A 45,662-nucleotide genomic window follows, 5' to 3' on the forward strand; every position below is an offset into this window, starting at 1 on the left:
CCCCCCCGCCCCGTTCCGCGTCCCCGCCCAGGGGGAGCCGGCGGGGCCGCCCCGGCCGGCGGGTCAGAGCCGCTCCAGCAGCTCCGCCTTCTTCGCGCTGAACTCCTCGTCGGTGAGGAGCCCCTCGGCGTGCAGCTCGCCCAGCTTGCGGATCCGGGCCATGACGATCCGGCTCTCCGGGTCGATGTCGTCGTCGGATCCGGCCGCCGCGGCCTCCTCGGATCCGCCCCCCGCCCCGATCGCCGGGACCGCCCCGCCGGAGGGCAGCGCCGCCGCGGCCCCGTCGGCCTCGGGCCGGCCCGAGCCGGCCGCCCACAGGTGGGCGGTGACGGTCGCCGCCATCAGCAGCGCCTGCGCCTGCTCGCCGCCCTCGTCGAACAGCAGGCAGGACAGATCCCGCTTGGCCGGGACCGGCTTCTTCCGCGGCGCCCCGTCCTCGGACAGCACCCGCAGCACCCCGTAGTCCCAGCCGTCGGAGGGGTTCCACTCCACCTTCGCGATCCGCTCCAGCGGGAACTCCCTGCGCTGGGCGGACCGCTTCTCCTTGGCGGCCTCGCTGGTCCAGGAGAGCACCAGGGAGGAGCCGTCGAAGGCGGCGGTGCCCTCGTGCACCTGGATGTGCAGCGGCAGCGGGGCGACCAGCCGGGCCGGGGCGCCGGCCGGGGGCGGCCCCTGGGCGGCGGCCCGCTCGGCCAGCAGCCGCAGCTGGTCGGCGTGGTACTCGGCGACCAGCTCGGTCTTGGCGTCGCCGGACAGCAGAAAGGGGTCCTCCCCGGACATCGCGGCGCCCACCGCGGCGAAGGGGTCGGCCTGGTCGCGGATGCGCAGCCGCATCTCCCAGCCCTTCTTCTTCGCGCCGGTGCCGCGGGTGCGGAAATCGACCCCGGCCACGCTCCGCAGCGGCACCTCGGTGCGGGCCAGCGCCTTGTTCAGCGACGATGCCAACCAACCGGTCGCATAGTCGATGACGACCTTGTCCTCGTCGAAGGTCCAGGTGCCCTGCTTGCCGCGCAAATTCTCCATTCCACGATGGTATTGCCGAACAAGTCGCCCGGCCGACCCCGCGAACGCCTTCCGATCCCGCCATGGTGACCTGCGCCTTTATGCTATTTTGCGAAGGTCTTCGCGCGCCCCTTCCGGCGCGCGCCCCAGCCCGCGGCCGAGTGGAAAAGAGCGAGCAGCGCATGTCCGAGCAGTCCAGCGCCGGAGACCCCGCCGACCAGAGGGTCCGAGTCCAGGGCGAACCGGTCGACGACCACCCCGAGATGGCGCCCGAGGCCGCCCGCGGCCGGGTCCGCCGGATCACGGTGGTCGGCGAGGACGTGCTGCACCGGGTCAACAACGACGTCCCCGCCGAGATGTTCGGCACCCCCGGGCTGTCCTCCCTCATCGACGACATGTTCCTCACCATGTACGTCGCCGAGGGCGTCGGCCTGGCCGGCAACCAGGTCGGCGAGGACCTGCGGCTGTTCGTCTACGACTGCCCCGACGACGACGGCGTGCGCCACGTCGGCCACGTGGTCAACCCGGTGCTGGCCGAGCGGGACGACTCCGTCCCGCTGGTGCTGGAGAACGAGGGCTGCCTGTCGGTGCCCGGCCCGCACGCCGAGCTGCCCCGCGCCGAGTACGCCAAGGTCACCGGGTTCGACAAGGACGGCGCCCCGGTGGAGATCGAGGGCACCGGCTACTTCGCCCGCTGCCTGCAGCACGAGACCGACCACACCTACGGCCGGCTCTACATCGACCGCCTCGCCGCGCGCCCGCGCAAGAAGGTGCTCAAGCAGATGAACGAGATGGCCAACGACGTCTTCGCGCGCCGCGAGGCCAACGCCGCCGCACTGGCCGGCGCCGAGGCGGAGGCCGAGTAGCGCGCCCCCTTCCCCCGGTGACCCCGGCGCCGTCGCCGCCTCGACCTGCGTCGAGGCGGCGACGGCGCCGGGAACATCGCCCGGGGGTCAGCCCAGCCCGGGCGGCTCCCCCGGGATCAGGTGCCCGGTGAACCCGGCCCGCCCCAGCCGCTCGTAGGCCTCGGCGACCCGGTCCGGCACGTGCACCGGCGCCGCCCAGCCGCGCCGCGGGTAGACCACCAGCCGCTGCAGGTCGCCGACGAGGAAGCAGACCAGCTCCTCGGCCCCGTACCGCTCGTCGGGGTAGCCCCGGTAGCCGCCGCCGAAGGCGCGGAACCGCCACTCCACCCCGGGCCAGTGCACCGCCGCGGCGGCCAGGGCGCGCCGGGCCATGTAGGGCTTGGCGGTGGCCACCGCCGCGCGCACCCGCACGCCGTGCCGCGCGCACAGCTCGCGCGAGCAGGAGAAGTTCTCCCCGGTGTTGGTGGCCCGGGTCTCCAGCAGCACCGCCCGGTCCGGCAGCCCCGAGGCGTCGGCGAACACCTCGGCCTCGCGCCGCTCCCAGCGGGCGTGCCCGTGCCCGCCGCCGGTGCGCCGCCCCCGGTCGCCGCTGAACACCACCAGCGGCGCCGCGCCCTCCCGCCACAGCCGCGCGGCGTGCCCGGCGACCCGCAGGTCGTGGCTGCCCAGCGCCAGCACCACGTCGCCGCGGGCCGGCCCGCCCTCCCTGGCGGGGGCGGTGTGGAAGTCCCACAGCTCGCGCGCCCACGCGTGCACCTCGCCGCTGAGCGGCGCCGCCTCGACCGAGTCCATCCCGGGAGGATAGCGGCCGCCGGGACCTGCGTCGATACTCCCGCACCGGTTTCCCCCGCCCTCAGCGCGGCGCGCGTTTTCGCAGGTCAGGATGAATATGAATGCGGCATTCGCGTTTGCCTTCCGGGGGGCGCGCACCGAATATGGGTGTCCGCCCCGCGCTCTGCGGGGCCGTTCCCGATTCCCACCGGACAGGGCAGGAGACCCCTGCCCCGATGCGGCGTGCCCGCACGACGAGAGGAGCCCCAGTGGCAACGGCGACCGAGCGCTTCGGCGCGGCACCGCCGATCGTGATCGAAGGCGCCCGGGTGCACAACCTCAAGGACGTCTCCCTGGAGATCCCGAAGAACACCGTCACGGTCTTCACCGGTGTCTCGGGCTCGGGAAAGTCGTCCCTGGTGTTCGGCACCCTGGCGGTGGAGTCCAACCGCCAGCTCAACGAGACCTACCCGCTGCACATCCGCAGCCTGCTGCCCCGCTACGAGAAGCCCGAGGCCGACCTGGTGGACAACCTCGCGGTGGCCGTCGTCGTCGACCAGCGGCCGCCGGGCGGCAACTCCCGCTCCACCGTCGGCACCATGACCGACGTCCACCCGCTGCTGCGGCTGCTGTTCTCCCGGGCCGGGCACCCCTCCGCCGGCCCCTCCTCGGCCTACTCCTTCAACACCCCGGCGGGCATGTGCCCGAGCTGCGAGGGCATCGGCCGCGCGGTCGGCATCGACCACGCCGCCTTCTTCGACGCCTCCCGGTCGCTCAACGGCGGCGCGGTGCTCTTCCCGCTGTTCGCCGAGAGCAGCGCCTACCCCTACGAGCTGTACCGGCGCACCGGGCTGCTCGACCCGGACAAGCCGCTGCGCGACTACACCGACCGGGAGTGGGAGGACCTGCTGCGCGGCGGCCGGGACGGCACGGTCAAGATCGAGCTCACCGCGGAGGAGGGCGGGTTCTCCCTCGGCTACGAGGGCTTGGAGGACCGGTTCCGCCGGCTCTACCTCAACCGGGACATCTCCGCGATGAGCAAGCGCACCCGGGAGGCGGTGCAGGCGGTCACCACCGAGGTGGTCTGCCCGGCCTGCGAGGGGCGCCGGCTCAACCCGGAGGCGCTGGCCACCCGGGTCGCCGGGCGCACCATCGCCGAGATGTGCGCGATGGAGGCCGAGGACCTGGTCCCGGTGCTGGAGGAGGTGGACCACCCGCAGGGCGCCCCGATCGCCCGCGCGGCCGCGAGCAGCGTCCGCCGGCTCTGCGACATCGGCCTGGGCTACCTCAGCCTGGACCGGGAGGCGCCCACCCTGTCCGGCGGGGAGGCGCAGCGGATCAAGACGGTGCGCCACCTCGGGTCGGCGCTGACCGGGGTGACCTACGTCTTCGACGAGCCCAGCACCGGGCTGCACCCGCACGACGTGGGCCGGCTCAACCGGCTGCTGCTGCGGCTGCGCGACCGGGGCAACACGGTGCTGGTGGTCGAGCACGACCGGGACGTGATCGCGGTCGCCGACCACGTGGTCGACATGGGGCCGGGCGCCGGGACGCACGGCGGGCGGGTGGTCTACCAGGGCGGCGTGGACGGGCTGCGCGCCGCCGACACCCGCACCGGGCGGTGCCTGCGCCGCCGCACCGGGCTGAAGGGGAAGGTGCGCACCCCCACCGGCGCCCTGGAGGTGCGCGGCGCCGACCTGCACAACCTGCGCGGCGTCTCGGTGCGGGTGCCCACCGGGGTGCTCACCGTGGTCACCGGCGTCGCCGGGTCGGGCAAGAGCACCCTGGTCGGCCGGGTCCTGGTGGAGCGGCACCCCGACGCGGTCGTGGTGGACCAGTCCGCGGTGACCGCCTCCTCGCGCTCCACCCCCGCCTCCTACCTGGGCGTGATGGACGTGATCCGGAAGCGCTTCGCCGAGGAGAGCGGCGCCGAGCCGGGCCTGTTCTCCTTCAACTCCAAGGGCGCCTGCAAGGCCTGCGGCGGGCGCGGCGAGACCGTCACCGAGATGGCGATGATGGACCCGGTCACCACGGTGTGCGAGGAGTGCGGCGGCTCCCGGTTCGACGCCGCCGTGCTGGAGCACCGGCTGCGCGGGAGGAACGTGACCGAGGTGCTCGCGATGACCGCGGAGGAGGCCCGCGCCTTCTTCACCGGGCGCGGCGAGCGCAAGGTCGCCCGCGCCATGGAGCGGCTGGAGGAGGTCGGGCTGGGCTACCTCACCCTGGGCCAGGAGCTGAGCAGCCTGTCCGGCGGCGAGCGGCAGCGCCTCAAGCTCGCCACCCGGCTGGGCGGCACCGGCGCCGTCTACGTGATGGACGAGCCGACCACCGGGCTGCACATGGCCGACGTGGAGGTGCTGCTGGGGCTGCTGGACCGGCTGGTCGACGCGGGCAACACCGTCGTCCTGGTCGAGCACGACCTGGACGTGCTCAAACGCGCCGACCACGTGATCGACATGGGCCCGGGCGGCGGCCGGCACGGCGGCCGGGTGCTGTTCGAGGGGACCCCGGCCGACCTGCTCGGCCACCCCGGATCGGTCACCGCCGAACACCTCCGCCGCGATCTGGAGGGCTGACCGGGCACGGGGGCGGTCCCGGCGGGCGGGCCCCGGCCTGCCTCCTGGACACCCCCGGTGCCCGCGGAAGGGCGGGGCGGGGCTCCGGTGCCCGGGCTCCTTCTCCGGCTCCTTGTTCCCTCCGCCGGCGGTCCGAGAGCGGGCGGGCCGCCGGCCGGGCGCGCTCCCGGCCCCGGTGCCCGCCGTGCCGTCTCCGAACCCCCGGTGGCCTGCGCGGACGTCCGGTTCCGCGGTCCGGGCGCCGGCGCAGGCCCGCCTCCGCCGCGCCGGCCGCCTCCCGGGACGGGCGGATCGTCCGCAGGAGGGCTCTGGTGCGGGCCGTGGGGAAGCTGCTACCTTCTGCTCCGAATTTTGTTGAACAAATCACTTGTATGGAGTTGGAGGCGGCTTGCCCGTCCGCAACCCGGCCCCCCGCATCGCGGCGGCCGCACTCGTCCTCGCCCCCGCTCTGGCCCTCGCCTCCCCGGCGCACGCCGCGCCCGGCGGAGAACCGGACTGCCTGGCGGCCGTCGGCGCCACCGTCGAAGAGGAGCGGCTCGCCGAGGAGGTCCCCCAGGAGATCCTGCGCCGCTCCGGCTTCGCCGACCGCGCCGACGACTTCGCCCGCGCGCTGTGCGCCGCACCGAACGAGAAGGCGGCCCGGGCCGCGGTCCGGGTGCACGGCGAGCGGCTCTGGCGCGACGCGGTGCACCGGGTGCGGTCCGGCACCGCGGCCGAAGGGGAGCTGAGCGCCGGGGACGACCGCCCGCTGTACTGGGCCCGGCTCGGCATGACCTCGGCGCTGCGCCGCTGGGAGCCCTCCTTCGACCTCGCCGCCGAGGAGCGCACCGAGCTCCTCGCCGAACTGGAGCGCCGCTCCCGCGGCCAGTCCGGCATGGACTTCGGCGCCGACGAGGACGTGCTGCGGGTGGTGGTCACCGGCTTCGACCCGTTCCGGCTGGACAACGACATCCGCCAGGCCAACCCCTCCGGCGCGGCCGCCCTGGCCCTGGACGGTGCGGTGCTGGAGACCGCCGACGGCCGGACGGCCGTGGTGCAGGCCGCGATGTTCCCGGTGCGCTGGCGCGACTTCACCGACGGCATGGTGGAGCGGGCGCTGGCGCCGCACTACACCGGGGACCGCCCGGCCGACGCGGTGATCACCGTCAGCCAGGGCCGGGAGGGCCGGTTCGACCTGGAGGCGCACAACGGGGCCTGGCGGGGCGGGGCCGACGACAACGAGTCGACCGGCACCGCCGAGACGGCGCCGATCCCCGAGGGGTTCCCCACCGTCACCCCGCAGCCGCAGTGGTCCGACTCCACCCTGGACCGCCCGGCGATCGTCGAGGCGGTCTCCGGCGAGCCCTTCCCGGTGGTGGACAACACCGAGGTCACCGAGATCCCGGCGGGGGAGGACGAGCCGGTGGTCCGCCCGGACGGGCCCACCCCCGGCTCCGAGGCCCGCGCGGGCGGCGGCGGGGACTACCTGTCCAACGAGATCGCCTACCGCAACACCCTGCTGCGCGACGCCACCGGCCTGGACCTCCCCGCCGGGCACGTGCACACCCCGATCCTGCACCTGGGCGGGGGCTCCGAGGTCACCGACCCGGCCTTCGAGCGGGACCGCGCCGCCATCGTCGCCCAGGTGGAGGCGATCGTCGCGGCCGCGCTCGGCGCGGACGGGGGCGTCCGGGGCGACTGACCCGCGTTCCGGAGGCGCCGGCCCGCCTCCCCGCGACTCCCGCGGCGGGGTCCTCCGTCCGGACCCCGCCGCGGGCGGATCACTGGTAGCCGCGGATCTCCCGGAACGCCTCGTCCAGCGAGGTGGAGCGGGCGTCGAAGACGCGGCCGCCGGTGAGCTCGGCCAGCTCCTCCATCTCGGCCGGGTCGGACTCGCCCAGCAGTACCGGGAAGACCGGGACGCCGCGCAGCTCCCCGCCGAGCCCGGCGTGCACCCCGTCGCGGAACTCCGCCAGGCCCGGGCCGCGGTTGACCTCCCCGTCGGTGAGCAGCACGATCGAGGTGAACCTGCCGCCGGTCTCCTCTTCGGCCAGCAGGCCGTAGGCCTCGGCCAGGGCGGCGTATCCGGCGGTCCACCCGCCGGGCTCCAGCGCCCGCACGCCCGCGCGGATCCCGTCCAGGGCCTCACCGGGGTCGCCGCTGTCCACCTCGAAGGTCCGCGCGCGGTGCACCCCGGAGGCGAACGGCAGCAGGGTGACCCGCTCGCGGTGGTAGAAGCGCTGGAAGCGGCCGTCCAGGGAACCGCCGTCGCCGCCGGTGAGGGTGTCCACCGCGGTGCGCAGCGCCGCCATCCGCTCCCCGGCCATCGAACCGGAGGAGTCCAGCACGAACACGGTGCGGGCCGGGCGGCGGTACTCGTCGAAGTAGGCGCCGATCAGCCCGTCGGCGACCTCGGCGGTGGCCGGGAACGGAAGCTCGGGCAGGGACGGCGGGCCCGGGTCGGCGGCGCCGGGCGCCATCGGCCGCCGGTGGGTGGTGCGCCCGATCTCCTCCTGGACCTCCTCGCCCATCAGGTGGTCGACCAGGGCGCCGTACCGCTCGGCGGCCTGCGCGCCGGCCGGCTCCAGCAGCGTCAGCGGGTAGTCGGCGGTCACCGCCCCGTCGGCCGGGTGCACCACCGCCAGCGGCTCGGGCAGCTCCTCCCGCCGCTCCACCGACAGCAGCACCGACTCGTAGTTGACCATCGCGTTCAGCTCCGGGCCGGGGTCCTGCCCGGTGGCGCGCCGGACGTAGGCGTCGGCGAGCCACCCCGAGGAGCCCGCGGTGAGCCGCTGGCCGGAGAAGAACCGCTCCAGTTCGGGGGCGGCCCCGGCGACGTCGGAGGCGCGCAGCGCCGACCCGGCGTCGGAGAGCGCGGCGGCCACGCCGACCAGCGCGGAGAACCCGGAGTTGGAGGCGGCGGGGCTGGTCATGCCGTAGGACAGGTCCCCGCCGGCCGCGGCCTCGGCGACGTCGGCCCAGGTCACCTCGGCGCCGCCGGTCCAGCCCAGCTCCTCGGCGGTGCTCCGGGCGACGCCCAGCACCACCGGGGAGGCCATCACCGAGGTCTGCTCGCCCAGCGCGTCCCGGCCTTCCGGGTGCAGCGCCAGGTAGCGGTTGGAGGAGAACCAGATCGCGTCGTAGTCCCGGGCGGCCTGCCCGGAGACCACCTGCTGCACGCCCTCCAGGGTGCCGGTGTAGTCCATCTCCACCCGCACGCCGGTCTCCTGCTCGGCCCGCTCCAGCAGCGGCTCCATGTCGGCGAGCTCGCTGCCGGCCAGGACCCGCAGCACGCCGGAGGCCTGCGGGGTGCAGGCCGGCGCGAGGGCGGCCGCCAGGAGGGCGGCCAGGGCGGCGGCGCGCGCCCGGCGGCGCCCCGGCCTCATCCGGCGGTCCCGGCGGCCGGCTTGCCCGCGTAGTGCCGCTCGACCTCGCGGATGAGGCCCTCCATCGCGGCGTGGCCGGGGGCGTTGACGGTGTCGTCGAGCCGGGTGCGGACCGGCAGCCCGGCGGCCGCGGCGGCGTCGGCGAACACGCCGGGGTCGGTGGTGCGGAAGCCGTGCTCGGCGGCGAGGCGCTGCAGCTCGGGGTCCTCGGTGAGCAGCCGGCCGACCTCGTCCCCGGCGCCGGTGAGCGGCAGCACGGTGTGCGCCGAGACGGCGGTCGGGGCGGGGTAGAGCACCGCGGCCTCCTCCGGCAGCTCGCCGGCGGCCCCGGCGGCGACGTACTGCGACTCGTAGGCCCACAGCAGCGGGGTGTGCCCCGGCCCCAGCGCGATGTAGGAGTCGAAGGGCTGCCGGGAGGTGTCCGGCGGCCCGCCCTGGTCCAGGAAGAGCGGGACGGCGCGCTCGGCGACGCCGGGGGCGGGGCCGCTGACCACCTCCTCGCCGTTGAGCAGGTAGCCGACGACCGCCAGGTACATCGCGGCGGAGTTGGAGGTGCGCGGGTCGGTGGTGCGGATCAGCACGGTGTTGCGGCCGGTGCCCTCAGGGGCGCCGCCGGGCAGGTCGCGCCAGCGGGTGCCGTCCTCGGCCAGGTCGAGGTAGGCGGCCATGTCCAGGGTCCAGGTGCCGTCGCCGGCCGGTGCGGCGGCCTCGGCGCGCTGCAGGGCCTCGGCCACCGGCCGGTGGCTCAGCACCACCATGGGGGAGAAGAACGGGCGGTGCTCGCGGTCGACGCCGTGCCGGGTGCGGAACGCCTCGGCGGCGGGGGCGCCGCTGGGGAAGGCGAAGTCCACGCCCCCGGTGTCGGCGGTGGTGATGGCCCGCGACCCCCGGCCGCGGACCTGCACCCGGTAGCCCAGCTCGGCGAAGCGGTCGCGGACCGCCTCGTCGGCGAAGAACCCCTCCTTCTCCGAACCGACCAGGCCGGTGACCTCGGTGACCGAGGCCCGGGCGTGGACGTTCCACAGCACGGCCGCCGCGCCCAGCAGCACGGCGGCCGCCACCGCGGCGACGGCGGCTCGCTTCATCGGACTCCTTCGGGGGGCAGGAGACCCCGCCCCGGGGGAGGGGCGGGAGGACCGAGTGTCGCCGCTGTGCGCGGCCGGTGCGGGAGGTTCCGCTGAACCGAAAGGGCGAATGCGGAGAAGACCGGGTGAACCGCGCGGGCGGCGGGGGCGCCGGCCCCGCGGGCGCGCAGGGGCGGGAGAGGAGGCGGGCCGCCCCGCCGAAGAGAAAACGCGAACAACGCATTCACATTTATCGGCCGCCTCGGCGAATTCGATTCAGGGGGATCATGAACATGACTTCACGTCCATTGGTGAATCGCTTCGACCTGTGTTGATGCATTTCCATGTGCGGAATTCGGCGATCCGGTCTAATCTCTCCCGGAAAGGCGGCGGAAAGGATCCCGTAAAGGGGTGGCCTTTGCTGCGCTGTTTTCCGACCGATCCGCCGGGAGGGCGTATGACGATATTGGTCACCGGAGCCACCGGGAACATCGGGAGGAGGGTGGTCGCCGGCCTGCTCGCCGCCGGGCGGCCGGTGCGGGCCATGACCCGCGACCCGGAGGCCGCGGCGGCCCTGCTGCCGGCCGGCGCCCGGATCGTCCGGGGCGACTTCGAGGACCCGGACACCTGGGAGGCCGCCCTGGACGGGGTGGACCGGGTGCACCTGTTCCCCTTCGTCGACCCGGCCCCCGCACAGGGCCCCGGGTTCATCGGGGCGGCCGTGGACGCCGGGGTCCGCCGGTTCGCGGTGCACTCGGCGGCCGCCGCCGGGTTCCCCTACCAGGGCGACCCCGGCGACGCCTCGCTCACGCCCTACCGCCGCCACCTCGCCGACGAGCGCGAGGCCCACCTCGCGGTGGAGCGCGCGGTGGAGGCGAGCGGCGCCGAGTGGACGCACGTCCGCCCCGGGCTGCTCGCCGCGGGCACCCTGGACCGGGCCGCGGAGATCCGGGCCGGGGAGGTGCGCTCCCCCTACCCGGGGGCCAGGTCCACCCTGGTGCACGAGGCCGACGTCGCCGAGGTCGCGGTCGCCGCCCTGGTCACCGACGACCACCTGGGGTGCGCCCACACCGTCACCGGTCCCGAGCCGCTCACCGAGGCGGAGCAGGTCGCCGCCGTCGCCCGGGCCGTCGGCCGCGAGGTCCGGTTCACCGAGATCACCCCCGAGCAGGCCCGCCGCGAGTGGTACGACCCGGAGCGGGGCGTCACCCGCGAGGTCCTGGACCGGACGCTGGAGATGATGGCCGCCGCCGAGACCGCCGACCAGGTCCCGCCCACCGACACCTACCGCCGCATCACCGGCCGCCCGCCGCGCACCTACGCCCGGTGGGCCCGCGACCACCGAGAGGACTTCGCATGAGCCGCGCACCCGTCATCCTGGTCACCGGCGCCACCGGCAGGGTCGGTCGGCACGTCGTCTCCGGCCTGCTGCGGGCCGGCGCGCACGTCCGGGCGCTGACCCGGAACCCGGACGCGGCCGGGCTCCCGCGTGAGGCGGAGGTCTTCCGCGGCGACCTGGCCGACCCGCCCTCCCTGGCCCGCGCCCTGCGCGGCGCCGAGCGGCTCTACCTGTTCCCGCACCCGCAGACCGCCCGCGAGGTCACCGCCATGGCCCGGGAGGCGGGGGTGCGCCGCACCGTGGTGCTCTCCGGGGCGCTGGCCGACGACGAGCCCGACGACCACCGCGGCTACCGCCCGGTGGAGGAGGCGGCCCGCTCCTCCGGCATGGACTGGACCCTGGTCCGCCCGGGCGAGTTCGCCGCGAACTGGCTGGACCACGCCGAGGCCGTCCGCACCCGGCGCGAGGTCCGCCGCCCGTTCGCCGCAGCGGTCACCCGCCCCGTGCACGAGGCGGACACCGCCGCGGTGGCGGTGGAGGCCCTGCTCGGCGGCGGCCACGCCGGCGCCGCGTACACCTTCGGCGGCCCGGAGGAGCTGACCGCGGTCGAGCAGGTCGCCGCCATCGCCGACGCGATCGGCGAGCGGATCCGGTTCACCGAGCTCACCCCGGAGCAGACCCGCCGCGAGTGGCACGACCCGGAGCAGGGCGTCACCCGCGAGGTGATCGACTGGCTGCTCGACCTCTACGGCTCGGCCGCCTCCACCTCGGACCGGACCGGAGGCGCCGCCGCGATCCGGCAGGTCACCGGCCGCCCGCCGCGCACCTTCGCCCAATGGGCCCGCGACCACGCGGACGCCTTCCGCTGACCCCCGGCCCGGCCGCCTCCCGGCCCCGGGGGCGGCCGGGCCGCTCCTTCGCCGAATGTCCGCGAAACACGGTGCGGTCGGCCGATGACCTGGTGAGGTGGTACCGGAACGACATCCCGGCCGCAGAGCGCCTCTGCGGCGAGCACACCGACCAGAGCGGGGAGCGAAAGGCGACCGGACGGGAGCGGGAGTCCTGGGAGGCCCTGGAACGGGAGCTCTGCGCCGCGGGCGCCGATCCGGCGGAGATCGCGGAGGGCACCCGGCGCCTGCTCGCCCGGGCGTCCGCCCCGAGGCGCCCTCGGGCGCAGGGCCGGAAGGGCGCCTCTGTCCCGCCGCGGGTCACAGCGCGCCGGTGAGGCCGCCCGCGTCCACCGTCAGGGTCGTTCCGCTGATGTAGCGGGAGCGGTCCGAGAGCAGGAAGAGGACGGACTCCGCGACCTCGGCGGGGGTGCCGATCCGGGCGGCCGGGTTCTTCCGGTGCAGGTCGGCCAGGAGCTCTTCGCGCATGCCGCCGAGCATCGGGGTGTCGATGACGCCGGGGCACACCGCGTTGACCCGGACGCCGTGCGGGGCGTACTCCACGGCCAGGGAGCGGGTGAGCCCGATCAGGGCGTGCTTGCTCGCGGTGTAGGGGGCGGACAGGCTGTCGGCCGTGCGCAGGCCCGCCACCGAGGAGCAGTTGACGATCGACCCGGACCCCTGGGCCGCCATGATCGCCAGTTCGCCGCACAGGCTGCGCCAGGCGCCCTTGAGGTTGACCTCCACCACCCGGTCGAAGCCCTCCTCCCCGGCCTCGTGGGAGGGGGTGCCGTGCAGCGGGCCGCCGCCGTCGGCCACCCCCGCGGCGTTGAACGCCCCGCGCAGGTCGCCCGGGAGGGCGCGGACCCGCTCGAACAGCGCGTCCATGTCGTCCCGCCGGGCGACGTCGGCCCGGACGAACACGGCGCGGCGGCGCCGGTCCGGTTCCAGGGAGGCGGCGACCTCCGCCGCGGCCTCCTCGTTTCGGCCGCTGAAGACGACGGTGGCGCCCTCGATGCCGGCCAGCAGGCGGACGGTCTCCGCCCCGATCCCGGATGTCCCTCCGACGACCAGGTACTTCATCGGTGTCGTGCTCCCCTCGGAGTGGGCGGTCATGGGCGCGCGGCCCGGACGGCGCGGGCGACCCGCTCGGCCAGGCCCGGCAGCGCGGCCCGGTCGTGCACGGCGCTCACCGTGGTGCGCACCGCGTTGACGGCGCCGGGCGACGCCGAGGCGACCGGCAGCCCGTAGATCCCCGCGGACAGCAGCGCGGCGTGGGCCTCCTCGACCTCGGCGGGGCCCGGCAGCACCAGCGGCACGATCGCCGCCTGCGCCCCGCCGATGTCCAGCCCGGCCCCGCGCAGCGCCTCCCGCCAGGTCCGGGCGTTGGCCTGGAGCCGCCCCGCCAGCGCGGCGCCGTCGTCGAGCAGGGACCGGGCGGCGCGGTGCGCCATGAAGGCGTGGACCGGGGCGAGGCCGGTGGAGTACACCGCGCCCCGCCGGGCCGGCAGGCCGCCGAGGACCTCCCGGGGGCCGGCGAGGTAGCCGCCGCTGGAGCCCAGGGCCTTGGCCAGGGTGCCGGTGCGGACCACCGGGCCGGGCTCCGCCCCGCCGAAGTGCTCGGACACGCCGCGCCCGGTCGGCCCGAGCTGGCCGAGGGACCCGGCCTCGTCGACCAGGAGCAGGCAGCCGTGGCGCTCGGCCGCCCCGCGCAGCGCGGGCAGGTCGGTGATGTCGCCACCGATGCCGAACAGCCCCTCGGTGACGACCACCCTGCGCCGGGCGGGGGCGGCGGTGGCGATCAGCTCTTCGAGGTGCCCGGGGTCGTTGTGGCGGAAGAAGTCGAACCGGGCGCCGCTGAGGACGCACCCGTCCAGGAGGGAGCGGTGCGCCCGCTCGTCGACGAAGAGGTGGTCGCCGGGGCCCGCCAGGCCGGTGAGGGCGGTGAGGTTGGCGAGGTAGGCCGAGCTGAAGAGCAGGGCGGCCTCGGTGCCGTGCAGCTCGCACACGGCCTCGGCCAGCCTCTGGTGCCAGAGGGTGTGCGCGTTCACCTCGGCGGAGCCGTGCGAGTGCAGCGGCAGGCCGGAGGAGAGGAACTCCTCCAGGGCCCCGCGGTCGGCGTTGCGCCCGCCCAGGCCGAGGTAGTCGTTGGAGCAGCAGTGAGCGAAGGCGCGGCCGCCGAAGGCGATCTCGGTGGTGGACACCCGGGTGACCGGGCCCGGGCCGGCCGGTGCTCCCGAGCGGGGCGCCCCGGCGGGAGGCCCGGCGTCCGAGCGGGGCGCTCCGGTGGGCGGCCTTCCCTCCGCGAGGGGCGGTCCGCCGTCCGGGAGGGGAGGGCGGCCGGACAGCGCGGAGCGCACCTCGGCCAGGCTCATCCCCGGGTGCAGCCCCGGCGGGCGCCGCTCGGCGGGCCCGTCCGCCAGCAGGCCGGCGAGGGACAGGAAGCGCAGCGAGTCGATGCCCAGCTCGCGGAGGGGGACGTCCTCGGGGGGAGCGGCGGTGCCGGTGTGCCGGCGGACGAACTCGGCGGCGGCGTCGGCGCCGGACCCGGCCGCGGCCTCGCCGGCCTCCCCGGGTGCGGCCTCCCCGGCGGCGCGGGAGCGGGCCTCGCGCCGGAGCGCCTCCAGGTCGATCTTGCCGTTGGCGGTCAGCGGCAGGGCCCGGCGGGTGACGACATGGTGCGGGACCGCGTAGCGGGGCAGGCGCCCGGCGAGGAAGGAGCGGAAGCCCGCCGGGGAGAACTCCACCGCCTCGTCCGCGGGGACCACGAAGGACACCAGCGTCGGCAGGCCGTCGACGTCGACGGCCACCGTCGCCGCGTCGGCGGCCTGCGGGTGCGCCCGGCACGCGGAGCTCACCTCGGTCGTCTCCACCCGGTGGCCGGAGATCTTGACCTGGCCGTCGATCCGGCCGGCGCCGACCACCCCCAGGCCCGGCGCGGCATGGCCCAGGTCCCCGGTCAGGTAGGCGCGGCGGGGGCGGGGCGCGCCCGGCAGGCGGTCGCGGAAGGGGCCGCGGTCCGGCGCGGGGGCATCGAGGTAGCCCAGCGCGAGCTGCTCGCTGACCACCGCGACCTCGCCGGTCTCGTAGGGGAGGCGGGGGGTGCCGCCGCCGGCCCCGACCACCAGGATCCCGGTGTCCTTCATCCCCCGCCCCAGGGGGACGACCGGGGGCAGCGCCGCGATCTCCCCGGAGGTCGGCGGCACCTCGAAGCAGGCGACGGCGCGCTGGGTCTCGGTGGAGCCGTACAGGTTGAGGATGCGGGCGGCCGGCGCCGCGCGGCGCAGCCGCAGGGCCTGGTCCCGGGCGAGCGGGGCGCCGACGGAGAGGAGCAGCCGCAGGTCGGGCAGGCCGCCGCCGTCGCGGTCCAGGGCGGGGGCGAGGACCGGGTTGAGGCAGACCGCCTCGACCCGCTCGCGCCGCAGCCACGCGGCGAGTTCCGCCGGGTCCTCCGCCGCCCCCTCCTCGGGCACGCTGATCGAGCCGCCGAGGAACAGCGGGGTCATCAGGTCCCGCTGCAGCGGGTCGTGGCCGAGGCTGGAGCACATGCCGAAGCGGGCGCCGGCCAGCGGCCCGAACCGCTCGTCCATCCAGTCGTAGAAGCAGGTGAGGGAGGCGTAGCGGCCCGCCACCGCCTTGGGGGTGCCGGTGGTGCCGGAGGTGAAGGTGACGACGGCGCAGTCGTCGGGGCCGAACACGTCCCCCCTTCCCGCGCCGGGCGGGGGAGGCGCCTGCTCGGCCGCCGCGACCGCGTCCGCGCCCATGACCGGGAACCCGGCCGGCGCCCCTCCGCGCCCGGCGAGGTCGACGACCAGGTCCGGGGCGAGGGCCTTCGCGCAGGCCTCGATGTAGTGCGCGGGGTGGCGGGGGTCGACGAGCGCGACCGCGGTGCCGTTCCCGAAGGCGGCGAGCACCGCCGCCACCAGGTGCTCGTCGCGCCGGGGGAGGATCAGGGCGCGCGACCCCCGGCCCAGCCCCCGGGCGCGCAGCGCGGCGGAGAGCGCGGCGGCCCGCCGCGCCAGGGCGCCGTAGGAGAGGGCGGCGCCGGGGGCGCGCACCGCGGGCCGGCCGGGGTGCAGGCGGGCCAGTCGCTCGAAGCGGCCGGTGAGGCCCTCGGCGGGCGGCGGGTCGGCGGCGGGCAGGGACGGGGCGAACGCCCTCCGCATCTCGGCCTCGCGCCGCGCCGGGTCGCCCAGTCCGGACTCGGGCAGGCCGGTGAGCGCGCGCACCGCCTTCTCCACGACGCCGCCGAGCCCGTGCAGGGCCCGTTCCCCGTGCGGGACGCGCACCTCCACCCGGGCGCCGCCTCCGGCGGAGGCGACCGCGATCGCGGTTCGCGGCGGGGGCCGCTCCGCGAGCGCGTCCGGGGCGCGGTCGGCGTCGACGATCGCGTGCACGGGGCCGGGCGGGAGGCCGCCGCCGTCCCCCGGCTGCACCGCCTCCCCGGGGAAGGCGCCGTCGAGCAGCCGGTGGAGGTCGCGGACGGCGCACAGCACGTGCTCCTTGCCCAGCTCCACCGAGAAGCGGTGCACCCGGACGGCGTCCTCCGGCCGCGGGCGGCCGTCCGGGGCGGGGGACCGCGCACCGGGACGGTTCCGGATATCGAATTCCGGAAAAGAGCACTCGTGTCGCAAGCGTTTCCCCCTAGGTGATTCGGGTGATTCAGGACTTGCGGGAAACCCCCGTCAGATCTCCCCGTGCGGCCCCGTTCGTACCTCACCGGAAAGGGAAGAAGTATCTTGCCGCCGCGCCCCGCCGATCTTCCTGCGAGGTGAAGAACCAGATGTCAGACGGACCGGCCCTTCTGGGCGAGCACCGGAAACTGAACGCCGATTCCGCACTCGTGAAAGAGATCGAAGAGCGCGTCCGCGAATCGGGCGTCGAATACGTGCATTACCAGACAGTGACGCTCACCGGAAGGGTCGTCGGGAAGACCGTTCCGGCGCGCCACTTGAGGCGCGGCCTGGAAGAGGGGGTGCGGATGATCCGGCTCGTCCTCGCCGATATGCGCACCGACCGGTCGGGGGACCCCATCGGCGGGGGAGTGAACGCGACGGAGTTCGTCGCGATGCCCGACCCGGACACCTTCGCCGTGCTGCCGTGGGACCCCGGTTCGGCCCGCTTCCTGTGCCGCCTGTACGAGCCGGAGCAAGGCCCGGAGGAGACCGCCGGGCGGCCGCTGCCCGCCGACGCCCGGGGCGGCCTGCTCCGCCTGCACGGCGCGTTCACCGAGCGCACCGGCCTGGAGCTGCGCAGCGGCTGCGAACCGGAGTCCACCTGGACCGGCCCGGGGGCGGGCGCCGCCGAGGGGCACCGGGTCTCCCCGGCGTTCCACTTCGACTCCCTGGACCGGCTGCGCCCGGTCTACCGGCGCATCGTCGCCTACGGCCGGGCGATGGGGCTGGACATGGTCGAGGGCGGGCACGAGGGCGACGACGGCCAGCTGGAGATGAACTGGGCCCACGACCGCGCCGAACGCACCGCGGACCGGCTGATCGACTACCGCCAGATCTGCCGGCAGGTCGCCCGCGAACTCGGCATGGGCGTCACCCTCATGCCCAAACCGCCCGGCACCGGGCTGGGCAACGGCTGCCACCACAACGTCAGCCTGTGGCGGGGGGAGCGGAACGCCTTCACCGACCCGGGCGCGGACCGCCTGCACCTGACCGGGACCGGCCTGCACGCCCTCGGGGGGATCCTGCGGCACGCGGCGGCGATGGCGGCGGTGCTGTGCCCCACAGTCAACTCCTACAAGCGCCTCCTGAACGGCAGCGACTTCACCCCGTCCAGGATCGACTGGGGGCGGGAGACGAAGAGCTGCACGGTCCGCCTCCCGGCCAACGGCCGGCTCGAATTCCGGCTCCCCGACGCCCTGGCCAACCCCTATCTCTCCCACGCGGTCCTGCTCTCCGCAATGGAGGACGGAATCCGCTCGCGCATCGACCCCGGCCCGCCCAAAGGGGAGGAAGGCGGAAACGCGGAATCGTTTCCGGCCCTGCCGGGCGACCTCGGCCGGGCGCTGGAACTGTTCGCCGCCGACCCGGTCGTCACCGGCGCACTCGGCCCCGACCTGACCGGCCTGTTCCTCGAACTGAAGAAAGCGGAATGGTCCCGCTTCCGCGCCGCCGTCACCGACTGGGAGAGCGCCGAATACGGCGGCGCGGTCTGCTGAGATCCGTCCGCCCCGGGGCGGGAAAATGAACGGAAAAAGGGACGGGAAAAGGAGTGGGAAAGGGCGGCGCGGCCCCGGGGCTCAGGCCCGGGGGAACGCGCCCCCGCCCAGCGCCTCCTCGTATTCGGGGGCGCGGCCCAGCACGTGCCTGCTGCCCCAGGCGCCGAGGGGCTCCAGGGCGTCGTTGAGGGAGCGGCCCAGGTCGGTCAGCGAGTACTCCACGCGGGGCGGCACCTCGTCGTAGGACTCGCGGTGCACGATGCCGTCCTCCTCCAGCTCGCGGAGATGGGCGGCGAGCACCTTCTCGGACACCCCGGCCAGCTCGCGGCGGAGCTCGCCGAAGCGGCGCGGGCCCTCCCCCAGAGCCCACAGGACGAGCACCTTCCACTTGCCGCCGATCACGTCCATCGCGGCGTCGATGCCGCAGTGGTACGCCCCGGGCCTGCGCATCGCACCCATTCCGCAACCCCTCCCGCCTGTTCGCTCACCCCGGGGTAACCACCCACTTCAAAGTGCGTACTTGTCCGCCCCCGGAGCGCTCCGCCAGCCTAATCCACATGAACGCGACCGAAACCTCCAAGCCCCGCATCTCCCTTCTCGGACTCGGCACCATGGGCACCGCCCTCGCCCGCGCCTGGCTGGCCGCCGGGCACCCGGTGACCGTGTGGAACCGGACCGCCGCCCGCGCCGAACCGCTCGCCGCGGAAGGCGCCGAGACCGCCGCGACGGCGGCCGAGGCCGTCGCGGCGGGAGACCTGGTCGTCACCTGCCTGCTCGACGACGCCTCGGTCGGCGAGGCGCTGGCCGCCGCCGACCTGTCCGGCAAGGACCTGGTGGACCTCACCACCGGCACCCCGGAGCAGGCCCGCGCCCGGGAGGCGTGGGCGCACGCCCGCGGCGCCCGGTTCCTCAGCGGCGGCATCATGGCCGTCCCGCCGATGATCGGCGTCCCCGAATCCGGCGGCTACGTCTTCTACAGCGGCGCCGAGGAGGTGTTCGCCGAGCACCGGGGGACGCTGGCCGTCCCGGCCGGCACCACCTACGCCGGCGCCGACGCCGGGGCGGCGGCGCTGTACGACGTCGCCCTGCTCAGCGCGATGAACGGGATGTTCGCCGGGGTCACCCACGCGTTCGCGCTGGTCCGCAAGGCCGAGATGCCGATCAGGGACTTCGCGTCCCTGCTCGCCGACTGGCTGACCGCGCTGGCGCCGGCCATCCACACCACCGCCGAGCAGCTGGACAGCGGCGACTACACCACCGGCGTCGTCTCCAACCTCGCCATGCAGGCGGCGGGCGTCCCCACTCTGCTCCGCACCGCCGAGGACGAGGGGGTCGACACGGCGCTGGTGGCCCCCTACCTGGAGCTGATGGAGCGCCGCGTCGCCGAGGGGCACGGCGACGAGGAGGGCGCCGGCATGATCGACATGCTGCGCCGGTAGCCGGGACGGGCCCTCAGCGGCGGCGGGTCACCCGAAGACCTGCTCGGCGCGGGTGGCGGTGGCGGCGCGGACGACCCACTCCCGGAGCCGCTCGGCGTCGGTGCAGGAGGAGACGGGTTCGCGGTGCCGCTCGGTGATGCCGACCCCCCGTGCCTCCAGCACGGCCGGCAGCGCCTCGGCTTCGCCCTCGCTCTTCCCTCTGCCGTGGTACCTGCGGGCGAACTCGGTCTGGAACTCGTAGGTCCCGGTGGTCATCAGGGCCTCCCAGTGGGCTCGAGCGGCCGGAGCGAGGCCGGCCGCCACGTGGTCACGATAAACGGCGACCCTGTCCGTGCGGCTTTCCGGCGGCCCTCGGGCCGGGGCCGTCCCGTCGGCGGTGAGCAGGGCGATGCCCCCTCAGCCCTCCGCCTCCGGCAGGTGGTCGTGCCGGCGGAGGAACGCCAGCAGCGCGTCGGCGGCCTCCGCCGCGCCCAGCGGGCCCAGCACGGTGGGCCGCTCCGTGCGCTCCAGGGCGCCGGTCAGCGCCAGGATGCGCCGGTGCGCGTCGCCCTGCGGCGGCGGCACCGGGCGGGTGCGAGGGCGGGCCGGGCCCACCGACACCGCGCGCACCCGCGGCCGGGCCGCCGGGGCCTGCACCACCGGGACCGGCGCACCGGCCGCCGCCAGCGCCGCGGCCAGCGGGGCGCGGCGCGGTTCCGCCCCGGTGCCCTCCACCGAGCAGACCGCGGGCAGCGGCACGCCGAGGACCTCGCGGCGGCCGCGGTCCAGCCGGCGCACCCCGGTCAGCCCGGCCGGCCCGCCCCCCGGACCCGCACCGGACGGGGCCAGCGAGAGCAGCCCCAGCGCCTGGGCGAAGCCCAGCCGGTGGGCCAGGAACGCGGGCAGCGCCCCGGGAGCGTCGGCCGGGCCGGCCCCGCACAGCACCAGGTCGGGCCGGTCCCCGCCGCGGGTCAGCGCGCCGGCCAGGGCCTCGGCGGTGTGCGCCTCGTACTCGGCGTCCTCCGGCCGCTCCGGCGGCCGGTCGACGCGGAGCACCCCGGCGCCCAGCGCGGCCGCCTCGCGCAGCGCGGCGTCGTGGCCGGGCGGCCCGGCGGCCACCGCCAGCAGGCGCGGCGCGGCGCCGCCCTCCCGCAGCCCGTCGGCCAGGCGCAGCGCCAGCTCCAGGGCGGCGGCGTCGCCGGGGGAGAGCCGGCAGGCCCGCCGGTCGGTGCGGACCTCGGCGGTGAGCGGGTCGACGTCGGGCAGCGGGTCGGCGGGGGCGAGCACGACGGAGATCAGCACCGCTCACCCCTTCCGGAACACGACGCCGCGGCCGCCGTCGGGGTAGCCCCAGCTGATCGCGCCCGCCTCGTTGCAGACCAGGTAGCAGGTGCCGCACTCGAAGCAGTGCTCGTAGTTGAAGAGCACGCCGCCGTCGGCGGTGGGCGAGAACAGGTCCGCCGGGCAGGCGGTGACGCACGGCTTGGTGGTGCACGACCGGCACACCCGGGTGTCCACGGTGATGTGCGGCCGGGCGCCGACGTCGAAGTCGACGGTGGCCATCCGGTCGGCCAGCGACGGCTCCTCGGCGGGCGGCAGCGGGCGGGGGCGGTCAGCGGAAGACACGGGCGACCCTCCAGGCGTCGGCGGCGAGGTGGTGCAGGCGGACCCCGTTGGCCCGGGCCGCGCGCAGCAGCAGCCGGGCCAGCCCCGGCTTGGGCGCGGGGTTGTCCACGGTGAACGCGGCCTGGGCCAGGTCGGCGGCCAGCCCGGGGTAGCGCTGCTGCACCCTCGGGGAGAGCACCAGCCCGGGGGCGCCGCGCAGCCGCGCGTGGTCGGCCAGGACGAACGAGGAGCGCAGGGCGCGCCCGTAGCGGGCCAGCCCGCGGCGGCCGGTGTCGCCCAGCGCCAGCGCCTCGGCGGCGGCGCGCCCGGCGGCCAGCCCGGCGCCGATGGCGAAGTTGACGCCCTCCAGCCAGATCCCGGCGGCCAGCGTCATCCCCGCGGCGTCGCCCGCGACCAGGATGCCGTCGCCGTACAGCCGGGGCATGTGCCGGTAGCCGCCCTCGGGCACCAGGTGCGCGGCGTACTCCTTGACGGTGCCGCCGCGCAGGTAGGGGGCGATGGCGGGGTGCCGCTTGATCCCGTCGACGACCTCCTCGGGGCGCCTGCCGGAGGAGGCCAGGCCCTCCACCGAGAGCACCGCGCCCACCGCCACCGTCTCGGCGTTGGTGTACAGGAACCCGCCGCCCGGTATGCCGCCGGTGCAGCCCAGCATCTCGAAGTCGGCGCCCTCGTCGCCGCTGAGCCCGAACCGCTGGTCGATGGCGTCCCGGGGCAGCGCGATCACCTCCTTGACGCCCAGCGCGACGTGCCGGGCGCGCGGGCCCGGGTGCAGGCCGGCCTCCCGGGCCAGCAGCGAGTTCACCCCGTCGCAGGCGATCACCACCCGGGCCGGCAGGTCGCCGCCGGGCCGGTCGGTGCGCACCCCGGCGACCCGCCCGCCGGGCCCGCGCAGCAGACCGGTGGCGGTGGTGGAGGGGACCAGCCGCGCGCCGGCCCGCACCGCCTCGCCGGCCAGCCAGGAGTCGAAGTCCGACCGGTAGGCGGTGACGCCGTTGCCGGGCGGCCGCCCCCAGGCCGGGGCGCGCACGTCCACCGAGACGGCGCGCTCCCCGGAGAGCATCACCGTGGAGCGGCGCACCACCCACCGCTGCACCGGCGCCTCCTCGCGCCAGTCCGGCAGCACCCCGTCCAGGACGCGCGGGTAGATCACCCCGCCGTAGACGTTCTTCGCCCCGGGGAAGGGGCCGCGCTCCAGCAGCACCACGGAGCGGCCCGCCCGGGCCAGCTCCAGCGCGGCGGCCGCCCCGGCCGGCCCGGCGCCCACCACCACCGCGTCGACCGCGCCCGGCCCGGGCCCCGGTTCCGGCTCCCGGAAGCGGAGCGGCGCGGCCCGGTCTCCCGCCGAGGGGGTCGACCTCGGCGCCACGGCCCCGTCGACGCGCTCGGACGGGGCCGCGGCGCCGAGATCGACGGGGGGCGGGGGCGGGCCGTCCGCGGGCCGGCGGTCGTCTGCACTCGGCGAGGTCATCGGCGGCTCCGAAGGTCGGGGACCGGAACGGTCGAGAAGGATCCCGGCCGGGCCGCCCCGCAGGGAGGGGCGGCGGGCGTTGTCCACCGGATCGCCGGACCGGCACCGGATGAGGGCGGGGCGCCTCCGCACCGGGACTCGGCCCTTTCGCCGGCCGGGCAGGGAAGGAGCGGGCGCGGTGCGGCCCGGCGCGGCCGGCCTCGTCGGTCTCTTTTTCCTGCGTTCTCCCGCCGCGCGGCCGGTGGGGTGACGACTGCTGGTGATTTCATCGGTGCTTCCCGATGATTCTCCGTTGCCATCGCCTCAGGCGGTTCGGCGGTCCGGCGCGGATGCAGGGCGTCCGCCATCGGAGCGCCTGGAAGCGGGCGCATCTCGAAGAGGGCGCCGCCTGGCATCGGAACCCTCGCCGGGAAGTCGCCCGGAGAGTTGAAACGCCTCGTGGAGACCGTGCGGGACCTCGCCCTTCGGAGCCGGCGGCGGTCGGTGAAGCGGGAAGAAGACCGGTGACGGGAACGCTGGGATTCACTCAACGGAGGGGTCACGGGTCGGCCACCCCCAGGCGGGCCGCGAGTTCGACGAGCAGGGCGCGGGCGTCGGTGACCAGGCCCAGGTCGGCCATGGCGGTCATCGGGCAGGCCGGGTCGGTGTTGACGCTGACCACGTGGCGCGGGGCGCCCAGGCCGCCGGTGTGCTGGGCGGCGCCGGAGATGCCGAACGCCAGGTAGAGGTCGGGGTCGACGGCGGCGCCGGTGGTGCCGATCTGGCGGTGCGCCTCGGCCCACCCCGCGTCGGTGGCGACCCGGGTGGCGCCGTGCGCCGCGCCCAGCGCCGCGGCGACCCGCTCCAGCAGGGCGAACGCCTCCCGGGCCGCCTGGGCGCCGTCGGCCCCGGCGGCCAGGCCCGCGCCGCCCGCCGCGACCCGCGCCGCCTCCGCCAGGTCCGCGGTACCCGGGTCGGGCGCGCGCACTTCGACGGTGCGGGCCTCCGCCGGACCCGGCCCTGAGTCGGGCCCGTCCAACCGGACCGGTTCCGGGACGGTGGGCCGGGCAGGGGGAGCGGGGGCGGGGGGACCGGACGCGGGAGCCGGGCCGGTGGAGACGGCCGCTCCGGAGGCGGGAGTCGGCCCGGAGGCGGGGCCGGAGCCGGTGGGAACGGCCGCTCTGGGAGCGGGAACCGAGCCGGCGGAGACGGCCGCTTCGGGGGCGGAGAGCGGGCCGGTAGGGCCGGTAGGGGCGGACCGGCAGCCGGGCAGCAGGGTGGCGACGGCGGGCGCGTCGGCCTCGGCCCGCACCGCGACCCGGCCGCCGGCCCGGAGCAGTTCGGCCGCGACCGCCTCCGGGGCACCGTCCGCCCCGGTGACCAGGTCGACCCGGGAGGCCGCGGCCAGCAGCGGCCGGTCCAGCGCCGCGGCGAGCCGCGGGGCCAGGTCGCGCCCGTCCGGCGAGGCGGGCAGCAGCACCAGCGGCGCCGCCTCCAGCGCGGCGGCGAGCACCGGGACGAGCGCGGCCGGGGCGATTCCCTCGCCGGTCTCCCGGTAGAAGGTGCGGCCGGGGCGGAACGGGGCGAGCTCCCGCGCCCCCTCCCGGGCCCCGGAGCCGACCACCAGGACGTCGCCGGCGGCCTCGGCGACGGTTTCGGCGGCCCCCAGCGGGGGTAACCCGCCACGTACGACGATCAGCGCGACCGGACCCCTACCGGTCCATTGGCCCGGTTTCGCGGTGGTTTCGGTGCCAGTCACAGGGCCACCGCCGCCCGGTGGCCCTCGATCACCGCGGAATGGGCCCTTCTCGGTGCCAGGCAGTCACCGACCCTGTGCACATCGAAGCGCGCCTTCGAGTCGCCCCCGGCCCGCCGCAGCTCGCTCCAGAGCGCGTCGTCGGGGCGCTGGTGCACCGCGCAGACCACCCAGTCGACCGACCGGGACTCCTCGGCCCCGGTGGGGTGGTGCTGCAACCGGAGCAGCACCCCGCCGCCCTCGGCCCGCTCGGCGCCGGTGCAGATCCGGTCGGTGCTCCACACCGTGCCCGCCGCGTGCGCCTTCACCGCCGCCGCCTCCAGGTCCAGGGTGACGCCGAGGTCCTGGCCGACCGACATCGCCGGGGTGACGACCTCCACCGCGCAGCCGCGGTCGGCGAGCAGCTCGGCCACCGACACCGCCTGGTGGAACCCCAGCTCGTCGAAGACCACCACCCGGCCGCGCGGCTCCGCCGCGCCGCCCAGCACGTCGCGCACGTCCACCACCCGCGGGTGCCCGCCGGCCCACCACGGGGCCTGCGGCAGCGCCCCGGTGGCCAGCACCACCGCGTCCGGCCGCTCGGCCAGCACCGTCCCGGCGTCGGCCGCCACACCGGTGCGCAGCTCGGCGCCGTACCGGGCGGCCTCGGCGGCGAGGTTGCGGACCAGGTCGAGCAGCTCGGCGCGGGAGGGGACCGAGGCGGCCGGCACGATCTGCCCGCCGGTCCGGTGCTCCCGCTCCAGCAGCACCACCTCGTGGCCGCGGCGGGCCGCGCTCGCCGCCGCCTGCAGGCCGCCCGGACCGCCGCCGACCACCAGCACCCGGCGCCCCCGGCGGCGCGGCGCGGGCAGCGGGACCGGGGCCCGCCCCGCCGCCTGCTCCGCCTCCCGCCCGGCCTCGGGGTTCTCGATGCAGCCCAGCCACCGGTTGAGCCCCATCCGCCCGACGCACTCCTGGTTGCAGGAGAGGCAGGTGCGGATCTCCGCGGCCCGCCCGGTGCGGGCCTTGGCGGCGAACTCGGGGTCGGCGATCTGGCCGCGCACCACCCCGATCAGGTCGGCCTGCCCGGCGGCCAGCGCCCGGTCCGCCTGGAGCGGGTCCTTGAACCGGCCCACCCCCACCACCGGCAGCCGCACCGCCTCCCGGATCGCGCTGGGGACGTACATCGCGTACCCCGGCGGGACCTGCATGCTCGCCTCGATCATGTGCAGGGTGGAGGTGGCGGAGCCGATGGAGGTGTTGATGTAGTCCACGGCGCCGGTCGCCTCGACCATGCGGGCGGTGCGCACCGCCTCCTCCAGCACGGTCCCGCCCTCGATCAGCTCGTCCCCGCACAGCCGCACGCCCAGCGCCAGGTCCGGGCCGATCGCCTCGCGCACCGCCCGGACCAGCTCCAGCAGCAGCCGGGCCCGGTTCTCCAGCGGGCCGCCCCACCGATCGGTCCGCCGGTTGGCGGCGGGGGAGAGGAACCCGCGCACGATGGAGGAGTGCGAGCACTGCAGCTCCACCCCGTCGAAGCCGCCCAGGGCGCAGTGCCGCGCGGTGCGCGCGTACCCCTCGACGACCTCGGCGATCTCGTGCTCCTCCACCGCCTTGGGCACCTCCCGGAACAGCGGGTCCGGCACCGGGCTGGGCGCCCACACCGGCAGCCGGGTGTACATCGAGGAGGCCTGGCCGCCGTTGTGGTTGAGCTGCGCGAGCACCGGCACCCCGTGCGCGTGCACCGCCTCGGTGATCCGCCGGTAGCCCGCCACCACCGCCGGGTCGTAGCCGCGGATCAGCTTCTCGTAGGGGTGGTCGGTGGGGTGGGTGGAGTGCTCCTCGGTGATGATCAGCCCCGCCCCGCCGGCCGCCCGCGCCGCGTAGTAGGCGGCGTGGCGCGCGGTGGGCGCGCCGTCCTCGGCGTAGTTGGTGAGGTGGGCGCAGAACACGATCCGGTTGGCCAGGGTGAGCGGCCCGACCCGCAGCGGGGTGAACAGGTACCGGTAGGTGCGCGCCGGGCTCATCGGGGCGCCCCTTCCGCCGCTTCGGCCGGTTCCGCCATGACGGCCGGGGCGGGGGCCCCGGTGGGCGGCACGGGGGCGGGCCCCGCCGCGCCGGCCAGGGCCAGTGCGGTGCGGCGCCCCTCCAGGACCGCCTCCAGTGCGGTGCGCGGGGCCACCGCGTCGCCGCACCGCGGCAGGTCCGGGCGGTGCAGGTGGAGCGCGTCCTCCGGCAGCCGGGGGCCGCAGTCGACGACGGCCGCGCACTCCACCTCGCGGCGGGCCGCCGTCCACACGTCGCGCAGCACCGCGCGCCCGCCGCCGGCCGACTCCAGCCGGCAGCGCAGCTCGCGGACCACGCCCGCACGCTGCAGCCGCCCGTTGGCGTCGGCCAGGTCCCCGGTGGGCGCGAGCAGCCGCCCGGCGACGGTGTCCGGGCAGGCCAGCCGGACCTCGCGGCCGCGCGCGGCGAGCAGCTCCGCCGCGGCCACCCCCACCGGGCCGCCGACCGGGTCGTGCACCAGCAGCGCCCCATCGGCCGGCAGCAGCCCCGGCCGGGCCACCGCCCCGGCGACGTCGAGCACCGGCACGCCGCCGGTGTCCGCGTCCGGCGGCGCCGCCCGCGAACCGGTGGCCAGCACCACGCGGCCGCCGCGGTCCAGCACCGCGTCCAGGTCGGCGGCGGTGGCCTCGGTGCCGGTCTCCAACCGCACCCCCAGCCGCACGCACTCCGACTCCAGCCAGTCCGCCAGCAGCCCCAGCCGCATCCGCCCGGCCACCGGTGCCCCGGGCGGGCCGGAGGAGACCGCCGGGGCCGGCGGAGGGCGGCGAGGAGAGGAGACCGCGGCCCGCAGCGCCTCCGCCGAGGCCGCGGCCGGGTCCAGCGCCGCCGCCGTGCGCAGCATTCCGCCGAGCCGCCTGGTCCGCTCGACCAGCCGCACCCGCAGCCCGCGCCCGGCGAGCACCCGGGCGCACTCCAGCCCGGCCGGCCCGCCGCCGACCACCAGCACCTCCTCCGGGGGGCCGCCGGCGCCGAACGGCATCGCGCGGACCGCAGCGGGCGGCGGGGGCGCGGCGGGCTCCGGATCGGGATCTTCGAGCTCGTGGCCGCTGCGCGGGTCGCCGACGCAGGAGACCGGCGGGTTGCGGTCGTCGCGCACCTGGCAGGCCTGGTTGCACAGCAGGCACGGGCGGATCCGCTCCGGCTCGCCGGCGCGCACCAGCGCCACCAGCCGGGCGTCGGCGATCTGCGCCCGCACCATCTCCACCAGGTCGGCGGCGCCCGCGTCCAGCGCCGCCTGCGCCTGCGCCGGGTCGACCACGCTGCCCTGCAGGGACACCAGGGCGCGGCCGCGGGCGGCCCGGCGCATCGCCGCGCACAGCTCCAGGTTGAACCCGGGCGGGGTGTGCGCGTCGGGGCGCAGCGCGCGCGGGGCCATCGGCCCGGCGCGCACCACCGTCAGCAGGTCGGCCCGGGGCGCCAGCAGCCGCACCTGCCCGGCGGCCTGCTCGGGGGTGGTGCCCGCCCAGGGCGCCAGCTCGTCGCAGGACATCCGGAGCGCCAGCACCCGGTCGCCGCCGATCGCGGCGCGCACCGCGTCCAGCACCCTGCGGGTCAGCAGCAGCCGGTCGGCCCCGTAGGCGTCCTCGCGCAGGTTGCTCAGCCCGGACTGGAACTGGCGCAGCAGCGAGTACCCGCCGGCGTCCACCTCCACCCCGTCGGCCCCGGCCTCGCAGGCCGCCGCGGCCGCGGCGGCGAACCCCGCCACCACCTCGTCGATCTGCTCCTTCTCCATCGCGGCGGGCATTTCCCGGGACACCACGTCGGCGACGGGGGAGGGCGCCCACAGCACGTGCTGAGAGTGGGCGCCGGAGCCCTGCGCGCCGGCGTGCCCCAGCCCGGCCAGCACCAGCGCCCCGTGCGGGCGGCAGGCGGCGGCGATCCGCCGCCACCCCGGCGCGCACGCCGAGGCCAGCGGCGCGTACTCGTAGGGGTGGTCGTCGGGGGTGACCGACGCGGTCTCGGTGACGATCACCCCGGCCCCGCCCTCGGCGCGCCGCCGGTAGTAGGCGGTGTGCCGGTCGGACAGGGCGCGGCCGCGGCCCAGGTTGGTCTCGTGCGCGCCGAACACCGCGCGGGAGGGGGCGGTGCGCCCGGCCAGTGCGACGGGGTCGGTCAGCAGCGGCGGCACCGGTCAGGCCTCCGGGGCGGCGGGGGAGAACCCGGCCAGTGGGCTCTCGTCGCACGGCGCGGCCGGCGGGGCCGCCGTCGCCTCCGGGGGCCGGCGGCCGATGGCCACCGGCACCGGGCCGGCGCGGCGCGGCCGGGTGCGGTGCGAGTGGTCGCAGGAGGGGGCCGGCGCCGACCCCGGCACGACCTCGGCCAGCGCCGCCGCGCCGTGCCCCTTGACGCACTCCGGGTCGGGGCCGTCCAGCGGCAGCCCGGTGAAGAACTTGGCCGCCATGCACCCGCCCCGGCAGGAGTCGTAGGCGCCGCAGGAGGAGCAGGCGCCGCCGTCCTGCGGCCGGCGCAGCTCGGCGAAGAGCCCGGAGCCGCGCCAGACCGCGGCGAAGCCGCCCGGGCCGCGCACCGACCCGGCGCGGAACCGGTCGTGGATGGCGAACGGGCAGGCGTAGACGTCGCCCACCGGGTCGATGAGGCAGACCACCCGGCCCGCGCCGCACAGGTTGAGGCCGGGCAGGGCGCGCCCGTAGGCGGACAGGTGGAAGAAGGAGTCGCCGGTGAGCACCTCCTCGCCGTGTTCGAGCAGCCAGTCGTAGAGCGCACGCTGCTGGTCGGCGGTGGGGTGCAGCTCGTCCCAGACGTCGGCGCCGCGGCCGGCCGGGCGCAGCCGGGTCAGCCGCAGCCGGGCGCCGTGCTCGTCGGCGATCCGCTTGAAATCGTCCAGCTGCCCGGCGTTGTGCCGGGTCACCACCACCGACAGCTTGGGCTCGGCCAGTCCCGCGCCGGCCAGCGCGCCCAGGGCGCGCATCGCGGTGGCGTAGGAGCCGGGGCCGCGCACGGCGTCGTTGACCTCCGGGGTGGCGCCGTCCAGCGAGACCTGCACGTCCACGTAGCCGTCGGCGGCCAGCCGGCGGGCGGCGGCCGGGGTGATCCGCACGCCGTTGGTGGAGAACTTGACGCCGACCCCGCTGCCGGTGGCGTAGGAGACCAGCTCGAAGAAGTCGGGGCGCACGGTCGGCTCGCCGCCGCCGATGTTGACGTAGAAGACCTGCATCCGGCGGAGCTCGTCGATGACCGAGCGCGCCTCGGCGGTGTCCAGCTCGCGCGGGTCGCGCCGCCCGGAGCTGGACAGGCAGTGCACGCAGGAGAGGTTGCAGGCGTAGGTCAGTTCCCAGGTCAGGCAGATGGGGGCGTCCAGGCCGCGCTGGAAGTGGTCGACCAGGCGGGTGCCGGACGCCGGGGCCTCGGAGGGCTGTGCCACGGCGGTCCTCGCGGTGCGTCGGGGAACGGGAGGGAGGGCGGCGGGGTCAGGGCTCCCCGTCGCGGGGCACGAGCATGCCGCCGGCGGCCAGTGCCGCCAGCGCCCGCTCGTAGCGGGGCAGCAGGCCGGCGGGGACGCCCGCGTGCTCGCAGGCGGCGCGGGCGCTGGGCCGCTCGCCCAGGGCGCGCACCACGTCGAGCAGCAGGCGGTCCTTGAGGAAGGAGAGCCGCCGGGTGTCGAAGTGGTAGAGCAGCGCGCCGAACGGCTCGGGGCGCACGGAGACCCGGGGGTGCAGCGCCCAGGCCCGGCCGGGGTCGAACCCGGAAGGGCCGGGCGGGGCGGGGCCCGGGGCGGGAGCGGGCTGCACGGCGGCCGCCTAGTAGACGCCGCACATGCCGTCGATGGACACGTCCTCCACGAGCAGCTCGTCGTCGAGGAGGGCGGAGTCCTCGGCGTCCGCGCCGCGGGCCGCGCCGTCGTCGGAGGAGGAGGCGGTCGACTCGGGGCTCATGGGGCTCCCTTCGCAAGGGGGCGCGCGGGCGCGCCCGTTGTGATCCGCGCCACTGCCCGTACCATAATGGCACCGAGTGCCGAAAGGAAGGGCCATGGCGGAGACGATCCCGGCCCCCGCCGCGGAGCCCGCCCGCGCCGGCCGCCGCCGCTCCACCTCTCGGGCGGCCCTGGAGCGGGTCGCCCTGGAGCTGTTCGACCGGGACGGGTTCGAGCACACCACCGTCGACGACATCGCGGCCGCCGCCGGCATCGGCCGCCGCACCTTCTTCCGCTACTACGCGTCCAAGAACGACGCGGTCTGGGGCGAGTTCGACCTGGAGGCGCTCCGCGCCCGCCTGGAGGCGCACGGCCCGCAGGTCCCGATGATGGACGCGATCCGCGCCGCGGTCCTGGATTTCAACCGGATCGGCCCGGAGGAGGAGCCCCGGCACCGCCGCCGGATGGAGCTGATCCTGCGCGTCCCCGCGCTGCAGGCGCACTCCACCCTCAAGTACGCCGAGTGGCGCTCGGTCGTCGAGGGGTTCGCCGCCCGCCGCACCGGCGAGCCCCCCGGTTCCCTGCTGCCCCGCCTGATCGGCTCCGCGGTGCTCGGCGCCTGCATCGCCGCCTACGAGCAGTGGCTCGCCGACGACGGCGCCGACCTGCAGGAACTCCTCGACCGGGCACTGCGCGAACTGGCCGCCGGATTCGATCGACCGGACCCGGGCGCACCGCCTCCCCCGGCGGCGGGGGACCGGCCCCGGGCATAGGGGCGGCCCCGCACGCGGCCCCGTTCGGATCTGCGGGGCGGCGCGCCGCCGCGACGGCGGTCGGAAAGACCGGGGCGAAGCACTGCGTTCGCTCTTCGAGAGGGTTACTCTGATGGCATGTCCGAGCCCATTCCCGACTGGCTGATTCCTCCGGACGGGGGATTCACCGCCGAGGAATTCCTGCGAATGCGGGGACTTCCGCCGCATACACAGCTGATCGATGGCAGTCTCATCTTCGTGAGTCCGCAAAGGAAATGGCATTCCTCGGTCGTCGGGTTCCTCTGGGCCGAACTCGACGCCCAGGCGCCCGGCGGCCACCGGGCCGACCGGGAGATGGCGGTGCGCCTCGACCGGCACCAGGTTCCCGAGCCCGATGTCCTCGTGGTCACCGAAGAGGCGTTCGAGCGGGAGGCGCCGGACACCCATTACCTGCCCGCGGACCTTCTGCTCGCGGTCGAAGCCGTTTCACCGGACTCCGTCGACCGGGACAGGGACACCAAGCCCTACAAATACGCCCGTGCCGGAATTCCGCATTTCTGGCGGGTGGAGAACGAGGGCGGGCGCACCGTCGTCTACACCTACCAGCTGGATCCGGCGACGGGGGGATACGGCCTCACCGGGATACACCACGGGCGGCTCAAGGCCGATGCGCCGTTCCCGGTCGTCATCGACCTGGACGCCGTCCGCGCGAAGCGGGGCTGAGCGGGCCCGGCCGGCGCGACCGGCCGGACCGGCTCAGGCCTCGCAGTGCAGCGGCCCGCCGGAATAGGTGAGCGTGTCGGCGAAGGCCGCCCCCATGTCCATCTCCGCCCCGTCCGCGTCGGCGTAGACCCGGTGCAGGTTGAGCACGATCCGCTCGGCGTCCGGCCAGTCGGCGAACTCGCCCAGGTCGGTCTCGCGGGCGGCCTGCAGCGGGGTGAGTCCGCCGGCCCGGCCCCGGTCGGCGGCGCGCCGCACCAGGTCGTAGTAGCGGGCCTGCTCCTCCAGGCAGCGGCGGACCCCGCCGGCACCGGAGGGCAGCGGGCCGTGGCCGGGCACGAGCGTTTCGGCGCCGAACGCCTCCAGCCAGTCCAGCGCCCGCCGGGCGCCGTCCAGCGCCCCCATGAAGATCAGCGGGGTGACCCGGTTGAACACCAGGTCGCCGGCGAACAGCACCTTCTCCTCGGGCAGCCACACCACCGCGTCGCCGGGGGTGTGCGCGGTCTCGCCGGGGTGGCGCACCTCCGCCCGGCGCCCGCCCAGGTGGACCGTGAGCGACTCGCGGAAGGTGAGCTCCGGCGGCCGGAGCACCGCGTCGCTCCAGTCCGGCATCGGCTCCCAGATCCGCGGGACATCGGAGAAGAACGGGTCGGCGAGGACGCCGTCGCGCGCCTTCTCCTGCGCGGCGATCAGGGCCGACTCCGGCAGCAGGTGGTTGCCGTAGGTGTGGTCGCCGTGCTGGTGGGTGTTGACCGCCAGGCGGACCGGTGCGCCGCCGGTCGCCGCGGCGGCGGCGTCCAGGAACCGGCGGGTCCGCTCCGAGGAGACGCAGGTGTCCACCACCAGGGCCTCGCCGCCGTGGTCGGCGGTGACCAGCCCGGCGTTGTTCACCCACCAGCCGCCCTCGGGCTGCACCCAGGCATGGGCGCCCGGGGCGACCTCCACCAGCGTCGCGTCGTCCGCGTTCAACCGGAACCCCCTGTGCTCCCGGCCCCGGACCGGGGCCGCTCTCCATCACCGAGGGCAGTCTGGTGCATCCGGACCGTGTCCGTCGAGGCCGCTGCCGTGGGCCGTGCACGGCCGGGCCGTCCGCCGGCGGGCGCGCCCTCCCCGCTCCTCCCTCCGCCCGGCCCGCCTCCCGAGCGGCGGGCGGGGAGCGGGGAGGGCCGCCTCCTCCCTCTCCCCGGCCGGGTCAGCGGGGCGTGAAGCGCACCGGCAGGCTGGTCGGTCCGCGCATGAGCCCCGCGGAGATCCACGGCGTGGACCGCTCCGGGTCGGCGAGCTCCAGGTCGGGCAGGCGCTCCAGTACCGAGCGCAGCCCGATCTCGCCCTCGGCGCGGGCCAGCGGAGCGCCCAGGCAGTAGTGGATCCCGTGGCCGAAGCTCAGGTGGCGGGCGTCGCCGCGGGTGACGTCCAGGCCGGTGCCGTCGCCGGGGGAGGCGCCGTGGTTGGCCGAGCCCAGGGCGATGGTCACCGACTCGCCCCTGCGGATCGGCTCCCCGCCCAGCCGCAGGTCCTCGGCGGCGAACCGCCCGGGGGTGTACTCCACCGGCGCGTCGCGCCGCAGGAACTCCTCCACCGCGCCGGGCAGCAGGCCGGGGTCCGCGCGGAGCAGGTCGGCCTGGGCGGGGTCGCGCAGCAGCGCCTCCAGTGCGCTGCCCAGCAGGTTCACCGTGGTCTCGTGACCGGCGATCACCAGCAGCGCCCCGGTGCCCAGCAGCTCCTCGTCGGAGAGCCGGCCGTCCTCCTCGTCGCGCACCCGGATCAGCGCGCTGAACAGGTCCTCGGCCGGTTCGCGCCGCTTCTCCTCCAGCAGTTCGGCGAGGTAGCGGCGGAGCCGCGCCATTCCCTCGCGGGTGTCGGTGCCCGGTTCGTTGCCCAGGGCCTCGTTGGACCAGTGCTGGAATTCGGCGCGCCGGTCCTCGGGCACCCCGAGCAGCTCGGAGATGACCGCCATGGGCAGCACCCGGGTGTAGGACTCCACCAGGTCGGTCTCGCCGAGCGGGGCGATGCCGTCCAGCAGCCCGTCGCAGATCTCCTGGATGCGCGGGCGCAGCCGGACCGCGCTGCGCGGGGTGAACGCGCCCGCGACGAGCTTGCGCAGCCGGGTGTGGTCCGGCGGGTCCGCGGTGAGCATGTTGCCCGCGAACAGCACGTCGCGCGCGTAGTCCTCGGCGGACACCAGGCCGGCGCGGACCGGGTCCTTCACCAGCGCGGGGTGGTTCAGCGCCTCCCGGGCGAGCGCCGGGTCGACCACCACCCACCCGGTGAACCCGCCGAGGAACCGGCCGCGGTGCAGCGGTGCCCGGCGGCGCAGCTCCGCGAAGCGCGCGGGGGAGTCGGCCTTGAAGTCGGGTCCGTCGAAGAGCGGGAGCCCCTCCGGCGGAACGGCGCGGTCTCGATCGGTGTCTCGGTCGGTGCCTGGATCGGTCATGGAACCTCCACGGTGAAGTCCTCCCGGCCGCCGCTCTCCCTGCCGACCCTAGGCGCCCCCGCGCGGGAGCCGCGGCCGCCCCCCGTGAACGCCGGCGGCCGGGCCCCGCCCCCCGAGGGGTGCGGATCCCGGCCGCCGGCGGCGTGAGCGCCCCCGGTCCCGGAGCCGCACGGGGCCGGGTCAGCGGTGGTGGGCCACCTCTGCGTGGGCGGCCTCGGCCTGGTGCTCGGGCTCGGTGTGCACGACCACCGCCCGCATGCGCGGTACGGCGTGCAGCACCGCGTGCTCCACCCGGTGGGCGATCCGGTGGGCCTCGGCCACGCTCAGCTCGGCGGCGACCGCCACCGACAGCTCGGCGCGCAGGCCGTGGCCGATCCAGCGCATCCGCACGTCGTCCGCCCCGGCCACGCCCTCCACCGCGCGCGCGGCCTGCTCGGCGGCGCGGACCAGGTGCGGGTCGACGGCGTCCAGCAGCCGGGCGCCGACCTGCTTGGCCGCGCCGTAGCCGACGATCGCGATCGCGACCGTGATGCCCAGCCCGACCAGCGGGTCGGCCAGCGGGAACCCCAGGGCCACTCCGGCCGCGCCGCCCACCACGGCCAGCGAGGTGAACCCGTCGGCGCGGGCGTGGGCGCCGTCGGCCACCAGCGCGGCCGAGCCGATGCGCCGCCCCACGCGGATGCGCCACCGGGCCACCAGCTCGTTCCCGGCGAACCCGACCACCCCGGCGGCGGCCACCGCCCACAGGTGGGAGACCTGCCCGGGGTCGGCCAGGCGGTTCAGCGCCTCGTAGCCGGCCGCGGCGGCCGAGGCGGCGATGAGCACCACCACGACCACCCCGGCCAGGTCCTCCGCCCGGCCCAGGCCGTAGGTGAACCGCCGGGTGGCCGCCCGGCGCCCCAGCAGCAGGGCGGCGCCCACCGGCAGCGCGGTCAGGGCGTCGGCGAAGTTGTGCACGGTGTCGCCCAGCAGCGCCACCGAGGAGGTGAAGGCCACCACCACCGCCTGGAGCGCGGCGGTGGCCATGAGCGCGAGGAAGGACCAGACCAGGGTGCGCACCCCCAGCCGACTGGACTCCAGGGCCGAGTCGAACCGCTCGGCGGTGTCGTGGTCGTGCGGGGTGAAGGCGTGCAGCAGCCGCGCCCACACCGCTTTCGGCCCCCGGGCGGCATGCCCGTGCCCATGGCCGTGTGCGTGCTCGTGGTGGTCCTGGGCGCCCATCGGCTCGTGCCTTTCGTCCGGGGAGGGGCGGGACCCGGCGGTTTGCGGCGGGGCCCCGCATGCGACATCATGCAAACATGCACGCGCACAATAACGCAAATGGGCCTCCGGAGGACTCCGACGAGCAGTACGGCGCCGCCGCCGAAGTGCTCGGCCTGCTGGCCGACCCCACCCGCCTGCACCTGCTGCGGCTGCTCGGCACCGAGCAGGACGTCACCACCCTGACCGCGCAGGTGGAGGCCTCCCGCTCCTCGGTCTCCCAGCACCTGGGCCGACTGCGCCTGGCGGGCCTGGTCACCTCCCGCAAGGACGGGCGCCGCATGCTCTACCGCATCACCAGCGACCACCTGGCCGCCCTGGTCGACGAGGCGCTGGGCTACGCCTACCACGCCGTCCACGACATCCCCGACCACGCGGTGACCGGCGACTGACCGGTCCCGGCGCCCGCCTTCCCGCCCCGGCTCCGAGGAGGGCCGGCCCCGGGGCGGGCGCGGCCCGCCGGTGCCCGGACTCCGAAGCCGCCTCAGCAGCCTCTGCCCGGCGGTGCCTCTGCGGACCGGGGGCGGAGCGGTCCCCGCGCTCCGCGGGCCCGACGGCGGCCGCCGGGACCGAGGCGCCCGGTCGAGGAGGGCGTGCGGAGTGCGGCCGGTCCCGGTCCGCCGACCGGTCTCCGGATCCCGGGGGCCGCCTTTCCGCCGTACCGCTTCCGCGGGCCGCCCGGGGCCACCGGCCCCGGGGCGCTCGGTCGGCGATGAACAGGGACGGGCCGTACGGGGCCGCCGGGAGAACGCCCCTCGCACACGGCCCCGAACCGCCGGGGGAGCGGCCCCGCCGCCGACCGGTCCGACCGGTCCGCGGCCCCGGCGAAGCCGGCCGCGCGCCGCCCGAACCCCGGACCCCGGGGCTCCAACGGGTGGAACGGGTTGACATCGCAGGTCAGTGGGGTCCGGTGCGGTGCGCGACATCACTCACAGAACCGAGGGCGCCGATCCGGAAAGAACACCGCTCCGCTCCGCGTTGTCGTCCCTTCGGGGCGCGGAGCGCCCCGCAGTCCCGCGCAACCGTCCCGTAGAAGGGGAGCACCTTGCCCATCGCGCTGCTCGCTCTGGCCCTGGGGGGCTTCGGCATCGGCACGACCGAGTTCGTGGCGATGGGCATCCTGCCCGAAGTCGCCGAGGCCTTCGGCGTCTCCATCCCCACCGCCGGATACATGATCTCCGGCTACGCGCTGGGCGTGGTGGTCGGCGCACCGGTACTGGCCGCCGCCGGCGCCCGGCTGGACCGCAAGCACCTGCTGATCGGCCTGATGGCCGCCTTCACCCTGGGCAACCTGGCCTCGGCGCTGGCCCCCACCTTCGAGGCGCTGCTGGCGGCCCGCTTCCTCACCGCGCTGCCGCACGGCACCTTCTTCGGCATCGGCGCGGTGGTCGCCGCGTCGCTGGTGCCGGCGACCAAGCGCGCCCAGGCGGTCTCGCTGATGATCGCCGGGCTGACCGTGGCCAACATCGTCGGCGTGCCGCTGGGCACCGCCGTCTCGCACGCCTTCGGCTGGCGCAGCACCTACCTGCTGGTCACCCTGGTCGGCGCGGCCACCCTGCTGGCGCTGATCGCCTGGGTCCCCTCGCAGAAGCCCAAGGCCGGCGCCTCGGTCCGCGCCGAGCTCGGCGCGCTCCGCCGCGGCCAGGTCTGGCTGGCCCTGGCGGTCGGCGCGGTCGGCTTCGGCGGCATGTTCGCCTCCTACAGCTACATCTCGCCGATGATGACCGAGGTGGCCGGGTTCGGCCCCGGCGCGGTCACCCTCATCCTCGCCGTCTACGGCGTCGGCATGACCGCCGGGAACCTGGTCGGCGGCCGCGCCGCGGACCGGGCGCTGATGCCCACCATGTACGCGTGCATGGCCGCCATCGCGGTGGTCCTCCTGCTGCTGCACGCGGTGGCCCCGTACAAGGCCCCCGCGGTCGCCGTGGTGTTCCTGCTCGGCTTCGCGGGCAGCGCGCTGATCCCCTCGCTGCAGATGCGGCTGATGAACGCCGCCGCCGACGCGCCCTCCCTGGCGGCCGCGCTCAACCACGCCGCCCTCAACACCGCCAACGCCGCCGGCGCCTGGCTCGGCGGCCTGGTCATCGCCGCCGGGTACGGCTACACCGCGCCCAACGTGCTGGGCGCCGGGCTGGCCGTCGTCGGGCTGGGCCTGGCCCTGCTCTCCGGCCTGCTGGACCGCCGGAGCAAGGCGGCCCCGGCGGCGCCGTCCGGCGGGGCCGCGGAGGCCGAACCGGCGGAGGCGCGCGGCTGAGCCGGGCACCGGGCGCGGCGGGGGCCGGGGAGGAGCGGGCCGCCACCCCGGCCCCCGCCGTCCGGCCCCGTCAGCCGACCTCGTAGAGCAGGCCGGGGGTGTTGTTGCGCGGCGACCCCACGGCGGCGGTGACCTTGCGCGGCACCAGCTCGGGATCGGGCACCGCGTCGATCATCTCGTTGACCTGCGCCTTGCCGGTGGCCGCCGGGTCGAGCCAGTCGCCGACCATGTCCGCCGGCAGGATCACCGGGGCGCGGTCGTGGATGAATCCGAGCGAGTCGGTCGCGGGCCGGGTGAGGATCGTGCAGGTCCACACCCAGTGCGCCGGGTCCTCCTCGGGCACGTCCGGGTCGGGCCACCGCTCGTACAGGCCCGCCAGGGGGAGCACCTCCTCCTCCGGGCCGTGCAGGTAGTAGGGGATCTTCCGGCCGCTCTCGGTCTTCTGCCACTCGTAGTAGCCGTCGGCCGGGACCACGCACCGCCGCTTGGTGGCCGCCGACCGGAACGACGGCTTCTCGGTGACCGTCTCCGACCGCGCGTTGATCAGCCGCGACGCCATCTTGCGGTCCTTGGCCCACACCGGCAGCAGCCCCCAGCGCACATTGCGCATCCGCCGCACCGGCCCGCCGTCGGCCGCCTCGTCGGTGACGATCCGCACCGCCTGGGTCGGGGCGATGTTGTAGGACGGGGCCAGCTCCTCGCCGACCCGCTCCTCCACGCCGAACAGCGGCAGGAGCTCGTAGTCCTTCCGGGCGCTCACGAAACGGCCGCACATGGGTGGTCCCTCCCCGAGAGCCGCGCACCCCGGGCGGGCGCGCCGCTGTCCTCCATGGTCGCACTGGACCACCTGCCTAACAGGCGGCACCGACAGACCGGGGGCGGGGACGCTCCCCGCCGTCCGGCCCCGCCCCCGGGAGGAACCGTGCGGAAGACCGCACCGGAACCCCGCTCGGGTGTTCGAACAGCGGCCCGGGCGGCTGTTCGAACACCCGCCGGTGCGCACCGGCGGGTGCCGGCGCGGCCCGCGGCCGGCCGGGTCGGCCCCGAGCCGCGCCCCCGGTGGGCCCGGGCCGGCCCGCCGGCCGCTCAGATCCCGGTGAGGGGCTCGTCCCGGTAGGCCCGGTGCAGGAGTTCCAGGAAGGCCGGGGCCTCGGGCAGGGCCGCGGTGCCGATCCGGTGCACCGCCACGCCGGGGGTCCAGGAGTTCATCACCGCGGCCCCGGACAGCTCCGGCAGGTCGGCGGGGCGGACCTCCCGGACGCGCTGCGGGACGCCGAGCCCGTCCAGCCGGCGGCGGACGATGCCCATCGTGGTCCCGGTCAGCATCTCGGCCTCGGGCCACACCACCGCCTCGCCGTCCCAGAAGGCCAGGTTCCAGATGGAGGCCTCGCTGAACCGGCCCCGGCGGTCGAGGAAGGCGGCGTCGTCGAAGCCCTGCTCGGCGGCCCGGCGCAGCAGCCGGGTCTTGGCGGGTTCGCCGACGTGCTTGATCCCCGGGAGGAACCGCTCGTGCTCGAAGGCGGCCAGCGCCAGCGGCCCCTCCGGCCCGGAGGCGGCCGGGCCGGTGCGGACCAGCAGCCCGAGTTCGGCGCCGGGGTCGGCGGGGGTGAACTCGCCGGCCGCGGAGTACACCGTCGCGGTCAGCGACAGGTCGTCCGGCCCGCCCGCCAGCGCGGACCGGAGCCGGGCGCGGACCAGGTCGTCCGGGAGGGCCCGGCCGAACAGCTCCACCGAGGCGGCCCGCAGCCGCTCCAGGTGCAGGTCGAGGCCGCGGACCCGGCCCCCGCGCACCTGCACGGCGGTGAAGTGGGCGTACCCCGCGAAGGCGAGCGGCGCCAGCTCTCCGGCGGCCGCCGGGCGGCCGTTCAGCTCGGCGGCGGGTGCGGTGCGGGCGGTGGTGCTCATCGGAGGCCTCTTTCCGGGTCGTGGTCGCGGGCCCCGGCGTCCTCGGTGGGGCCCGGGAACAAGACTGCGGCCGCGGCGCGCCCCGGCACAGACCCCGGTCCCGCTACGACCGCCGATCCTGGCACCACCGGTGCCAGGCTCCGGACCGCCCGGGACGGGCACCGGGCCCGGCACGGACCGGGGCGGGTCGGCCGCCCCGGGGACCGGGTCCGTCTCCTGCCCCGCCGCGAGGCCGGCCCGGTGCCGTCCGGTCGCCCGCACGGCAGGACCGGTGGACGGCCGGTGTCACCCGGTCAGCTCGTTCAGCAGCCGTTCGGCCTGGGGGGCGAAGGCGGCGTCGCCGGTGTCGCGGGCCCGCTCCAGGTGGGATACTGCCTGGTCGGTGTCGCCGTCCTGGGCGGCCATCTCCCCGAGCCGGCAGGCGGCCTCGGCGACCAGGTCCGGGGAGCTCCTGGTGGAGCCGAGGGTGCGCCGGTAGAACTCGCGGGCCTGCTCCCGGTCGCCGACCAGGTAGTACAGCTCGCCGAGGTGGGCCAGCGCGAGCTCCCGCTGGAACAGGTCGCCGGAGTCGATCACCCACTGGTACCAGCGCCGCGCCTCGGCCGTGTCCCGGCTCTCCTTGGCGGCGTGGCCCAGCATCATCGCCCCCATCGCGGCCGTGCCCCGGTCGCCGTGGTCGACCATGTACAGGCAGCGGCGCCGGGCCTCGTCCGGGTCGCCGGAGAGCTCCGCCAGCTCGACCAGCCGCCGCCGGCACACGCCGACCAGCGATTCGCCGTTCCTGCCCAGCCGGTCCCCGATCTCGGCGCCGCGCAGCTGGGCCCGCTCCGCCGAGACCAGGTCCCCCTGCTCCTGGTAGAGGAGGCCGAGCTCGTGCCAGGCCAAGCCGGAGTGGAAGGAGTCCGGGGCCGCGGCGGCCCGCAGGTAGGCCGCGACCGCCGCGCCGGTCTCGCCCCGGCCCGCGTACGCCTCGCCCAGACGGTGGTCGGCGCGGACCGTCCAGGCGGCGTCGCCGGTACCGCTGACCAGCTCCCAGGCGAGGACGGCCTCGTCGATCCGCCCCGCCCGCTCCAGGTCGCCGCCCAGCTCCGAGCAGTGCCCCGGGTCGGGGCCGCCCGCCGGAGGCTCCGGGGCCTCCTCGGACCGGCCCAGGTGCCGGAGGAGCACGCCGAGGTCGGTGGCGGCCTTGCCGTACGCCTCCGGGAACTCCCCGGGGGTGACCCGCCGGTACAGCCCGATCGCCCGGTCGAGGTCGCCGGCGAGGTAGAGGCGGCGGGCCGTCTTCAGCAGCCCGCCGCCGGGGTGCCCGCCCAGGCGCAGGTTCTCCGCCTCCCGGGCGGCGACCTCGCCCTCCAGGTCGCCCTGGGCCACGCAGGCCTCGATCAACCGCTCCGACACCTTGTGGACCAGGGGCGGGGTCTGATCGCCGAGGTCGGCCAGCACGAGCAGGGACCGCCGGGCGGCCGCCGAGTCCGCGGGCAGCTTCCACAGCACCGGCATGCAGCATTCGGAGGCCAGTTTCAGCGACTCCTCGTCCCACCGGGCCAGCCGCTCGAACACCGGCCGCAGGCCGTCGGCGTCCCCGTCCATCGCCAGGCGCACGGCCAGCGCGGGGGCGCCGAACCGGGGGTCGGACTCGGGGATCCGCTCCAGCGCCTCCCGCCCGCCGTTCAGGTCGTCCTCGATGCGGATCAGCCTCTCGGCCACCAGCCAGGCGAGCGGCGGAACCGCCTCGGCGGGCGGGTCGCCGCCGAGCAGCTCCGCGGCCGCCTCGTACCGCTCCTCCGACGAGTACCTGTCCGCCGGCGACGACTCGAACAGCCCGGCCGCGGCGCGGGGCATGAGCGCGCGGGGGCCCGTGTCGAGCACGCTCCGGAAGCGGTACTGGCTTTCGCCGCCGTAGTGCTCGACCAGGTCCAGCTCGCCGAGAAGGAGGGCGGCCCAGGGCGCCACGGGGGCCCCGGGCCGGTCGGCCTCGGCGAGCGCGGCCTCCACACGCCGCGTGTCGTCCCAGGCCGCCGGGTCGACGGCGGCCAGGTAGGCGGCGCAGCCGGCCGCGGTCTCGTCCTCGGCCCGCACGGCCAGGGCCTGCTCGCGGGCCTCCGCCGCCCCGGGCCGGCCGTCGCCGGGCAGGTCGCCCAGGAGCACCGCGAACAGCCCGGCCGACGGGTGCCCGCTCAGGGCCGGCGCCTCCAGGGCGGAGGCCGCGTCCGGATCGCGGGTCAGGTAGCGGCCGACCGGGTCGGCGGCCGCGGCGGGGGGCGCCGCCTCGGCGGCGTCCAGGGCGGCCAGGGCGATGGCCGCGCGCGGGCCGTGGGTGAAGTCGGCGGTCTCGGCGATGCCCTCCAGGATCCGACGGGCGGCCGCGGGGCGGCCGTGCCGCAGCTCGATGCCGGCGAGCGCGAGGCCGGCCTGGTGCGCGGCGTGCCGCCAGCCGCCGGCCGCGACCGCGCGCAGTTCGGCGCGGGCGGCGTCCGGGTCGCCGGCGCGGTAGCGGTCGATCCCGGACCGGACCGGGGCCAGCCAGAACGGCGGCCCCTCCGGCTCGTCCAGCGGGGCCAGCGCCGACTCGACCTGGTCGGGCGCGCCGGCCCCGGAGCCGGCGAGGCCGAGGAGCCGGTCGGCGCCCTCGGAATCGCCGGCCTCGCGCAGCAGCTCGGCCAGGGCCGCGGCGGCCCGGGGCAGGAAGCGGGGGTGGCCGGAGTCGACCACGGCCCGGTAGGCGCGGACCGCGGCCAGGTATTCCCGTTCGCCGCGGAGCAGCCGGCCGAGCTCGACGCCTGCCGCCGGAGCCAGGTGCGGGTGCTCGCTGCGGGCGAGCGCGGCCAGCCGCGCGGGGGCGGAGCCGGTCTCCCAGACCTGCGGGTAGGCCACGGACTCGCCGGCCGCGATCCCGGCCAGGGCGGCCCGCAGCGCGGCGAACCCGCGCACGTCGGAGCGCCGGCTCAGTTCTCCGGCGCGCCGGTGGGACTCCGCCGCGGCGGTGAACTCGCCGAGCCCGTACCGGGCCAGGCCGGCGCAGTTCAGCGCCACGCCGCACAGGTCCGGCAGGCCCGCGGCGAGCACCCGGTCGTGCGCGTCGTCCGCGGCGGCCAGGGCCGCCCGGTGGTCGCCCTCCCGGAACCGCTCGGCGAACGCCGCGAACAGCGCCCGATGCCCTTGGTGCCCGCCGTCCGCCGCCGAATCGTCCGTCATCGTCCCTGCCTCCGAGTCCGCTCCGGTCGTGTGCTGCGCAGAGCGTAGGCGGCGGGTCCGACAGCGGCGCCGGGGCACTGACCCGCGCCCCGCGGGGTGCTTCACACGCTGCTCCGGGAGGCCGGAGCGGGGCCGCGGGGGACGCGCGGGGCGGTCCGGGGTTCACCCGGGCGGGTGTCCGGTTCGGGTCGGGGCGCGGTGGTGAGCTGGGCGAACCCCGGTGGGGGCGGGGCCGTCCCACTGTGTGTGAGGCGGAGAGCGGAGGAGCGGGCCATGGGGTTCAGCGGATCGGGGATGCGGCGCCGGGTTCTGGGGGCGGCGGTGGCGGCCGGGGCGGCCGTCCCGCTGCTGCTGGCGGCGCCGCCGGTGTCGGCGGACGGCGGGGCCGCCGGTGTCCGCGGCTGCGAGTCGGGCGACTTCAAGCTGATCTACGAGGGCCGGGAGGCCGCGGCGGGGACGGACTACATCCGGTTCGCGATGCAGCGGATCATGGGCGACGGCCCGGGGGAGGAGCCGTGCACCGTCTATGCGCCGCTGCCGGTGCACTGGGTGGACGGCCCGTACGGCGAGCGGGTGGGGGACTGGGGGCGCTACGACTCCGACCCGCCGGAGCCGTTCACGGTCGAGCCTGGGGGCCGGGCCGACCTGGTGGTGCGCCACCCGAACCCGGCGAACTACCCGGAGGAGGAGTGCGACCCGCGGCCGGTCGCGGGCGTCCGGCTGTACCTGCGGTTCGAGGACGACCCGGGGGTGTACGGGTCGACCGGGGGAGAGGACGTGATGTGCGCCGAGCCGGGGAAGGCGGTGCCGACCGCCGTCGTCACCCCGCACGGGGGCTGAGCCGGGGAGAGGGGCCCGCGGGGGCGGGGGCGCCGCGATGGGGCGGTGCCCCCTTCCCGTGCCCGGGGACGCCGGGCCGCTCAGGGGTGCGGGCGGGGCCGGATCCCGGGAGGGACGTGGCGGAGAAGGGGGCGGACCTCTTCCCCGCCATAAAAATCTACATCGTAAAGCTACTGGTCTCTGTTTTCAACAGAAGAGAGAAAAGAAACCAGAGAGGAGCGGCTACGCCGCCCTCATTACCGAAGACCTCCGCTTCCGTGCATAGCGGGCACTTCCGGCGTTGCGTTCCGCGGTCGCCGTGGAGACCGGTCGGTACGGGGTCTGCGGCGGTCCCGTCCGCGGATCGGAGGCCGGGCCGCGCCGGCGTCGGCCCGGGCCGGCGCCCCGGCCTGCGGGCCGCTCACGGCCCGTTGGGAGGCGGGGCCGTTCTCCCCTCGGGGCGGAACCGCGCGGCGCTGTCGGGGTGCCGCCCCTCCCCCGCCGGGCGCCGACCGCCCCGGGGCCCGGTCGGCGCGGCCGCGGGCGCCGGGCGGTGCGCGCCGGCTGTAGATTGCCGGGCATGTCGATCGAGCGTGACGCGGGCCGGGTGGAGATCTATACCGACGGGGCGTGCAAGGGGAACCCCGGTCCGGGCGGGTGGGGTGTGCTGCTGCGCTGGGGGCGGCACGAGAAGGAGCTGTACGGGGGCGAGGCGGAGACCACCAACAACCGGATGGAGCTGACCGCGGCGATCGTCGCGCTGGAGAGCCTGACCCGGCCGGTGCCGGTGGTGCTGCACACCGACAGCACCTATGTGCGGGACGGGATCACCCGGTGGGTGCACGGGTGGAAGCGGAACGGGTGGCGGACTTCGGGGAAGGCGCCGGTGAAGAACGCGGACCTGTGGCGGCGGCTGGACGAGGCGGCGTCCCGGTCCGAGGTGGAGTGGCGGTGGGTGAAGGGGCACGCGGGGGATCCGGGGAACGAGCGGGCGGATGCGCTGGCGTGCCGGGGGCGTGACGAGGCCGCGGGGGTGTGAGGGGCGGCCGCGCCCCGCCGTGTGCGGGGTCCCGTCCGTGAGTCCCGGGGCGGGGCGCGGCGGTCCGGGGGTGTTCAGCCGCCGGCGGTGCCGGCCGTGGTCTTCGTTTCGCGTCGTCCGCTGCGGGCGGCGCTCTTCTTTTTGCGGGTGCGGGCGGCGAGGTCGGCGCTGCCTCCGGCGCCGACGGCGTGGGCGCGCTGGGCGGCGGTGGCTTCGAGGCGGGGTTGGAGGCGGCGGATCTCGCGGGGGCCGAAGGCGGCGACGATGCCGGGGAGTGCGGCGCGGGCTCCTTGGAGGGCGCGGAGCCAGGGTTGGCCGTAGACGTGGGGGGAGCGTCGGGCGATGCCGGTGACGATGTTGTCGACGGCGGGCGGGAGGGGGTGGGTCTTGTTGAGGGGCCAGGGGAGGCGGGAGCGGAGTTCGCGGAGGACGTCGTCGGCGTCGGCGCCGCGGACCATGTCGGTGTCGGTCCAGGAGAGGTAGGCGATGCCGGTGGTGACGCCGTGGACGGCGGCTTCGGGGCGGATGGCGTGGGCGAAGGCTTCGACGCCGGCTTTGCTGGAGCAGTAGGCGGCCATGAGGGGTGCGGGGGTGAGGGCGGCGAGGGAGGCGATCTGGAGGTAGTGGCCGCGGCTGCGTCGGAGGGCGGGGAGGAAGGCGCGGGCGGTGGCGATGCTGCCGAGGAGGTTGACTTCGATGACGCGGTCGAAGGCTTCGGGGTGGGTGTCGGTGAAGGGGCCTCCGGTGGCGATGCCGGCGTTGGCGACGACGATGTCGATGGTGCCGTGGTGGGCTTCGATGGCTTTTGCGGTGGTGGTGAGGGTGGGGCCGTCGGTGACGTCGGCTTCCCAGTGGGTGGCGGTGGGGCCGCATTGGGCGGCGGTGGCGGCGAGGTGGTCGGGTTCGAGGCCGACGAGGGCGAGGTGGGCGCCTTGGTCGGCGAGTTTGCGGGCGAGGAGGGAGCCGACTCCGCGGGCGGCTCCGGTGACGACGGCGGTCTTTCCGTTGAGGGTGGGGTGGTGGGCGGTCATGCGTGGGCCTGCGCCTTCTGGTCGTCGGCGGGGGCGGTGGCGGTGGG

37 protein-coding genes are annotated in these 45,662 nt (G+C 76.6%); 13 read left to right on the top strand and 24 right to left on the bottom strand.

Translation table 11 applies throughout. The annotated features are described in order from the left end of the window. Positions 1–63: 63 nt before the first annotated feature. Positions 64–1,023 carry a DUF4429 domain-containing protein gene (locus D459_RS0111380; protein WP_026120290.1) on the bottom strand — a complete coding sequence of 320 codons (960 nt, stop codon included), beginning with the start codon at positions 1,021–1,023 and terminating at the stop codon, positions 64–66. 161 nt (positions 1,024–1,184) lie between these two features. Between D459_RS0111380 and def the strand changes: the two genes are divergently transcribed. Further along, positions 1,185–1,868 carry a peptide deformylase gene (gene def / locus D459_RS0111385; protein ID WP_017593135.1) on the top strand — a complete coding sequence of 228 codons (684 nt, stop codon included), beginning with the start codon at positions 1,185–1,187 and terminating at the stop codon, positions 1,866–1,868. 87 nt (positions 1,869–1,955) lie between these two features. On the opposite strand, the gene D459_RS0111390 is transcribed toward def, so the two are convergent. After that, positions 1,956–2,660, bottom strand: a complete 705-nt coding sequence (locus D459_RS0111390) for an ElyC/SanA/YdcF family protein (protein WP_017593136.1) — start codon at positions 2,658–2,660, stop codon at positions 1,956–1,958. Positions 2,661–2,908: 248 nt separating this feature from the next. Between D459_RS0111390 and D459_RS0111395 the strand changes: the two genes are divergently transcribed. Beyond that, positions 2,909–5,215: an ATP-binding cassette domain-containing protein gene (locus D459_RS0111395; protein ID WP_017593137.1), complete on the top strand. Its 2,307-nt coding sequence runs from the start codon at positions 2,909–2,911 to the stop codon at positions 5,213–5,215. Between the two features lie 388 nt (positions 5,216–5,603). Further along, positions 5,604–6,896, top strand: coding sequence for a hypothetical protein (locus D459_RS0111400; RefSeq protein WP_017593138.1), 1,293 nt, complete (start codon positions 5,604–5,606; stop codon positions 6,894–6,896). A gap of 79 nt (positions 6,897–6,975) precedes the next feature. Here the strand turns inward: D459_RS0111400 and D459_RS0111405 are convergent, their stop codons facing one another. Beyond that, positions 6,976–8,580 (bottom strand): VWA domain-containing protein, encoded by a 1,605-nt coding sequence (locus D459_RS0111405; RefSeq protein ID WP_017593139.1) that lies wholly within the window; start codon positions 8,578–8,580, stop codon positions 6,976–6,978. Beyond that, positions 8,577–9,665, bottom strand: a complete 1,089-nt coding sequence (locus tag D459_RS0111410; RefSeq protein WP_017593140.1) for a hypothetical protein — start codon at positions 9,663–9,665, stop codon at positions 8,577–8,579. The genes D459_RS0111405 and D459_RS0111410 overlap by 4 nt, the downstream gene beginning before the upstream one ends. Positions 9,666–10,101: 436 nt before the next feature. Between D459_RS0111410 and D459_RS0111415 the strand changes: the two genes are divergently transcribed. Together D459_RS0111415 and D459_RS0111420 are read left to right on the top strand one after the other, a co-directional pair. Further along, on the top strand, positions 10,102–11,004 hold the full coding sequence (locus tag D459_RS0111415) for an NAD(P)H-binding protein (protein ID WP_040709850.1): 903 nt from the start codon (positions 10,102–10,104) through the stop codon (positions 11,002–11,004). Beyond that, positions 11,001–11,852, top strand: a complete 852-nt coding sequence (locus D459_RS0111420; RefSeq protein WP_017593142.1) for an NAD(P)H-binding protein — start codon at positions 11,001–11,003, stop codon at positions 11,850–11,852. The genes D459_RS0111415 and D459_RS0111420 overlap by 4 nt, the downstream gene beginning before the upstream one ends. Positions 11,853–12,191: 339 nt before the next feature. On the opposite strand, the gene D459_RS0111430 is transcribed toward D459_RS0111420, so the two are convergent. Together D459_RS0111430 and D459_RS0111435 are read right to left on the bottom strand one after the other, a co-directional pair. Beyond that, a complete protein-coding gene (locus tag D459_RS0111430) occupies positions 12,192–12,953 on the bottom strand; it encodes an SDR family NAD(P)-dependent oxidoreductase (RefSeq protein WP_017593144.1) in 762 nt (253 codons plus the stop codon). A gap of 29 nt (positions 12,954–12,982) precedes the next feature. After that, positions 12,983–16,402 carry an aminotransferase class I/II-fold pyridoxal phosphate-dependent enzyme gene (locus tag D459_RS0111435; protein ID WP_017593145.1) on the bottom strand — a complete coding sequence of 1,140 codons (3,420 nt, stop codon included), beginning with the start codon at positions 16,400–16,402 and terminating at the stop codon, positions 12,983–12,985. Between the two features lie 251 nt (positions 16,403–16,653). Between D459_RS0111435 and D459_RS0111440 the strand changes: the two genes are divergently transcribed. Beyond that, a complete protein-coding gene (locus D459_RS0111440; RefSeq protein WP_026120292.1) occupies positions 16,654–18,042 on the top strand; it encodes a glutamine synthetase family protein in 1,389 nt (462 codons plus the stop codon). Positions 18,043–18,123: 81 nt separating this feature from the next. On the opposite strand, the gene D459_RS31445 is transcribed toward D459_RS0111440, so the two are convergent. Continuing rightward, positions 18,124–18,501, bottom strand: coding sequence for a winged helix-turn-helix transcriptional regulator (locus D459_RS31445; RefSeq protein WP_017593148.1), 378 nt, complete (start codon positions 18,499–18,501; stop codon positions 18,124–18,126). A gap of 98 nt (positions 18,502–18,599) precedes the next feature. On the opposite strand from D459_RS31445, the gene D459_RS0111450 reads away from it, so the two are divergent. Further along, the gene (locus D459_RS0111450; protein ID WP_017593149.1) at positions 18,600–19,481 is read left to right on the top strand and encodes an NAD(P)-dependent oxidoreductase; all 882 of its coding nucleotides are present in this window, start codon (positions 18,600–18,602) and stop codon (positions 19,479–19,481) included. 27 nt (positions 19,482–19,508) lie between these two features. Here the strand turns inward: D459_RS0111450 and D459_RS31450 are convergent, their stop codons facing one another. From D459_RS31450 to mftA, 10 genes are all read right to left on the bottom strand, one after another. Next, positions 19,509–19,736: a hypothetical protein gene (locus tag D459_RS31450; RefSeq protein WP_017593150.1), complete on the bottom strand. Its 228-nt coding sequence runs from the start codon at positions 19,734–19,736 to the stop codon at positions 19,509–19,511. 141 nt (positions 19,737–19,877) lie between these two features. Then, positions 19,878–20,762, bottom strand: a complete 885-nt coding sequence (locus D459_RS31455; RefSeq protein WP_017593151.1) for a mycofactocin-associated electron transfer flavoprotein beta subunit — start codon at positions 20,760–20,762, stop codon at positions 19,878–19,880. 3 nt (positions 20,763–20,765) lie between these two features. Continuing rightward, the gene (locus D459_RS0111465) at positions 20,766–21,086 is read right to left on the bottom strand and encodes a ferredoxin family protein (RefSeq protein WP_017593152.1); all 321 of its coding nucleotides are present in this window, start codon (positions 21,084–21,086) and stop codon (positions 20,766–20,768) included. Continuing rightward, a complete protein-coding gene (locus tag D459_RS0111470; protein ID WP_017593153.1) occupies positions 21,073–22,554 on the bottom strand; it encodes an FAD-dependent oxidoreductase in 1,482 nt (493 codons plus the stop codon). Before D459_RS0111470 ends, D459_RS0111465 begins: the two co-directional genes overlap by 14 nt. A gap of 538 nt (positions 22,555–23,092) precedes the next feature. Next, entirely contained in the window at positions 23,093–24,292 is a 1,200-nt protein-coding gene (locus D459_RS37355) for an FAD-binding protein (protein ID WP_040709852.1), read from the bottom strand. Then, on the bottom strand, positions 24,289–26,295 hold the full coding sequence (locus tag D459_RS0111480) for a mycofactocin system FadH/OYE family oxidoreductase 2 (RefSeq protein ID WP_017593155.1): 2,007 nt from the start codon (positions 26,293–26,295) through the stop codon (positions 24,289–24,291). Before D459_RS0111480 ends, D459_RS37355 begins: the two co-directional genes overlap by 4 nt. Further along, complete coding sequence (locus D459_RS0111485; protein WP_017593156.1) at positions 26,292–28,463, bottom strand: oxidoreductase; 2,172 nt, start codon at positions 28,461–28,463, stop codon at positions 26,292–26,294. The genes D459_RS0111480 and D459_RS0111485 overlap by 4 nt, the downstream gene beginning before the upstream one ends. A 3-nt stretch (positions 28,464–28,466) precedes the next feature. Further along, entirely contained in the window at positions 28,467–29,717 is a 1,251-nt protein-coding gene (gene mftC / locus D459_RS0111490) for a mycofactocin radical SAM maturase (RefSeq protein ID WP_017593157.1), read from the bottom strand. A 46-nt stretch (positions 29,718–29,763) separates the two neighbouring features. Continuing rightward, on the bottom strand, positions 29,764–30,084 hold the full coding sequence (mftB, locus tag D459_RS0111495; protein ID WP_017593158.1) for a mycofactocin biosynthesis chaperone MftB: 321 nt from the start codon (positions 30,082–30,084) through the stop codon (positions 29,764–29,766). 9 nt (positions 30,085–30,093) lie between these two features. Then, positions 30,094–30,228, bottom strand: a complete 135-nt coding sequence (gene mftA, locus D459_RS35405) for a mycofactocin precursor MftA (RefSeq protein ID WP_017593159.1) — start codon at positions 30,226–30,228, stop codon at positions 30,094–30,096. Positions 30,229–30,322: 94 nt separating this feature from the next. Here mftA and mftR point away from each other — a divergent pair, with 94 nt between their 5' ends. Both mftR and D459_RS0111510 read left to right on the top strand, forming a co-directional pair. After that, positions 30,323–30,979, top strand: a complete 657-nt coding sequence (gene mftR / locus D459_RS0111505) for a mycofactocin system transcriptional regulator (RefSeq protein ID WP_017593160.1) — start codon at positions 30,323–30,325, stop codon at positions 30,977–30,979. 117 nt (positions 30,980–31,096) lie between these two features. Further along, a complete protein-coding gene (locus D459_RS0111510; protein ID WP_017593161.1) occupies positions 31,097–31,681 on the top strand; it encodes a Uma2 family endonuclease in 585 nt (194 codons plus the stop codon). Positions 31,682–31,714: 33 nt separating this feature from the next. Here D459_RS0111510 and D459_RS0111515 read toward each other — a convergent pair whose 3' ends face one another. From D459_RS0111515 to D459_RS0111525, 3 genes are all read right to left on the bottom strand, one after another. Further along, positions 31,715–32,647 carry an MBL fold metallo-hydrolase gene (locus tag D459_RS0111515; RefSeq protein WP_017593162.1) on the bottom strand — a complete coding sequence of 311 codons (933 nt, stop codon included), beginning with the start codon at positions 32,645–32,647 and terminating at the stop codon, positions 31,715–31,717. 223 nt (positions 32,648–32,870) lie between these two features. Continuing rightward, positions 32,871–34,112: a cytochrome P450 family protein gene (locus tag D459_RS0111520; RefSeq protein WP_017593163.1), complete on the bottom strand. Its 1,242-nt coding sequence runs from the start codon at positions 34,110–34,112 to the stop codon at positions 32,871–32,873. Between the two features lie 180 nt (positions 34,113–34,292). Further along, complete coding sequence (locus D459_RS0111525) at positions 34,293–35,333, bottom strand: cation diffusion facilitator family transporter (protein WP_081620538.1); 1,041 nt, start codon at positions 35,331–35,333, stop codon at positions 34,293–34,295. A 77-nt stretch (positions 35,334–35,410) separates the two neighbouring features. On the opposite strand from D459_RS0111525, the gene D459_RS0111530 reads away from it, so the two are divergent. Both D459_RS0111530 and D459_RS0111535 read left to right on the top strand, forming a co-directional pair. Further along, entirely contained in the window at positions 35,411–35,764 is a 354-nt protein-coding gene (locus D459_RS0111530) for an ArsR/SmtB family transcription factor (RefSeq protein ID WP_026120294.1), read from the top strand. Between the two features lie 653 nt (positions 35,765–36,417). Beyond that, the gene (locus D459_RS0111535; protein ID WP_017593166.1) at positions 36,418–37,626 is read left to right on the top strand and encodes an MFS transporter; all 1,209 of its coding nucleotides are present in this window, start codon (positions 36,418–36,420) and stop codon (positions 37,624–37,626) included. Between the two features lie 70 nt (positions 37,627–37,696). On the opposite strand, the gene D459_RS0111540 is transcribed toward D459_RS0111535, so the two are convergent. The 3 genes from D459_RS0111540 to D459_RS0111550 form a co-directional block, all read right to left on the bottom strand. Further along, the gene (locus tag D459_RS0111540; protein ID WP_017593167.1) at positions 37,697–38,401 is read right to left on the bottom strand and encodes an SOS response-associated peptidase; all 705 of its coding nucleotides are present in this window, start codon (positions 38,399–38,401) and stop codon (positions 37,697–37,699) included. Positions 38,402–38,712: 311 nt separating this feature from the next. Further along, positions 38,713–39,531, bottom strand: a complete 819-nt coding sequence (locus D459_RS0111545; protein ID WP_017593168.1) for an aminotransferase class IV family protein — start codon at positions 39,529–39,531, stop codon at positions 38,713–38,715. A gap of 285 nt (positions 39,532–39,816) precedes the next feature. Continuing rightward, positions 39,817–42,726, bottom strand: a complete 2,910-nt coding sequence (locus D459_RS0111550; protein ID WP_026120295.1) for a tetratricopeptide repeat protein — start codon at positions 42,724–42,726, stop codon at positions 39,817–39,819. A 273-nt stretch (positions 42,727–42,999) separates the two neighbouring features. Between D459_RS0111550 and D459_RS0111555 the strand changes: the two genes are divergently transcribed. Together D459_RS0111555 and rnhA are read left to right on the top strand one after the other, a co-directional pair. Continuing rightward, positions 43,000–43,566, top strand: coding sequence for a DUF4232 domain-containing protein (locus tag D459_RS0111555; protein WP_017593169.1), 567 nt, complete (start codon positions 43,000–43,002; stop codon positions 43,564–43,566). A gap of 559 nt (positions 43,567–44,125) precedes the next feature. Continuing rightward, positions 44,126–44,584: a ribonuclease HI gene (rnhA, locus tag D459_RS0111560; protein WP_017593170.1), complete on the top strand. Its 459-nt coding sequence runs from the start codon at positions 44,126–44,128 to the stop codon at positions 44,582–44,584. 74 nt (positions 44,585–44,658) lie between these two features. Here the strand turns inward: rnhA and D459_RS0111565 are convergent, their stop codons facing one another. Beyond that, positions 44,659–45,615 carry an SDR family oxidoreductase gene (locus D459_RS0111565; RefSeq protein WP_017593171.1) on the bottom strand — a complete coding sequence of 319 codons (957 nt, stop codon included), beginning with the start codon at positions 45,613–45,615 and terminating at the stop codon, positions 44,659–44,661. Positions 45,616–45,662 lie beyond the last annotated feature (47 nt).

The organism is Nocardiopsis potens DSM 45234, from assembly GCF_000341105.1.
Classification (GTDB): Bacteria; Actinomycetota; Actinomycetes; order Streptosporangiales; family Streptosporangiaceae; genus Nocardiopsis_A; species Nocardiopsis_A potens.

Coding starts and splice junctions, on each gene's coding strand:
- D459_RS0111380 (WP_026120290.1), bottom strand. CDS start 1,023: ATGGAGAATTTGCGCGGCAAGCAGGGCACCTGGACCTTCGACGAGGAC.
- def (WP_017593135.1), top strand. CDS start 1,185: ATGTCCGAGCAGTCCAGCGCCGGAGACCCCGCCGACCAGAGGGTCCGA.
- D459_RS0111390 (WP_017593136.1), bottom strand. CDS start 2,660: ATGGACTCGGTCGAGGCGGCGCCGCTCAGCGGCGAGGTGCACGCGTGG.
- D459_RS0111405 (WP_017593139.1), bottom strand. CDS start 8,580: ATGAGGCCGGGGCGCCGCCGGGCGCGCGCCGCCGCCCTGGCCGCCCTC.
- D459_RS0111410 (WP_017593140.1), bottom strand. CDS start 9,665: ATGAAGCGAGCCGCCGTCGCCGCGGTGGCGGCCGCCGTGCTGCTGGGC.
- D459_RS0111415 (WP_040709850.1), top strand. CDS start 10,102: ATGACGATATTGGTCACCGGAGCCACCGGGAACATCGGGAGGAGGGTG.
- D459_RS0111420 (WP_017593142.1), top strand. CDS start 11,001: ATGAGCCGCGCACCCGTCATCCTGGTCACCGGCGCCACCGGCAGGGTC.
- D459_RS0111430 (WP_017593144.1), bottom strand. CDS start 12,953: ATGAAGTACCTGGTCGTCGGAGGGACATCCGGGATCGGGGCGGAGACC.
- D459_RS0111440 (WP_026120292.1), top strand. CDS start 16,654: ATGTCAGACGGACCGGCCCTTCTGGGCGAGCACCGGAAACTGAACGCC.
- D459_RS31445 (WP_017593148.1), bottom strand. CDS start 18,501: ATGGGTGCGATGCGCAGGCCCGGGGCGTACCACTGCGGCATCGACGCC.
- D459_RS0111450 (WP_017593149.1), top strand. CDS start 18,600: ATGAACGCGACCGAAACCTCCAAGCCCCGCATCTCCCTTCTCGGACTC.
- D459_RS31450 (WP_017593150.1), bottom strand. CDS start 19,736: ATGACCACCGGGACCTACGAGTTCCAGACCGAGTTCGCCCGCAGGTAC.
- D459_RS0111470 (WP_017593153.1), bottom strand. CDS start 22,554: ATGACCTCGCCGAGTGCAGACGACCGCCGGCCCGCGGACGGCCCGCCC.
- D459_RS0111480 (WP_017593155.1), bottom strand. CDS start 26,295: ATGAGCCCGGCGCGCACCTACCGGTACCTGTTCACCCCGCTGCGGGTC.
- mftA (WP_017593159.1), bottom strand. CDS start 30,228: ATGAGCCCCGAGTCGACCGCCTCCTCCTCCGACGACGGCGCGGCCCGC.
- mftR (WP_017593160.1), top strand. CDS start 30,323: ATGGCGGAGACGATCCCGGCCCCCGCCGCGGAGCCCGCCCGCGCCGGC.
- D459_RS0111510 (WP_017593161.1), top strand. CDS start 31,097: ATGTCCGAGCCCATTCCCGACTGGCTGATTCCTCCGGACGGGGGATTC.
- D459_RS0111520 (WP_017593163.1), bottom strand. CDS start 34,112: ATGACCGATCCAGGCACCGACCGAGACACCGATCGAGACCGCGCCGTT.
- D459_RS0111525 (WP_081620538.1), bottom strand. CDS start 35,333: ATGGGCGCCCAGGACCACCACGAGCACGCACACGGCCATGGGCACGGG.
- D459_RS0111530 (WP_026120294.1), top strand. CDS start 35,411: ATGCACGCGCACAATAACGCAAATGGGCCTCCGGAGGACTCCGACGAG.
- D459_RS0111540 (WP_017593167.1), bottom strand. CDS start 38,401: ATGTGCGGCCGTTTCGTGAGCGCCCGGAAGGACTACGAGCTCCTGCCG.
- D459_RS0111545 (WP_017593168.1), bottom strand. CDS start 39,531: ATGAGCACCACCGCCCGCACCGCACCCGCCGCCGAGCTGAACGGCCGC.
- D459_RS0111550 (WP_026120295.1), bottom strand. CDS start 42,726: ATGACGGACGATTCGGCGGCGGACGGCGGGCACCAAGGGCATCGGGCG.
- D459_RS0111555 (WP_017593169.1), top strand. CDS start 43,000: ATGGGGTTCAGCGGATCGGGGATGCGGCGCCGGGTTCTGGGGGCGGCG.
- rnhA (WP_017593170.1), top strand. CDS start 44,126: ATGTCGATCGAGCGTGACGCGGGCCGGGTGGAGATCTATACCGACGGG.
- D459_RS0111565 (WP_017593171.1), bottom strand. CDS start 45,615: ATGACCGCCCACCACCCCACCCTCAACGGAAAGACCGCCGTCGTCACC.